Below are 56,590 nucleotides of genomic sequence, written 5' to 3' on the forward strand. Positions count from 1 at the left end.
GCAACCACCTACCTGACTTAACGTTGTCGTCGGCATAGGCCGCGGCTGAAGAAGCTAAGAATGCTTCGAACTCCTCGCCGCGCATTGGTACCAGTTCAGCCACAATATCCTCCAGGCAAGACATAGATGCGTTGACATGTATTGCCAAGACCAACAGCTCTGATACGCATAGTGCCGCCTAAAACGCTGCAATCACGCGCTCGTCGCGTGAATTGCTTGGTTAGCAATTTTCTTCACGCTAGCGCTTTCGTTATGAGTCTCCAATACAACCAACCCCTCAGACTCTTCATCTATCTGAGCAAGAAGCTCCCCTCGAGTGTTCCAGGCTGCCGACTGACCGACGCTAAGAAAGTCGTCGCTTGGCCCGACACAGTTAGACATAATTACAAACATATTGTGTCGTCGAGCAACAAGGGGATAGTGTTTCATTGCTTTGGCTAGCCCTCCAGCGGATTTTGCAACACTGGCTAGATAAATATCAGAAGATAACGCGGCTGCGTCATTGGCATGATCCATTTGAAGAGATTCATAGCAGATAGCAGGCGTTAATTTGGAGCCCTGCCTCTCAATCAGAAGCTGCTCACGACCAGGAACAAAGAAGGAGTACTCATCAGGGTGTAGTTGTTGTTTTGCGTACAGGCGTCGAACTTCACTAGGAGCGAACCAAATCATTCCTATATATACATTGGAACCAGCAACGATCGGCATGCCGACACCTATAGTCAAGTTGTGGTTATCGCTGCATGCTTGAAAAACATCAAGACGGTGGTTTTCTATTTCGATAGCAAGAGAGCCGGCAAGTATTGGTTCGAATCCTGTGAGCGAAAGTTCAGGGAAGAACAACACATCCGCTCCTTGGGTAACGGCCAAATCCACAAGCTCAAGATGCTTAGCAAGGTTAGCTTCGAAATCGCCTGCTATTGGTCGAAATTGAGCAGCACACACCTTCATGATTGGGCTCCAATTAGAATCTGGTTCTGCTTGAATGGATTGCTAATAGTAAAATATGGAGGCCGACGGGTAGAGATATTATTTAATATAGAGACCCATGAAAACAGGGATTAACCACCTAATTCTTCAGCACTTTATCATTCCTCTGTCTCTATATGCAGGTATGAAAACGGGGACACGATGCTGACGCCAATCAAGAGTAAGGTTAACGACCGGTTCCCGCTGCAATCCTGCCGTCCAACGGCTTGATATCGAAGGAGCATGAACGGTCGGATGTGGCCGGTTTCGGACCCTTTGCCCTACCAGATCGTATCTTGAGATACCGAGTTATCCCCCGAGGCGGCCGGTCAGTTTGTCCGAATGCCTATGGATACACCGGGCGTTCGATCATTCAGGCTTAAGCACCGGATTGCACCTTCCAGTCCAACTGCTGCCCCGCCATCAAGGGTACGAGGGTGCCGCCATCCGGCATTTCGATGCGCTCCGGAACCGACCAGGTTTCCTGCACCAGTTTCACGACTCCCTGATTCCTCGGCAAGCCGTAGAAATCTGCGCCGTAGTGGCTGGCGAACGCTTCCAGGCGATCCAGCGCGCCGAGTTCGTGAAACACCTGCGCGTAAAGCTCCAGGGCATACGGAGCGCTGTAGCAGCCCGCGCAGCCGCAGGCCGATTCCTTGGCCATCTTTTCGTGCGGCGCTGAATCGCTGCCCAGAAAGAACTTGCTCGAGCCGGAGATCGCGGCGGCCCGCAGGACTTCCTGGTGGCGCCTGCGCTTGAGTACCGGCAGGCAGTAGTAGTGGGGTTTGATGCCGCCGGACAGCATGTCGTTGCGATTGAGGAGCAGATGCTGAGGCGTGATGGTCGCGGCCACGTTCGGCCCGCTGCCGGAAACGAACTCGGCGGCCTCCGCAGTACTGATGTGCTCGAGCACGATTCTCAGATCGGGGAATTCCGCGGCGACGCGGCGCAAATGCCGCTCGATGAACTCATGCTCGCGATCGAAGATGTCCACCCCCGCATCAGTCACTTCGCCATGCACCAGCAGCATGGCGTCGTGCGCCTGAAGCGCCTCGAAAACGGGATACAGAGCGTCCAGATCGCCTACGCCGGCTTCGGAGTTGGTGGTTGCGCCTGCGGGGTAGAGCTTGACGGCCCGGAGGATGCCCGACGCCGCGGCCTGCCGAATCTGCTCGGGCGTGGTCGCATCCGTGAGATAGAGCGTCATCAACGGTTCGAACTCGCAGCCGCCGGGCAGTGCGTCGAGAATGCGGCGCTTGTAGGCCAGTGCCTCGTCCGTCGTCCTGACGGGCGGTGTCAGGTTCGGCATCGCGATGCCTCTTCGAAACACGCGGGCGGTTGCGCTGACCGTTTCGGCAAGCATCGCGTTGTCGCGAAAGTGGACGTGAAAGTCGTCTGGAGCACCGATGGTCAATGTCTGCATGAGTCAGTCCCGTGGAAACGGATTAAATGGCCATAATTTACACCACGGGCAGCGCTACGGGGCTTCGGGTGGGTTCGTCAGTCGGCCTCGGGTGCAAGAGACCGTGGGCTGAAATTCCACCGGTAAGGCTGGAGGTCGGACCGTTGTCCGTCAGGACATGCCGGATTGGGCGGCGGTGGCTTGCGGGGGAGAGAGTAGGCGGAGCAGATCCGTGCGCAGCGGGCCGTCCAGGTCCCAGGGGTGAATGGCGATGCGTAGCCGGATCGTGTCTCGCGCCAGGCGCCGGTTGACCGCATTGCTGAGCCGAAGGACGTGAGCGCGCCATGGCCGGTCGGCCTCGAAACCGGCCAGCGGCAGCCGCGTGAAGCGGGTATCCCCGGATGAGTAGATGCCGCCCAGCGTTTCGTAGTAGCGAAAGGGCAGCTGCTGCAGCCGCCTGGACGGAATGCGCCCCATGGCCCAGGCGGGCGGCACGTACAGCGAGGGTTCGGGCAGGCCGTTTTCGGCGAACCAGGCATGGCAGCGGCGGATGATTCGCTCGCGGCCGGCTGCGTCCTCCGCCAGGTGTTCGGCGACGCGGTTCGAGATCATCCAGCCGTGGATGCGGTGGGCGAGGCCGCCCCAGCGAGCGGTGTGGTGCGTCCAGCCGTGGCCTGCGAGGTCGTGGCCGCGGCCGTGCAGTGCGCGCAGGCGTGCCAGGCCGGTTTCGTCCCAGTCGGCGTCGGGAATGACCAGCAGCGTCGCGCGGCGGCCGAGGGTTTCGATGCGGCTTGCCAGCGCTTCGGTGCGCTCGAGCGTGGCGGGGCAGACATCGTGCAGCGATAGCCAGGGCCAGTCGCCCGGGCGGGGCAGCGGAAGGCTCATGGCATCGCGCGTTCGTGCGCCGGCGTCAGTTCCGCACAGCTGTCGTCCGCGCCCTGCATGTCATCCGCACCGCCGATGATGTTCACCCAGTCGCCCACGGCCACCTCGTTCATGGCCAACGCGGCGCGGCGGGCGGCCTGGGCCATGCGGCTGCGCATCCGCGGATCGAGCCGCGACAGGCGGGAAATGGCGTCGGCGAGGGATTCCTGCGGACGCATGATGGCGAGGTCCGCGGCCAGTGCGGGCCACTCGGCGATACCGCAATGTGGCGAAATCAACGTGGTCCGCGCACGTGCCATCGCTTCCAGGACGACGGTGCCGAACGATTCCACGTGAGACGGCAGCACCAGCAGGTCGCTGGCGTCCATATGCGTCAGCAGTTCGCTGCGGCTGCACCAGCCGTGGTAGTGCAGATTGGGCAGTTGCGCCGCCTGGCCCAGGATGAAGTCCCGTTGCGGGCCGTCGCCGACGATGTGGAACGCGACGCCGGGCAGTTCGCGAGCAGCCTGCACGACGGCTTCGAGATTCTTTTCCGCCGCCAGACGGCCTGCGAACAGGACGGAACGCAGCTGATCGCGGTTCGGCGTATGCGTGGCGAGGAATTCGGGGCCGAGCAGTGTGCCGAGACGGTGCACGTGCGGCGCACCCAGCGCCTGGGCTGCGGCGACCATCGGCCGGGAGGTCGTCACCACGCCGGCGGCCTGGCGGAAAACGCGCGTGTTGAACAGACGCCAGCCAAGGCGCACCGCGCGGTCCAGCGGAGCGCGGCAGTAGTGGCTCGCAAGCGCTTCGAAATGGGTGTGGAAGCCGACGATGATCCGTGCGCCAAGGCGTTTGGCGGCCCACAGGCCATAGAGGCCGAACGGGCCGGGAGTGGGCAGGACGATGACTTGCGGCTGCAGCCGTTCCAGTTTGGCGGTGAGCTCGCGCGCCGGCGGCAGCCATAGGCGCTGCGTGGGATCGCAGGGCATGGGCAGGGAGCGGCCGGTGTGGCCGTCGGGACAGAGGACTTCGGTCTGAAGGCCGCGGCCGCTCAGCTGCACGGCCAGATCCCGGTAATAGGAGCCGACGCCGTTGCGTTCGGCTAGTGCGTCGGAGATGACGGCCACGCGTTGGCCACGTATGCGGGCAAACGACGCGGGTTTGGGGTTCCTTGCAAGAGCGTCCTGCAATGCGGTTTCCTTGGCGCGGATGTCGGTTCGGCAGGCGGCTTCGCCAGAAGTGCCGATCGCCCGGCGTTTCAGACGTGATGTATAAACTGTGCGCGTATTGATTTAGTGTCTTCTGCTGCGTCGGCTGGCCGCACGACATGCTTCGCCATACATTAAACCGTGAATCCGCAAACGGATGCCGCAGTCTGCGGATTACGATTCAGTCATTATCACCATCCGAGTCATGATTGTTGCGTGTCGATGCCTGATTCAAGCCAGGCGAGGTATCCGGCTTCGTCCAGCGGCTTGCTGTAGCGATAGCCCTGATGGATGTGACAGTTCAGCGCGTTGAGTAGCTCCGCCTCTTCGGCCGTTTCCACGCCTTCCGCCACGACATTGAGGCGCAGATGTTCGGCCATCGAGACGATGCTGCGAATGATTGCCGCGTTGCCGCTTTCCGGTTCGAGACCATGCACGAAGGAGCGGTCGATCTTCAGTGTCGTGATCGGCAACTGCTGCAGGTAGCGCAGGGAGGAATAACCCGTGCCGAAGTCGTCCAGCGCGAAACGTACGCCGTGCGAGGTGAGCTGTTGCATCTTGCTGCATGCGTCGGCGAAGTCGTCGAGCAACACGCTTTCGGTCAACTCCAGTTCCAGGGCGTCTCCTTCGATGCCGCTGGCGCGTAGTTGACTGAGTACGCGTTCGACGAAATTGGCCTGAAAAAACTGTCGAGAACTGACGTTGACCGAGAGCGGGGGCAGGCGGTTTCCCGCAAAGATACGGCGCCAATGCGCAAGTTTGACGCAGGCGGTTTTGAGCACCCAATCGCCGATCGGCAGGATCAGTCCGCTTTCCTCGGCGACCGGGATGAACTGTTGCGGCGTGACGGTGCCTTGCCCGGGGCGATTCCAACGCAGCAGGGCCTCTGCGCCGACCATGCGGCCGTCGTCGATCTGCGGCTGGAAGACGAGCGCGAACTCGTCTTTCTCCAGCGCTTGACGCAGCTTGGTCTCGAGGTCGAGGCGGGCTCGGATGGCGTCGCGCATGTCGGGGCGATAGATCGCCTGGGTGCCGCGTTCCCGCTGTTTGACGTGGTAGAGCGCCACGTCGGCGCGGGTGATCATGGTTTCGGCGTCGGCCTGGTCGATGGGGTAGGGCGCGATGCCCACGCTGGCGGTCAGGTGCAGGTGATTGCCGTCGTGAACATAGGGTTCGGCGAGAGCCGAGCGCAGCTTGGCCGCGGCGCGCTCGGCCTGGGATGCGGCACGTGCCGGGTCGTCGTCGAGCCCGGTGAGCACGATGACGAATTCGTCGCTGCCGAAGCGGGCGGCGAGGTCTTCGCGCCGCGTGTTGTCGATCAGGCGTCGCGCGACCGACTTGAGCAGGCCGTCGCCCGCGCGGTATCCGAGCGCGTCGTTGATGCGTTTGAAGTGATCCAGGTCGATGAACAGCACCGCTCCATGGTGTCCGTGGCGACGGCAGCGGGAGATGTCCTGTTCTAGGAGGTCGCCCAGCAGCCAGCGGTTGGGCAGCTCCGTCAGCGCGTCGTAATAGGCCTGGAACTCGATGCGTTCCTGTGCGCGCTTGGCTTCGCTGACATCCTGAAAATGCGCCACGTAATGGCTGACGTCGCCATTGTCGTCGCGTACGGAGGTCACCGTCGCGCGCGCCGGGATGCCGATGCCCTCATGGGTGAGCAGGCGGCATTCGCCGGCCCAGAAACCGTTATCCCTCAAGGCGGCGCCCAAGGCGTCGTGGTGGAAGCTCGCATGCGAGCCTTCGGTTTCCAGCAATTGGCGCGCAGGCTGTCCCAGGAGTTCTTCCTGGGTGTGGCCGGTGATGCGCTTGGCGGCCTCGTTGAGGCGCAGGATCCGACCGTAGCGATCGGTGATCAGGATGCCCTCCTGACTGTGGAACGTGGTCGCGGCGAGGCGCAGGTCGGTATCGGATTGGGCCTGTATGTGGCGGGCCTGCGACAGTTCGATGATATTGTTGCGGCCGCGCAGGGCGGCGAGCGATACCATGACGAGGAACAGTGTGGCCATCAGCCCCATCGGCATGCTCACGGTGGTTTCGGTCATGAACAGCCGGACGATCAGCGGTAGCAGCGACGGGATGAGATACGCGAGCGCCGCGAGCCAGACGGCCGACAGCGTGGTGATCGCGCCCGCGCCCATGCCGGCCAGAATGAAGACCAGAAACATCTGGTGCAGTACGTCCTGCGCGGGATAGAGCAGGATGGCCGCACTACCCCACAGCATTCCGGAAAGCAGAACCTCTGCGATGAAGCGCCGTTTCCAGGCAGGCACCGCGGCCAGTGTCGGCGGGTGGCGCAAGAAGCGGACGTAGCCGACGATACGCAAAAGCGTCAGCAGCGCGACGGCGGCCGCCCAGCTCGCTACTACGGGGGCCGGAATGAGCGGGTATTGAATCAGCGCCAGGACCATCGCGTTGATGACCGAAGTCAGCAATGCGATGGGTAACGAGCGATACAGCATTTGAAGCCGGTCTGCTTCGATGCGCGTAGCAAAAGGCCCGCTCGGGCGTGCAATGTGGCTGCCAAGCGCCTGTGTGAGCAAAGGATTACCTTTGGGGCATGCTGGTTTTTACGAGTCGCGGCAGTATAACCGAAGGCGGTTGCCGTGGGGCCGGGGTTTAGCTGGGGATGCCTGGCGGCAGTGCCAGTCGCAAGGGTGCGGGCAGCGCATGTTCCTCGAGATTGTGTGCCGGATCGGCGCGCTCGACGACCAGGAAGTCCGAGTCGGCGAGCGACAGCAGAGGATGATGCCAGACACCCGGACCGAGGTTGATGCCCCGCCCCGCGCTGACCAGGAAGGCCCTGAGCGTGCCCGCATCGGGCACGGCGTCGCCGTCCGCGACCACAGCAATGAAGGCTTGCCCCTGTAGCGGCATGAACAGCTGGCTACCGTGGGGGTGACGCTCCAGTTGGCGCAATTCGACGGGCTCGTGCACGGCGGCGGCGCGGTAGATGTGCACGCTGGCCTGTGCGTTGTCGCCGCTCAGGCGGATGCGGGTCAGGTCGGTGAAACGTCTGGTGGTGCCGGCGTTGATCGTGTCGAACGCAGTCGCCTCGTCCGCCTCGATCAGGTCGCCGAAGGGCGCGAAGCTCGAGCGGCTGACCTGTTCGACGGGAAGTTCGGGTATTTCAGGCAGGGTGGCCATAGGCGCGCAGGCGGCTGACGCCGCCGTCGGGCAGGATGTTGAAGCGCAGGTGGGTGACTGGCCCGAATTCGACGACTTCGGCCGCGAAGGCGTGCACCGCGTTGGCCTGTAGCGGCTGTTCGGGAAGCAGGGTTTTCCAGAACATGCTCTGCGGCGTGACGATGCCGGCTTCGGGCGAGCCCTCGATGAGTGCGGCCTGGATCGAGCAGGCGGCCGGGAAGTTGCCCTTGAAGTGCGCGGTGTCGACTTCGATGCGCTCGATGATGCCGGCTTCGCCCAGGGCGAGGATGCACCAGTCGTGGCCGGGCTCCCGGCGGCGGCGGGTTTCCCAGCCGTCGCCCATGTTCACGCCGCGGCCGGGGCGCAGCAGGTTCTGCGGGTGGCCGTAGTGGGCGTCGCTGCAGGCCAGCGCGCGGCCGCCGTTGGTCAGGGCGATCAGGTCGCGTTCGGCGTCGGGCACGAGGCCTTCGGGGGGGCGTACGGTGCCGTACAGCCGCAGGCGGGCGACGCCGCCGTCGGGGTAGATGTGCAGGCGTACGTGCGAGCAGGGTTGTGATGCGTCGAGGGTGATGAAGCGGCGGTCGTCGCCCTGGATCGCAGTGAGGCCCAGCAGCGGGCGCCATTCGGTGTTGTCGTCGGGTTCGGCGCCTGGCGACAGCAGCGCGCATTCGAGCATGGCGCCGGTCGGGGCGTTGCCGGTAAAGAAGCGGGTGTCGATCTCGAGGCCGACGATATCGCCGGGCAGGGCCAGGCGCAGCACGCACCAGTCGTGGCCGCCGTCGCGGCGCCGGCGGGTTTCCCAGCCGTCCATCCACTTGCCGTGGTCGTCGTAGAGGCCGGGTTCGAAGCGCGGCGGCGCGGGGTCGAGCATGCGTTCGCAGGCGGCGAAGAATTCGTCGCTGACGGCGAGCACGGCCGCTCCCAGCGACGCATCGGCGAGGTTGGGGTGTTGTTCGGTGTAGGCGGGCGCGGATTCCGGGGTCATGCGACGTGTTCTTTCTTGAGCGGCGCGTCGGCCGTTTGGAAGGGGTGGTGCGCGCGCCAGTGGCGGGCGATGTCGATGCGGCGCGTGACCCATACGCGATCGTGACGTTCGATATGGTCGAGAAAGCGCTGCAGCGCGCGGAAGCGGCCGGGCTTGCCGGTCAGCCGGCAGTGCAGGCCGACGGACATCATGCGCGGGGTATCCTCGCTTTCGGCGTAGAGCGTGTCGAAGGTGTCGCGCAGGTAGGTGAAGAAGTGTTCGGCAGTGTTGAAGCCCTGCACGGTGGCGAAGCGCATGTCGTTGGCGTCGAGCGTATAGGGAACGATCAGCTGTGGGCGCAGTTCGCCGTCGCCGGTGGCCACTTCCATCCAGAACGGTAACTCGTCGCCGTAGTAGTCGGAGTCGTATTCGAAGCCGCCTTCCTCGGCTACCAGGCGGCGGGTGTTGGGGCTGTCGCGGCCGATGTACCAGCCCAGCGGCCGCTGGCCGGTCAGACGCTCGATGAGGTGCACGGCTTCGCGCAGGTGCGCGCGTTCGATGTCAATGCCGACGTTTTGGTAATCGAGCCAGCGCAGGCCGTGGCCGGCGATCTCGTGGCCTTGTTCGACGAAGGCGGCGGTGGCCTCGGGGTTGCGGGCCATGGCCGCGGCGACGCCGAAGATGGTCAGCGGCAGGTTGCGGCGCTCGAACTCGCGCAGTACGCGCCACACGCCGACTCGGGCGCCGTACTCGTACAGCGATTCCATGCTCATGTGTCGCGTGGGGTGCGGCGGTGCTTGGACGATCTCGGAGAGGAAGGTTTCGGCGTGCGCGTCGCCGTCGAGCACGCAGCGTTCGCCGCCTTCCTCGTAGTTGAGTACGAACTGCACGGCGATGCGCGCCTTGCCGGGCCAGTCGGCATGGGGCGGATGTGCTCCGTAACCGCGCAGATCGCGGGGATAGTCGTTCGGGTTCATGCCTCGCTCCAGTGGGCGTAGCGGCCGGTGAACCGCTTCGGAGGCGGTGCGGCGAGGTCGCCGTGCTTGCTGGTGAACAGGCCGGCGCCGACCAGCGCCTCGGCCATGTGCACCGCTACGCCTACGCCGTCGATGACCGGTAGGCCGAGTTCGGCAGACAGGGGCGCGGCCTGTGCGCCCATGCCGGCGCAGCCGAGCACGATAGCGCCGATGGCGTCCTCGTCGCGTGCGCGGCGGCATTCCTCGGCAATCTGCGCGGTGGCGGAGCAGCCTTCGTCGGCCAGATGCAGCACCGGCAGTTCGACCGCGCGAATGCGGCGGCAGTGGCGCTCGAAGCCGTAGCGCAGCAGCAGTTCCTCGGCCTGGATGGCGGTGCGTCCGAGGCTGGTGACGATGGAAAAGCGTGTGGCGACCAGCGTGGCGGCGTGCATGGCGGCCTCGGCGATGCCGATCACGGGGCCGCGCGCCAGTTCGCGGGCGGCGAGCAGCGCGGGATCGCCGAAGCAGGCGATGACGTGCGCGTCGAAGCCGGCCGCCACGCCGTCCGCGATGCGGTCCAGCACGGCGGCGCCGGCGAGTGTCTCGTCGACGTGCGACTCGATGGACTCGGGCCCGTGCGCCGGGCAGACGGTTTCGACTTGCGTGCCGGCGCTGGCGGCAGCGCCGGCAACTTCGCCGATCTGGCGCGTCATGTCGACGCTGGTATTGGGGTTGATGACCTGGATTCGCACGCGATCGCCTCTTCTTGATCAGTCGCCGAAGATCGCGGCGAAGTCCGGCGTGGCCTCTTCCGGCTGTTCGAAGTGCAGGCTGGCCTCTATGTGGAGCAAGTGCTGAACCACCCAGTCGGTTGCTTCCTGCTCGCGTCCCGCGTCGATCAGGTCCACCAGTTCGCCGTGTTCCCCGCAGTCGCATCCGACGCTGAGATGCGAGCCGTAGACGGCGATGATCAGTGAGCTGCGCGAGGCGAGCTGGGCGGCGAATTCGGTGATGACGGGATTGCCGGCGATGCCGACGAGTTCCACGTGGAAGGCGGCCGAGAGGCGGATTGCATCGCTGTGCCGATGCCGCTGCTGGGCCTGGCGTTCGTGGCGGGTGAGCTTGCGCAGCGCCTTGACCTGTTCCTTGCCGGCTCGGCGCATGACGTCGGGCATGCAGGCGGTTTCGATCATGCGCCGCGCGGCGAACACCTGTCGGGCCTCATCGACGCCCGGCCGGGCCACCTGGGCGCCACGATTGCGTTGCAGCACGACCATGCGTTCCAGCGAGAGGCGTTGCAGCACCGTGCGGATGATGGTGCGGCTGACGCCGAAGGTCGTGGCGAGCGTTTCTTCCGGCAGGCGTGCGCCCGGCGTCAGCTTGTGCGCGACGATGGCGTCGACGATGCGCGCGTATATCTGTGCGTCGCGGTCCGGCGATGAGGCGGCTTTGGGCCCGGGCGAGGGTTGTGCATATGAGGGATTCATGGCATTGAATTGTATGTAATCTATTTCCAAAAAGTATACATAGCTTGCGTGTCGCGCTAAAGAACTCGGCAGAAGTACGTTATTTAATGGTGGCCTGCAGCGAGGTCGGCGAAATGGGTGCGAACAACGCTGAGATACGCACCTGATGGGGGCGGGATGCACATCGTCGGTGCGTGTTTTCTTCCGGTTGCGGCAAGAGTGGGGATCTGCTTGTCTGGCGCGCGATTTTCTTAATGCACTGTTTTTTCAGTGTTTATTTTGGGTTTTTTTGTGTTTGTGACGATGGGTATTCTCTTTGGCCCGAAAATTGCGATTTATTGCATACAATCTTCTATGTGTAATGTGTGCGATAAGTCACTGGGAGTTACAGCATGTCGATCAAGTCAAGCGATAACGAATGTCCGCCGCAATACAGCGAGCGCCTGTGCAACCGCGATCTGGCGCCCTTGTTGAAGGAAGGCGCTGCGGCTGACAAGGACCGTACGCAACATTGGACCTGGTACAACATCTTCGCGTTCTGGATGGCCGACGTGCACAGCGTCGGCGGCTATGTGTTCGCCGCCAGCCTGTTCGCGCTCGGATTGACCGGCTGGCAGGTGTTGGTCAGCCTGCTGCTCGGGATTTTCATCGTGCAGTTGTTCGCCAATCTGCTCGGCAGGCCGGGGCAGCAGGTCGGCGTGCCGTACGCCGTGGTGGCGCGGCTGTCCTTCGGCGTGTTCGGGGCGAACGTGCCGGCGGTAATTCGCGGGTCGATCGCGCTGGTGTGGTACGGCATCCAGACCTATCTCGCGTCCGGCGCACTGAACATCGTGCTGCTCAAGCTCTTCCCGGGAATGCAGTCGCTGAACGATCCGCATTTCCTCGGGCTTTCCGCCCTGGGCTGGCTCAGCTTCATGATCATCTGGTTCCTGCAGGCGCTGGTGTTCTGGCGCGGCATGGAGGCGATCCGGCGCTTCATCGACTGGGCTGGTCCGGCGGTATATGTGGTGATGTTCCTGCTGGCGTTCTGGATCGTGAGCAAGGCGGGTATTCATAACATCAGCTTCTCGCTGGGCACCGAAAAGCTCAGCGGCTGGAGTGCGGTGTGGCAGATGATCATCGCCATCGCGCTGGTGGCGGGTTATTTCGCCGGCCCGACGCTGAACTTCAGCGACTTCTCGCGCTACTGCCGCGACTACGAGGCGGTCAAGCGCGGCAACTTCTGGGGCTTGCCGGTCAACTTCCTGATGTTCTCGATCGTGACCGTGGTCGTGGTGTCGGGCACCTTGCCGGTGTTCGGCAAGATGATCACCGATCCCGTGGCGACGGTCGGGCACATCGACAATATGGTCGCCGCTCTGCTTGGGGCGTTCACCTTCGTAACCGCCACCATCGGGATCAACATCGTCGCGAACTTCGTCTCCCCGGCATTCGATTTCTCGAACGTCGCGCCGAGCAAGATCAGCTGGCGCATGGGTGGCATGATCGCCGCGTTGGGTTCGGTGTTCCTGACGCCGTGGAACCTGTTCAACAATCCGGCCGCTATCCACTACACCGTGGATTTCCTCGCCGCGACGATCGGCCCGCTATACGGCATCATCCTCGCCGATTACTACCTGGTGAAGAAGCGCGAGATCAAGGTTGACGACTTGTTCAGCGACAAACCAGAAGGTGCGTACTGGTACACCAATGGTGTCAACTGGTTGGCCGTTTGGAGCGTGATTCCAGCGACCCTGCTGGCGATCGCGATCAGCTTCACGCCGGGCGATCTGAAGAACTTCTCGTTGTTCCTCGGCGGCATCCTGGGCGCGGTGATCTACGTCGGACTTATGCGCAAAGCCGGTGCGCCGAGTGGCGCGGCGGCGACCGCTACGTCCGGCGATTGATTTCCTCGGGTCAGTCAAGACTGGCAGTTTGATGTGACATGCCCGGAGCCATGCTCCGGGCTCTCTCTTTTCGTCCGGGTTCCCCGGTCGATACGCCTTCGAGAGCGCGCCCCGTTACCGCCCGCCGGTCAGCGCGATTCGCGCATTTTCCTGTGATATTCTGCCCCGAGTCCTGTCGCGCACGATCGATGGCGCCATCCGGGGAACGTCTGAATGTTCTGGTTGCTCAAGCTGCATGTTGCGAGTGCGCTGTTGTCGATAACCGGCTTTACGCTACGTGGTGTCTGGATGCTGCGTGGCTCCAGCTTGCTACAGGCGCGGGCGACCAAAATCCTGCCTCACGTCATCGATACGTTCCTGTTGGCGAGCGGCATCGGCCTGCTTTTCACGCCGCACCTGTTCGACACGCAGCAAGCTTGGCTGTTCGCCAAGGTCATCGCGCTGGGGCTCTACATCGGTCTTGGTATGGTCGCGCTAAAGCTTGGCCGTACACGCGGGGTGCGAATGAGTGCCTGGATCGCCGCCATCGCCGTTTTCTGTTACATCGTCGCCGTTGCGCTGACGAAACAGGTCATCCCCGTCGGTTGAATCCCGAAACCAGGAAAGAGATTATGTCCGAAACCCTCAATCTGGCCCGGCGCGGCGCCCTGACCGAGTACAGCTATGTGCTGTCGCAGGTGCGCGAGCTTCAACGCGGCGAGGAAGTGACGCTGCTGGCACAGGAGGATCCGCGCCTGCTCATGGACGCGGTGACCCTGGAGCTGCGCAATGCGATCTATTGGGACGTGGCGGAGTCCGGGCCGCCGCAATGGAGCGTGCGCATCCGCCGGCGCGAGGACGTCGAGGCCAGCGATCTGGTGGATCTGCTGACGCGGGACCACGAACGCATCGACCGGCTGTTCGCGACCGCGCTGCACCACACCAACGCCGGCGACATGGCCGCGGCGCTGCCGGTGTTCGCCGAATATGCCCAGCGCCTGCGCAACCACGTCGAGGCCGAGAACGAAATCGTGGTGCCGGTGATCGAGTTGCCGCGTTCGCCGCGCGGCGACGACCCGACCTCGATCATGCTGCGCGAACACGACGAGATCGTCGAACACACCGTGATGATCGAGGAGATGGTGACCGAGGGCATCGACGATGCCGGCATGCTCGCGCCGTTCTTCGCCATCATCTCGGGCCAGCTCGCCAAGCACGAGTGGCGCGAGGAGAACAATCTGTTCCCGCACTGGATGCGCATACTCCGGCACGACCCGACGATCGCAGCCGAGTTGTTTCCCAAGGTCAGGCGCTTGGTGACCTTCGGCGACACGCATCGCTGAAGCGGCCTGCGCGGCCGCTTCAGCGGGAAGGGAGCCCTATTCCGGCTGGTTGCGCATGTGGTCGGCCAGGCCATCGATGGCGGCGCGTAGCGGGGCGTCCAGTTCCGGGTCGATCTGCTGCTCGTCCAGCGCCATGTGCATGCACATCAGCCACTGATCGCGCTCGCGCGTGCCGATGGCGAACGGCAGGTGGCGGCGGCGTAGCATCGGATGACCGAATTCCTGCACGAACAGCTGTGGTCCGCCCAGCCAGCCGCTGAGGAACTTGAACAGCTTGTCTTCGGCCCCGCTCAGATCCTTGGGGTGGATCTTGCGCGTCTCCCAGACTTCGGGCAAATCGTCCATCAGTTCATAGAAGCGCTTGACCAGGCGGCGGATCGTTTCTTCGCCGCCGAGGCGATCGTAGGGAGTGGTTACCGGAAGGGTTTGGGATTGCATATCAAATTTCTCTAATGTACCTATAAGGCGAAACATGCGCGGGAAGCCGGCGCCTGTCAAGCCGAAACATGCGCCGAAGGGACATTCCGGATACAATCAGCCGCCGCTCGGGAAGCGCGGGCACGTCCGGGTGGATGGATCTTGGCGCTTCCCTCCAATACAGACTCTATGCGCATGACCACCACTACCCATATTCGCAACATCGCCATCATTGCCCACGTCGACCACGGTAAGACCACGCTGGTCGATAAACTTCTGCAGCAGTCCGGCACCTTCGACGCACGCGCCGAAGTGGTCGAGCGCGTCATGGATTCGAACGCGCTGGAGAAGGAGAGAGGCATTACCATTCTGGCCAAGAACACCGCCATTGAGTGGAATGGCTATCACATCAATATCGTGGACACCCCCGGACACGCCGACTTCGGTGGCGAGGTGGAGCGCGTGATGTCGATGGTGGACTCGGTGCTGCTGCTGGTCGATGCTGTCGACGGCCCGATGCCGCAGACACGCTTCGTGACCCAAAAGGCGCTGGAGCAGGGGCTGCGCCCGATCGTCGTGATCAACAAGATCGACCGTCCGGGTGCGCGTCCTGACTGGGTGGTGGATCAGACCTTCGATCTGTTCGACCGCTTGGGCGCGACCGACGAACAGCTCGACTTCCCGGTGCTCTATGCGTCGGCCCTGAACGGCTACGCAGGACGCGAGTCCGACGTGAGCGAAGGCGACATGACCCCGCTGTTCGAGGCGGTGGTCGAGCACGTCGCGCCGCCGGAGGTCGACCCCGAAGGACCGTTCCAGCTGCAGGTCAGCCTGCTGGACTACAACAGCTACGTGGGCGTTATCGGTATCGGCCGCGTGACCCGCGGCAAGATCGGTACTAATACCTCGGTAGTGGTCGTCGATCGCGACGGCAAGCGCCGTCAGGGCCGCGTGCTGCAGGTGCTCGGTTTCCATGGCCTGGAGCGCGTGGAAGTGCCCGAGGCTTCGGCGGGCGACATCATCGCGTTCACCGGCCTCGATCCGCTGAACATCTCCGACACGCTGTGCGATCCGTCGAACGTCGAGGCGCTGCCGGCGCTCACCGTGGACGAGCCTACGGTGAGCATGACCTTCCAGGTCAATACCTCGCCGCTGTCCGGGCGCGACGGCAAGTACGTCACCAGCCGCCAGATCCGCGAGCGCCTGGAGCGCGAGTTGGTGCACAACGTCGCTCTGCGTGTGGACGAGACCGACGATCCCGATCGGCTCAAGGTCTCGGGGCGCGGTGAACTGCACCTGTCCGTGCTGATCGAAAACATGCGCCGCGAGGGTTACGAACTGGGCGTGTCGCGTCCCGAGGTGATCATCCGCGAGATCGACGGCGAGAGACAGGAGCCCTACGAGCAGCTCACCGTCGATGTCGAGGAAGAACATCAGGGCGGCGTGATGCAGAAACTCGGCGAGCGCGGCGGCGATCTCAAGAATATGGTGCCCGACGGCAAGGGCCGGGTGCGTCTGGACTACATCATGCCGGCGCGGGGATTGATCGGTTTCCGTACCGAATTCCTCACGGCGACCCAGGGCACCGGTCTCATCTATAGCGTGTTCGACCATTATGGTCCGTTCAAGCGCGGAGAATTCGGCCAGCGCCAGAATGGCGTGCTGATCGCCAACGGCGCCGGCAAGGCGCTGGGCTACGCGCTGTTCAACCTGCAGGAGCGCGGGAAGCTGTTCATCGGCCATGGCGAGGAGGTCTACGAAGGGATGGTCATCGGCATCCATTCGCGCGACAACGATCTCGTGGTCAACCCGCTCAAGGCCAAGCAGCTGACGAACATCCGTGCTGCTGGAACGGATGAGAATATCGTGCTCACGCCGCCTATTCGGCTGACGCTTGAACAGGCGCTGGAGTTCATCGATGATGACGAATTGGTCGAAGTGACGCCACACCATATCCGCCTGCGCAAGAAGCTGCTGCTGGAGCACGAGCGCAAGCGGGCGAGTCGGGCCTCGGCGTAACCGTCGGTCGGCCCGACGCTGAACGGCCTGCCGCGTCAGAAATCTGGGATGCGGCAGCGGGGATGTCGGGCCTGGACCGGCGCGCAGCGCCTGGTCGCAGCCCTGGAGGGGTGACTGATGATGCAGGTGCAACCGGATACGCCGGAGGAATCCGAGGTCAGCGACTACGCGTTGGAAAAGCCGCGGCTGCTCATCGTCGACGATTCGCCGACGATGTGCCGGGCCATGAGTCGGTTGCTCGCCGACGATTTCCGCGTCGTCGAGGCCAACGATGGCGAGGCGGCCTGGGACATCATCAGTACCGACACCACCATCCAGGCCGTGTTCAGCGACCTGATGATGCCGGGCCTGAACGGCTTCCAGTTATTGCGATTGATCCGCGAATCAGTCCATCCGCGCATCAATCAACTGCCGGTGGTCATCGTCACCGGCCACGGTGACGATGAACGCATGCGCCGCCAGTCCATGCGCCTTGGCGCGACGGATTTCATCACCAAGCCGTTCGACTCGCTGCAACTACAGGCTCGCGCCCGTTCCGCCGCGCACCTTGACCAGACCAACCGCAAGCTGCAGCAGGCCACCAAGGCCCTGGAGCTGGAGTCGACCATCGATACGTTGACGGGGCTGGCCAATCGCCGCTACCTGATGAAGCATGGTCCAGAGCTGCTGTCCTATGCGATTCGCCACTCCACGCCCATTTCGCTGTTGCGTATCAGCGTGGACAAGTACGGCGTGCTGGAAAAGAAAAAGGGCGCGGCGCTGGCCGAGCGGGTGTTGATCAATGTCGCCCGCCTGATCTCCTCCAGCGTGCGGCCGGAGGATACTGCGGCGCGCATAGGTCGTGCCGAGTTCGCGGTGCTCATGCTGGGTACCTCGCATGCGGCAGCGTGCGAAACCGGCGAACGCATACACCAGTTGATGCGCAAGACGGGTTATCGCAGCGGTGATACCAAGTTCCGCATGACCGTTAGCGAAGGCCTCGTTACGCCCGCGCTGACCGCGGCGCTCAAGTTCGACGAGGTGCTCAAGATTGCCGAGACGCGCCTCGGCAAGGCCATGCGAGAGGGCGGTAACCAGATCGTGTTCGCCACATCCGAAGGCCGGCCCGGCAAGCCGGCCGCGCCGCCGGTCGAGCCGCTGACGCTGGAGGAGGCGATGGTGTTGCTGCGTGCCGGCCAGACCGACAAGCTGCGTCCACAGGCGCGCCGCCTGCTTGCGCGCACATTCCCCCTGCTGGTCTACGGCAACCGCGAGCTGGGGCTGGGCATGGACGCCTGTCTGCGTACCCTGCGCGACAGACTCAAGACCAAGGTGTAAGCCCCGGCCGCATCCCTCGCGGTCACGTACTTTCCCGGGTCTTCAGTTCGAAGCCCAGATCGCAATGCGGCTGGGCGGGTTGCTCGCCTGAGAGCAGACCGAGGAGCATCCGTGCGGCCTGCACGCCTATCTCATAGCGCGGAGTGGCGATCGTCGTCAGCGACGGTACGGTCCAGGCCGAGACGGGGAGGTCGTTGAAGCCGGCCAGCGCGAGATCCTGCGGTACCGAGATCCCCCGGCGTTGACAGTGGAACAGGGCGCCTTGGGCGAGATCGTCGTTGCAGAAGAAAAGAGCGTCGGTATCGGGGAATTCGTCCAGCATCCGGTCGAGTAGCTCGGCACCGAGGCTGATGGACGAACGGTCCGGGACGCGTAACTCGCGCCGCGGCTCGTAGAGACCTGCCTCCTGCAGTGCCTGTCGATAGCCTTCGCCGCGCGCGAGGGTTCGCGGATCGAGCTGCGCGGCGACGAAACCGATCCGCGTATAGCCCCGCGCCACGAGATGCCGGCCAATGGCGTAGCCGCCTTCCGTTTGGGAGAGCCCTACCGAGTAGCGGCTGCGGTCCGCATCGATCTCCATCAGATGGACGGTGGGAGCGGCGAGCTTCTCGATGATGCCGGAGGTCGATGGCAGATGATCGGCGCCGGCGATCAACAGGCCGTCCGGGCTGAACTCGAGAAACGTGCGCAGCAGCCGGAACTCCTCCTCCGGCGAATAGTCGGTGGTGCCGATGAGCATTTGATAGCCGCGGGGACCCAGCTCGGTATTGATGCCGGCGAGCGTATCGACGAACACCGTGTTGGTCATCGAGGGGATCAGCACCGCAATGTTCATGGAGCGGGCCGAGGCCAGCGCGCTGGCGGCGCGATTCGGCACGTAGCCGAGTTCCGTTGCGGCGCTGAAGATCCGTGTTTTCAGCGCTTCGGAGACGAGCGGAGAGTGACGGAACGCTCGGGATACGCTGATCATGCTGGTGCCGGCGTGGTGAGCGACGTCGGCCATCGTGATCCGCCCGGAGCTGGTCGATCTGGTTTTTCGCTGACTCATTCAATGAGTTTATTGCTTTCCAGGCCGGAAGGGTCAGCTTGATTTCGCTTTTGCGATACTCTATAGATTGAATTGTTAGCGCTACCATTCGGATCTTATCGTCTTAGAATCTCTTTCGGAGAACATCAGGCGATTTAGTTTCGATGGAAATGATAGCGCTATCATTGGGAGCTGCGAATGTGGCGTCTTAAAGAAAACAGACATATAAGTGGAGGAGAAAACATGGTCGACACAAATGCCGCCGCGCGAGTTCCGCGGCGCCGCTGGGGTATCGGTGTGCTGCTCGGTGCCGGGGTTTTGATCAACTACATCGATCGCATCAATCTTTCGGTCGCCGCACCGCAATTGCAGCATGAGTTCGGCTTGAACGCTGCGGAGATCGGCCTGCTCTTCAGCGCGTTCTTCTGGTCATATGCCTTGCTGCAGATACCGGCCGGAATGCTGCTGGATCGCTTCGGGGTGACGCGCGTCAACCGTTGGGGCACGTTCCTGTGGTCGATCGCATCCGGCGCGATAGCGCTGATGTCGGGGTATGGCGGGGTCATCGCCGCCCGCGTGCTGCTGGGCGCGGCCGAAGCCCCCGGTTTTCCCGCCAGCTCCAAGGCGACCGGATACTGGTTTCCCCGCCGCGAACGTTCGCTGGCCACGGCCTTGTTTGACGCGGCGGCCAAGTTCTCCAACGTGATCGGCGTTCCGTTGGTGGCCTTCGTCATTGTGCGTTTCGGCTGGCGCTGGGGATTCGGCGTCACTGCGTTGCTTAGTTTCGCCTACTTCATCGCCTTTTATCTGATCTATCGCGACCCCTCGGCCGATCCGAATCTGTCGCAAGCCGAGCGCAGCCATATCGAGCAGGGCGGCGCCACGCCGGAGGGCGTGGCGGCTAGCGGTTACGGCGCAATGCTCGGCTACCTGCTGAAGAACCGGAAGGTGTGGGGACTGAGCATCGGTTTTGCAGCCTATGGTTATTCGTTCTATCTGTTCCTGACCTGGTTGCCCGACTATTTGGTCGAAACGATGCACATGAGCATTCTGAAGTCGGCCGGCTACGCCGTCATTCCCTGGATTGCGGCGACCATCGCGGATCTCGTGGTCGGCGGCTGGCTGGTGGACTTTCTGATCGGTCGTGGCCATGACGAAACCCGCGTACGCAAGACCGTGCTGGTGACCGGCATGCTGTTCGGGCTGGCGGTGTTCGGGGCGACCATGACCACGAATCCGGTCTGGGCGATACTGTGGATCTCGATTGCACTGTCGGGACTGGCGGCATCCGCGCCGATCGGCTGGTCCATTCCGTCTCTGATCGCGCCGCAGGGAGGCACCGGCACGATCGGGGGCATCATGAATTTCGTCAACAACATGATGGGCGTCGTCGCACCGATCATCACAGGCATCCTGGTCGGCGCCACGCACTCCTTCGCCAACGCGTTCCTGGTGGCTGGGGCGGTGCTGGTGGTCGGCATTGCGTTCTACGTGTTCGTTCTCGGTCGTATCGAGCCTATCCCTGCCGAGGATGAGGCTACTGCGTCGTATGCGAACGTTTGAGGCATGATGCGGACACATTGTCATGGACTGGCATAGGTCGGACGAGCGAAGTATGCAAATACGCTACATCGTGGTTATGGGGGTGGCGGGTTGCGGTAAATCGACCGTCGCGGAACGCGTCGCGGAGCATCTTCGCTGGCCGTTCATCGAGGGCGATGCACTGCATCCCGCCGCCAATGTCGCCAAGATGCGCCAAGGTACTCCACTCGATGATGCGGATCGTCTGCCGTGGCTGGAGGCTATTGCGCAGGCCATCCGACAGTGGCGTTCCGAGGGGCGGCCGGGGGTGATCGCGTGTTCGGCCTTGCGTCACACCTACCGGGAGATCATTGCGGGCGGCTGCGACGACGTTTGCTTCGTGCATCTGCACGGCTCCCGCGATCTGATCGCGCGGCGGCTTGCGATGCGCCGTGGCCATTTCATGCCCGTCGGTCTTCTGGACAGTCAACTCGCGACGCTGGAGGAGCCGAAGGTGCCACCCGAACAGGCAATCCGTCTCGACATCGAAGTCCCACCCGAGCAACTAGCCCGTGAAGTGGTGAACGCCGTTTTGGGTTCCGCTACCACCTGCTGACGGTATCCCCACGCTTTCGGGCGTGGGGAGATCATGAAGAATCGTCGTTGATCTGCCTTGGTGGAAGCTTTGGAGCGTTATGACGGGCTCGCGGGACGACCCGGCGGTGTCTACTGATCGGCCGCACCGGGCTGGCTCTGCCGCGCGAACAGCGTCCGCGCTATCAGCAGCGCGGCGCCGAGGGTGATGGCCGAATCGGCGAGATTGAACGCCGGCCAGTGCCATTGGTGGTAATAGAGGTCGATGAAGTCGATGACGTGCCCGCGCAGCACGCGGTCCAGCGCGTTGCCCAGCGCGCCACCCAGGATCAGCGCGATGGCGGCGCCAGTCCAGCGTTCGTGTGCCTCGAGGCGCATGAGCCAGGCAACCAGCACGCCACTGACCACTACTGCCAAGCCTACGAACAACCAGCGCTGCCAGCCGTCGGCTTGGCTCAGGAAGCTGAAGGCCGCCCCGGTGTTGTAGACCAGGGTGAAATTCAGCCCCGGGAACAGCGGTTGCGGCACGGCATAGGGCAGGTAGGCCAGCGCGGCCCACTTGCTGAGCTGGTCCAGGCCGATGACGACGGCGGTGAGCCATAGCCAGCGCAGCATGCCAATGCTCTTCATGCAGGGTATCCGGCGATCATCGCTTACGCGAAACGCCGGGTTTCGCCGGCCCCTTCGACATTCTCCACACAACGTCCGCACAGTTCCGGATGTTCCGGGTGCTGGCCGACGTCGGCCCGATGGTGCCAGCAGCGGCTGCACTTGGCGTGCGGACTGCGGTGGGCTGCGACGCGCAGCGTCTCGCCGTTGGCCAACGCGTACTTGACGGCTTCTTCCGGGGCCGTGGCTTCCGGGCCATGTACCGTCGCCTCGGAGGTGATCAGCACGAAGCGCAGTTCATCCTCCAGGCTGCGCAGCGCCGCGGCGGTACGTTCGCCGCAGTAGAGTTCGACCACGGCGTCGAGGTTGGCGCCGATGACGCTGTCGCGGCGCAGGGCCTCGAGATCCTTGTTCACCGCCTGGCGTACGTCGATCACGGTCTCCCAGAAGGCGTCGTCCAGCCCTTCGGGCAGCACGCTGCCGTCGGCGACGCCGGCGGGGAAGGCGTACCACTCGGCCATCAGCACGGATTCCTCGCGTTCGCCGGGCAGGTGCTGCCAGATTTCCTCGGCGGTGAAGCTCAGGATCGGCGCCAGCCAGCGCGGCAGCGCCTCGGCCAGATGGTAGAGCGCGGTCTGCGCCGAGCGCCGCGCCAGGCTGTCGGCCTGGGTGGTGTACTGGCGGTCCTTGATGATGTCGAGGTAGAAGCCGCCCAGATCCACGGCGCAGAAGTTGTGTACCTTCTGGTAGATGACGTGGAAGTCGTAGCGCTGGTAGGCCCCGCGCAGCTCTTCCTGCAGGCGCGCGGCATGGTGCACGATCCAGGCGTCCAGCGGCAGTAGTTCGCCAGTCGGCACGAGGTTGGCGTCGGGGTCGAAGCCGGCCAGGTTGGCGAGCAGGAAGCGCGAGGTGTTGCGGATGCGCCGGTAGGCGTCGGCCATGCGCTTGAGGATCTCGTCGGAGACGGCCATCTCGCGGCGGTAGTCGCAGGAGGCGACCCACAGGCGCACGATGTCGGCGCCCAGCGTGTCGATGACCTTCTGGGGTGCGATGACGTTGCCCAGCGACTTGGACATCTTGCGGCCCTTCTCGTCCACGGTGAAGCCGTGGGTGAGCACGCCGCGGTAGGGCGCGACGCCGCGCATCGCCGTCGAGCTGAGCAGCGAGGACTGGAACCAGCCTCGGTGCTGGTCCGATCCTTCCAGGTACAGGTCGGCCGGGAAGCCCAGTTCGGGACGGCGGTCGAGCACGCTGAAGTGGGTGGTGCCGGAATCGAACCACACGTCGAGAATGTCGGTGACCTTCTCGTAGTCCGCCGCCTCGGCGCCCAGCACTTCGGACGGATCGAGATCGAACCAGGCGTCCACGCCACGCTGCTCGACGCGCTCGGCCACTGCCTCGACCAGGCGCGGGGTGTCGGGATGCAACTCGCCGGTCTCGCGGTGCACGAACAGCGCCAGCGGCACGCCCCAGTTGCGCTGGCGCGAGATGCACCAGTCGGGACGGTTGGCGACCATGCCGTGCAGGCGCTCGCGGCCCCAGTCCGGCGTGAACTGGATCGCACCGAGGGCGTCCAGCGCGGTGGCGCGCAGGCCCAGCTTGTCCATGCTGATGAACCACTGTGGCGTGGCGCGGAAGATGATGGGTGTCTTGTGGCGCCAGCAGTGGGGGTAGCTGTGGCGCAGCTTTTCGGCGTGCATCAGGGCGCCGTGTTCGCGCAGCACCTCGATGATGTGGTCGTTGACCTCGAACACGCTCTCGCCGGCGAAGAATTCGGTGCCGGCGCTGAAGCGCCCGTCGGGCCCGACCGGATGGTCCACGGTCAGGCCGTAGCGCTGGCCGACGATATAGTCGTCCTGGCCGTGGCCCGGAGCGGTGTGCACGGCACCGGTGCCGGCCTCGGCGGTGACGTGATCGCCCAGGATCAGCGGCACGTCGCGGTCGTGGAACGGGTGGCGCACGCGCAGGTTCTCCAGCGCCGCGCCCTTGCAGCGCGCGAGCACGCGGTGCTGCTCGATGCCCCAGCGCGCCAGTGCGGAGTCGAGCAGCTCGGCAGCCAGCAGCAGGCGTTCGTCGCCGGCCTGCACGACCACGTAGTCGAAATCGGGGTGCAGCGACACGGCCTCGTTGGCCGGCAGCGTCCACGGGGTGGTGGTCCAGATGACCACGGACAGAGGGCCGCTGCCCGTGTCTTCGACCTCGCAGTGCGAAAGCAGTACATCAGGGTCGACAGCGGTGAAGCGCACGTCGATGGCCGGCGAGGTCTTGTCCTCGTACTCCACCTCGGCTTCGGCCAGGGCCGAGCCGCAGTCCACGCACCAGTGTACCGGCTTGTAGCCTTTGACCACGTGGCCGCGTTCGACGATCCGCCCCAGCGCACGGATGATGTCGGCCTCGGTATGGAAGTTCATGGTCAGGTAGGGGTCGTCCCAGTCGCCGACGATGCCCAGACGCTTGAAGCCGCGGCGCTGGCCGTCGACCTGGCCGGCAGCGTATTCGCGGCAGGCCTTGCGGAAGGCGCCCGCTTCGATGGACTCGCCGACCTTGCCGACGGTCTGCTCGACCTTGTGTTCGATGGGCAGGCCGTGGCAGTCCCAGCCGGGCACGTAGGGCGCATCCAGGCCTTCCAGGCTGCGACTCTTGACGATGATGTCCTTGATGACCTTGTTGACCACGTGGCCTATGTGGATGTCGCCGTTGGCATAGGGTGGGCCGTCATGGAGGATGAACCGCTCGCGCCCGGCGCGCGTCTCGCGCAGACGGCCGTAGATGTCCATTGATGCCCAGCGCTCCAGCGTGTCGGGTTCGCGTTTGGCCAGGTTGCCGCGCATGGGAAAGTCGGTGTGCGGCAGGTTGAGCGTGTGCTTGTAGTCGGTCACGGATGCTTCCGGTGCTTCGGTTTGCGTGGATTGCGGATTAGTAAGCCTGACGGCTCAATATGGCTTCGGCGAGGTCGGCGTCGTGGCGAATCTGACGTTTGAGCTGATCCAGCGAGTCGAAACGGCGTTCATCGCGGATCTTGCGTTTCAGTTCGACGCACAGATGGTGGCCGTAGAGATCGCCGGAGAAATCGAACAGGTGAACCTCGAGCAGTGGAATTCGCCCGTCGACGGTGGGTCGGACGCCGACGTTGGCAACGCCGCGTGCGTTTGCGTCCTCGGCGGAACTCACCTCGATTGCAAATACGCCGCTGATCGCCGGCGTGCCCTTGGGCAGCGCCAGGTTCGCGGTGGGGAAGCCGATGGTTCGGCCGCGCTTGTCGCCGTGGCGCACGCGGCCGCTGATGGTGTAGGGCCGACCCAGCAGCTCCTGTACTTGGCCAAGGTCGCCCGCGGTCAGCGCCTTGCGGATGCGTGTGCTGCTGACGCGCTCGTCACCGAGGGCGAAGGTGTGCTGGCGCAACACATCGAAGCCGAGCCGTTCGCCGGCCTGAGCCAGCAAGCCGAAGTCGCCGGCGCGGTCCTTGCCGAAGCGGAAGTCGTCGCCGACGATGACCGCGTTCACGCCGAGCTTGTCGATCAGCAGGCGCTGCACGAACTGGTCGGCCTCGAGGGCGGACAGCTTCGCGTCGAAACGCAGGATCACCACCCGTTCGACGCCGAGCCGGGCGAACTGCTGCAGACGTTCACGCAGCGGGGTGAGCCGCGCAGGCGCTTTTACGCCCATGAAGAATTCATGCGGCAGCGGTTCGAAGGTGATCAGCGTGGACGGCAGCCCGCGCCTGCCGGCTTCGTCCAGAAGCTGGCCGATCACGGCCTGATGGCCGCGGTGCACGCCGTCGAAGTTGCCGATGGTCGCCACGCAGCCGTGATGGCGCGGGCGCAGATTGTGTTCGCCGCGGATCAGTTCCATGAGCGCCGGCTTGATTCCCGAAAAAGGCCTGAAGAGCCTGATTATACGCAGCTTTGGGCGTTTTTAGACATCCATGGCGCTGCTTGCGGGATCAACAGGTGGTGACGATGCGGTCGTAGGCGTCACCGGCGGCGATGGAGTGGGTCTGCTCGACGTTCCAATAGCCCTCAGGGTTGTTGAAGACGCTGAAGTAGAGGTCCTCGCCGAGCCCCGGGCGGTCGCGGATGTCGATCCTCCAGAACAGGTGAGCCAGGCCGCGTACCGCGCCCAGCGCCAGGAACGACAGCTGCTTCTCGTCGGCGGCGGGATAGAGGCGGCGGTAGCCCACGCCCTCGTAGGAGTTGTAGATGCGTACGATCAGTTCCTTGCCGGGAACCAGTCTTTCCACCCGCCAGGTGCCCCAGCCGAGCGCATTGATCACCGCGACCATACCGTGCACCCAGTCCTCGACCGAGTTGCACATGGGTTCGACCAGACCGTACCACTCGGGGCTTTCCATGATGCCGCCGAAGGTGTTGAACGCGCAGACGTGGCCGCACTGCACGAAGGCTTCGCGTGCCATGTCGGGCGGGACGCCGGCGTCGACCATGCGGCGGTAGGTCTCGTAGCTGACGCGGTTGTAGTAGTCGGCGTAGTGATTGGTGAGCACCACGCCGAAGGCCGGGATCAGGCCATCGCCGTGCTCCGCCGGCGTCCGTCCGTACAGCGGCAGGGTGGCGACGGTGGAGACGATCTTGTCCTCGTCGATCTGGCTGCCGTCGATTTCGCAGCCGTCGAAATCGAAGCGTGCGGGTGCTTCGGCGAGGTCTGCTTCCCCGAGGAAGGGATCGGCCGGCTCGGGCGTCGCGGCGCCGACTTCGAAGACGTCCATGTCGGCGCCTTCGTGGCGGCAGGACGTCTCGGCAACGCTGCGCCCGGCCAGACCCTGCAGAAAGCCGGCGTTGAAATAGCAGCCCTTCTCCGGCTTGCCGTGGGCATACGTGGACTGGCCGTAATGCGAAGTGGGGGCGGTGATGGTCTGCGGGCCGGTTTGCTTGAGAATACCGAAGCCGCAATGGGTGAACTCGGCCAGCAGCTCACGATTGCCGACACCGCTGCGGCGTAGCCAGGCGGTCAGGTCGGCCGCCGCCGTCTGCAGCAGCCGGCGCGGATCGAAGCCTTTTTCGACGCCTTCGCTCAGCAGCACGGACATCTGCAGGTGGGCGTTGTAGTGATTGCAGTGGTAGACGTGGCTGAGGCCGTTGATGAAGGCCAGACCGTTGCGGTATACGGGCGTGGAGGTCATGGATGGCTGCTCATTTGCGGGCTTCGTCGATGAAGTCCTCGAGGTTGTCGAAGATGACCTGGAACTCCTTGCGGATGATGTCGGCCAATGCGTCCAGTTGTTCCTGGTTGAGCGCGATTTCTTCGTCGTCGAGATTGCCCTTGAACTCGAGATCTAGAGAGATCCGATCCTGGCAGCGGCGCTTGATTTCGCTCGGGCTCAGCGGGCGGTGGCCCATGCGGGCGCGCTGCTGGCTGATGGCCATCATCAGGTTCAGCGGGTCGATGCTCACGCGTCTTCTGCCAAGCAGGCGCGAGAACCAGCCGAGGCGTCGCGGGCGCTGGGGTTCAGTGCTCGCCTGAGTCGCTTTCCGCGGTTTCTCGCAGAGTCCGGCGAGTCCGCCGTCAATGCGCACGTTGAATTGCTCGGCGAGAATCTGCTCAAGCGCGACGAGGTCGTCGGCGTCGAGCAACAGGTTCGTGCCGCCGAAGTTCAGGGCACGCCTGCGCAGAATGGTGAAGCGCAGACCTGTCCGAACGGCGATCACCGCCGGTTCGATCGGCGGCAGGCCGGCGGCGCGGCGCACACGGTTGATGTTTTCGTACAGCCGCACCAGCGGCAGGGCGAAGTGTTCATCGTCATTTTCCGTCTGATCGTCCGCGCTGGTTTCCTCTGCCGGCTGTTCGATGGCGAAGGGGGCCAGTTCCGGCGCGGTGCTGAACAGGTCGCGCATGGTCTGGCACAGTGCCTGAGCCTCGTCCTCGACGAGATCAGCGCTGCCTTTGCCGTGGTCGAGCGGTTTGTGTCGCTGGATGGCGAGCCGGATGTTGGCGCGCACCGCCATCACCGCAGGTTCGACCGGGGCGAGCCCTTCGGCTTGCCGTCGGCGGTTTACCTCGGCGAAGAAGTCCGCCAAGTCTATGTGATAGACGCGATCGTTATTCATCTAAGTTGCGTCCCAGCTGTGCCTGCCGCAGGCAGGCTGTTATGCCGGTCAGCAGATCTTTTTCCTGATTTGTACCAAGGATTTTATAGCAGTTCAGACGCAACTCTGGGAAGCCTCTTGGGGGAATGATCAGAAATCCCCAGGGCCCGCGCACCGTGGTGACGCCGGTTGCGTCGGATTCTGCGCGGCCGAGTGCGGAAAGCGCGGAAACCAGTGCCGGCCAGCGTTCTGCCGAGATGGCTGGCAGCGGCAGTAGCCAGGCGCGATAGTCGACGCAGGCGCGGTGACGCTGCCACTGCGCCGAGTCGTGAGAGCGGTGGCGAGGGGATTCGCGGTCCATGCCGACAGTATAAAAGACGGGCACGTCCCTGTGCCCGAGGTCTGCCGGAGAAGTGGCGTTCAGCGTTTGAGGTGAGTAGCCATGCTGACCATGAAGCGCATCGCGTCCTGGGTTTGTGGGTCTCGCGCGAGCTTGAGCATGGGGCCGAGTCCGCCGCTGGATGGTGTGGCGTTGACCGCTTCGTCGCGAGCGACGCATACCGCTTCCAGGAAGGCGGTGAACGACTCCTGTACTTCCGTGCGTTCAAGAATGCGTAGCATGCCGAGGAAGCCGTCCGAGCGGGTTAGGCGGTCGAGCAGGGAAAGTCCCTCGGTGGCTACGTAGGCCAGGCGTCCGATCATGTCGTCGGTCAACGCGTCCTCGGCCGAGCCGATTAGGCGGGCGAGATGGGCAATGCGTTCTAGGTCGCCGTTTTCGACCAGATGGGTGATGACCGGCAGGGCTTTGACGACGCCGCTGCGATTGACCTGATCGAGCATGTCGAGGCCGCCGCCGGCGATGCCGGCCAAGCGTCCGATCATGTCGTCGGTCAGCGCATCCTCGGCCGAGCCCATCAGTCTGGCAAGATGGGTCAGGCGTTCGAGGTCGCCGTTTTGGACCAACTGGGCGATGGCGGGCAGGGCCTTGACGACGCCGCTACGGTTGACCTGATCGAGCATGTCGAGGCCGCCGCCGGCGATGCCGGCGAGGCGCCCGATCATGTCGTCGGTCAGTGCGTCCTGGGCCGAGCCGATCAGTCGGGCGAGATGGACGAGGTTGTCCATGTCGCCGTTTTCGACCAATTCGCCGACCAGGGCCTCGACGCGTGCGCGCGTGGTGCTTTCGACGTTATCTGCAGTTTCTGTCATGGCGCGCCTCCTTAGAGCAGGCCGCGTGCGGACGCCCAGTAGAGCTGGTTGTAGGCCATCTTGAACCAGTGCACGGCCTTGTTCGGGGCCTTGGGCGCAGGCGGCTGGTTGTAGTTGAACATGGCGTAGGTGGCCCGGTCCTTGCCGGCCTCGATGAAGCAGAACACCTTGCCGTCATAGTCGCGCACCGGTTCGCCCAGCTTGATGATCGCGGCGAGGTTCTCGGCCAGCGCCTCGGCCTCGAAGTGTGCGGTGGAACCGGCCTTGGAAATCGGCAGGTTGGTGGTGTCGCCGAGCACGTAGACGTTGTCGTGTCCATCCATCTTGAGGCTGTGGCGGTCGGTGGGGATCCAGCCGTTCTGGCCGAGGCCGTTCTTTTCGATGACCTCCATGCCCTTGTGCGGGGGCACGGCGACGAGCAGGTCATAGGGTTGCTGGGTGCCTTCCTCGCTGTGGATGATGTGGTTGGCTCCGTCGACTTCCTTCATGTTGAACAGCGTTTCGCTCTGCACGCCCATGCGCTCGAACTCGCCTTTGGCCCATTCGCCGACAGGCGCCAGCGAGTGCAGGCGGCCGATGGGGTAGGTGTACTGGAACTTGACCTTGTCGAGGATGCCGCGTTCCTTGAAGTAGTCGTGCAGCACGAAGGTGACTTCCAGCGGAATCATCGGGCACTTGTGCGGTACGCCGACGGCGATGGTGACCGTGCCGCCTTGGAACGCCTTGAGCTGGCGCCACATTTCGATGGCGTTGGCTTCGGTGTAGCAGTTGACCGAGTTTTCGGCCAGGCCGGGAATGCTTTCCGGCAGTGACCGCGAACCGGTGGCGATGACGATCATGTCATAGTCGTAGACCTTGCCGCTCTTGGTCTTGACGTGGTTCTGCTCGAGATGGAATTCCTCGACCGGATCGACGTGGAATTCGATTTCCGGCTCCAGTAGCGAGGCTTGTTCGCGGTACAGTTCGTCAGGCGCCATGCGGCCGACGCAGACGTAGAGCAGGCCCGGCTGGTACATGTGCTGCTCGGATGCCGACAGCATGGTGATATGGGCCTTGCCCGTCTTGAGTTCCTTTTTGAGGCGGCGCGCCAGGTTGTTGCCCAGGATGGTGCCGCCCATGCCGCCACCGACGATCAGTATCTTCATGGTGTTTTCTCCTCGTTCTTGGTTTGGGTGGTGCTGCCGACCTGCTTGGGGCCGGCTTTGTCTATTTGAGTGCTCCGAAGCCTCTGCGTGCCGTCCGGCGCCGTGGTTTCAGAACTGGTGCCCTATTTCTTCTTGCGTACCACGACGTGCCACACGCCGTCGGCCTCGGAGGAGCTGATGACTTCGTGTCCGACCTTGTTGACCCACTCGGGGATGTCGTTGGCCGAACCTTCGTCGGTGGACAGCACTTCAAGCTCGTCGCCGACTTCCGCCTGTTTGATCCCGGCGATCAGTTCCATGAGGGGGCCCGGGCAGAACGTGCCGCGGGCGTCGATCGTGCGTTTTTCCGACATAGATGCACTCCCTTGATTATGGTTTCGTTGAGGAATCAAAAGGTCCAGGTCTGCGAGCCGGCGGCCTCGCTCAGGAATTTGGTCAGGCCGAGCGGCGCACCCATGAAGGGCATCAGGTCGTCCGTGCCAACTCCCATCACGTCCATGGCCATGGAGCAGGGGTGGACCTTGGCATCGCCGAGTTCGACCGCTTGCTCGAACAACTGCAGGAAGGGCGGCGCCTGTTTCTCGGCCATCAACCGCCCGAGTTCGCCTTCGTTCTCGACCGCGTTGCCGCGGCCCTGCACGAACGGCGGTAGTGCGTTCATAGAGAGAAAGACCAGCACCTCGGAGCCGCTGACGGCGCCGACCGAGGCCAGCATGGCGGCCATTTGCAGTTTCTCGCGTGTGCCGGATGTGACGATGACGCAGATTTTTTCGCTCATGGTAGTGCCGTCCTCCTGTTGATGCGGCAGTGCAAACGTTACTCATGAAGCGTGCCAGGCGCGTTGCGGTTGACTTGTCATGCGCTGCGGCGTTCCTGTATGGTCAATTTCTGACAGTATGGCAGGTAAATGGGACAATACGTCATGACAGAATGGGCGGATGATGTCGGAGTGGAAGTTCTCGAGGCTGAAGAGGCGAGCGTCGCGCCGCTGATGCAGTCGCTCATCGACGTTCACGATCATCCCTTCGTGCTCATTGACCGCAGCTACCGAGTGGTCGCCGCCAATCTGGCCTATCACCGGGCCTACGGCCTGGAGGAGTCCGAAGAGGTGGTGGGGCAGTATTGCTACAAGCTTTCCCATCATCTCGACAGTCCCTGCCATCTGCACGGCGAGGATTGCCCGCATCGTCAGGTGTTTGCCTCGGGCGAGATGCATGAGGTGTTGCATACGCATTACGACGCCTGCGGCGAGGCCGAACAGGTGCGCATCCGGGGACATGCGGTACGCGGCGAGTCGGGTGAGCTGCTGCTTGGCGAGGCGATCCAGCGCCTGGCCGGCTCCGAGAACAATCGCAGTCGCGACGACCGGCGCATGATCGGCTTCTCACCGGCCTATCTGCGCATGATCGATCAATTGGGCAAATCGGCCGCCAGCGAGGCCGGCGTGCTGCTACAGGGCGAGAGCGGCGTGGGCAAGGAGTTGGCCGCGCAGTTCTTGCACGAGCGTAGCCCGCGGGCGGTCGGCAGCTTCGTCACGGTCGACTGCACCACGCTCACCGAGACGCTGTTCGAGACCGAGCTGTTTGGCCATGAGCGTGGCGCGTTCACAGGCTGTGTGGGGCGGCGCATAGGGCTTTTCGAGACGGCCGATCAGGGCACGCTGTTCCTAGACGAGGTGGGCGAATTGCCGTTGTCCCTGCAGGCCAAGCTGTTGCGCGTGTTGGAAAGCGGCGAGTTCCGCCGGGTCGGGGGCCGTATGACGCTGCGTGCGGACGTACGCGTGGTGGCGGCGACCAATCGCAATCTGCGCCAGCTCGTCACGGCCGGTGAATTCCGCCAGGATCTGTATTACCGCCTAGCCTGCATCACGGTCGAGTTGCCCGCGCTGCGAGAACGCCGGGCCGATATTCCCGCGCTGGCCGACGCGCTGCTCAATCGCCTGTGTCGGGATGGCGGCCGGGCCTGCTACATGACGCGCGAGGCCGTCGATTGCCTGCTGCGCTACGATTTTCCGGGTAATATCCGCGAACTCAAGAACGTGCTGCAGCGAGCGGTGGCGTTGTCCTGTGACGGCGTGATCGGCATCAAGCAGTTGGGGCTGTGTCCAACTTCGCCCGGCCGTGGCTCGGCGTCGGAATCGCTGGATGAAGACCAGGCTCTGCCGATGCGCGAGGTCGAGGCCAACTATATCGCCGAATTGCTGGTGCGCCACGGCGGGCACCGCAGGCGGGTGGCGCAGGTGATGGGTATCAGCGAGCGTACGCTTTACCGCAAGCTCAAGCGCTACGGTCTGGGCTGAGCGCGGACGCGGTGCTCAGGCGTGGATGAAGGAGCGTGGGCGAACGCCCAGCGCGCCCAGCAGCAGTACGTATACGACGCTTCCCAGCGCTATCAGTTCGACCAGATGAAGCGCGCGCTCACGCGCCGCCCACGCACCCCAGTCCGCCAGCGGTGGTGACAGCCATAGCAGCGCTGCTGTCATGCCGGCGCCGGCCACAACGGCGCGCAGGAAAAGCCCGTGCCAGCGCGGATTCGGGTAGACGCCATCGCGGCGCAGCCGGCGGTAAAGCATGCCGGCGTTGAGATAGGCTGCCAGCGCTGTCGACAGCGCCAGCCCTGCATGCGGTCCCGGTAGCCGTGTTACGTACCATGGCGCGACGATGATGACGGTCAGCCCCATATTGACGAGCATGGCAATGATGCCGATATGCACCGGCGTGCGGGTGTCCTGGCGCGAGTAGAAACCCGGCGCCAGTACCTTGATGAGCATGAAGGCGGGCAAGCCGACCGCGAAGGCAGCCAGGCTCAGTGCCGACATGTGCGCATCGTAGGCATTGAAGGCGCGGTACTGGATCAGCGCAGTCAGGATCGGGCCGGCGAGCACGGCCAGGCCGAGCGCGGACGGCACCGCGATCACCACCGCGAGACGGACGGCCCAGTCCAGGGTCGCCTCGAAATCCCGTTCGGTGCCGCGTGCCCGGTGCTGCGACAGCTTGGGCAGAATCACCGTACCCAGCGCGATGCCGAACAGCGCCAGCGGCATTTCCACGAAGCGGTCCGAGTAGTACAGCCAGGAGATGCTGCCTGCGGCTAGGAACGACGCGACCAGCGTGTCGAACAGAAGGTTGATCTGGACCACGGAGGAACCGAACAGCGCGGGCAGCATGAGCCGCAGGATGCGGCGCACGCCGTCATGCGTGCGTCCCCAGTGGGGCAGCGGCAACAACCCTAGGCGGTGCAGGAAAGGCAGTTGGAAAGCGAGTTGCACGAAGCCGGCGATGAGTACGCCCACCGCCAGCGCCACTACCGGTTCGGCGAAATGCGGCGCGAGCCACAGGGTCACGCTGATCAGCGAGAGGTTCAGGAACACCGGCGTGAAGGCCGGAACGGCGAAGCGCCCGAAACTGTTGAGCACGCCGCCGGCCAGCGCCGTCAGCGAAATGAACAACAGATAGGGGAAGGTCAGGCGCAGCATCTCGGTGGCCAGCGCGTGGCGCTGTGGGTCTTCGACGAAGCCGGGTGCGAAGATCGAAATCAGCAACGGCGCGCCGATTACCCCCAGAGCCGTAACCACGAACAGAACGCCGAACAGTGTGCCGGCCGTACGGGCGAGCAGTTCCTTGAGGTGTTCGTGATCCTGCTGTTCCTTGTATTCGGTGAATACCGGCACGAAGGCCTGTGAAAAGGCACCCTCTGCGAACAAACGGCGCAGGAAGTTGGGGATGCGGAAGGCGACGAAAAAGGCGTCGGTCGAGCCGCTGGCGCCGAAGTGGATCGCGATGACGACGTCGCGCAGATAGCCGAAGATGCGCGAGACCAGGGTCATCGCGCTGACGACGGCGGTGGAGCGGAACAGTTTGCGGCTCAGGGGTGTTTCCTCGACGGTGTGCCCGGGGCATGCGCGGACGCAGTTGGGGATGGCCGGCATGCAGGGCGACACGATAGGCAGGAGGACGGTGGGGCGCAAGTGTCAGCTGAGGGAGGTTTGGTGTTTGTCTGGCGCGAGTTGGTGCATCGTCCGGTGTTGCTGTGGGGGCCATTCTTCAATGTGTGGAGTTCTTTTCCGGCGTGAAGCACTGTTTGTGGTTTTAGCCTTATGTGGTTGAAGGCGACGTACTGCTTGGCCTTGATAATCTGTTTCGGGCGCGATTTGAGGTGCGGGGATTTGCTCCGAATCGGCGATGCGCCCGAGCCGGTTTCTTTGCGCACTCCAGTAGTGTCCGGTTAATTAATCGAACAAATTCAGTTGGTTATCGTTTTGGCGGCTGGGTTCGCGGGATCCGGCTTGCGTAAGTATTTGTTCCAAGGGGATTTGTTCAAACAGTGTGACGCTCAGCACCTGTAGGATTTCGTAGAGGCTGGCCTCGGCGTTGAAGCGCTTGCGCACGATGACCACCAGTACGTAGACCGCCACGGCGATCCAGATCTGGGTCTGCACCGCATTGACCGAGGTCCCAAAGAAGGCCTTCAGACGCAGGTGCTGTTTGATCCATTTGAAGAAGATCTCGATCTGCCAACGATGGCGGTATAAGGCGCCGAGGGTCTCGGCGGACAAGGCGAAGTGGTTGGTCAACAGCACGATGGAGCCGCCGGCGTCGGTGTCGCGCACGCGCACCCTGCGTAGCGGGTGCGGGGTAGGCGCTGCAGGTGGCTTGGCGCGCCAACACGCCCGTCTGGTCACAGCCGATCAGGGTACGGTCCTCGACCGGGTGTGAGTAGCGGCGCTTGAAACGCAGGTTGTGCTTGGCCCGCATCAGGAAGAAGGCGCCCTCGCAGTGCAGTCGGTAGAGCCGTGCAAAGTCCAGATAGGCGCGGTCCATGAGGTAGATGGCACCGGCCTCCGGCAGGAGTTGATCGAGCGCCCATACGTCGTGCCGACGGGCTTCGGACAGGTGGATCATGCTCGGGATGGCCCCGCGCACGTCGAGCAGTGTATGCAGCTTGATCCCGCCGCAGCCGGCGTGCATGGCCCGCGCCCAGGGGAAGCTCGACAGGCACAGTTCGACGGTGCTCGAGTCGAGTGCGTAGGCGGTCTGCGCCAGATCCACGCCCAGGGGCTCGGTGGCATACAGGCGCCGGGCGGTGCCGATCAGGTGCTGAGCAAGCGCTGCGTAGATCCGCCAGTCGCGCCGCTCGTTCGCCTCGGCCAGCGTGCTGCGGGCCACGCCCGCCCGGATACCCAAGTGATAGAGCTTGGCCTGATGGACGCGCAGACAGACCTCGATATCGCGCAGGCTCTGGCGGGCGCTGAGCTGAGCGAAGGCCATACACAGGAACTGATCGTAGCAGGAGAAGCGCTTGACGTAGCGCTCGCCCTGGTAGCGGTGCACGGCCCGGCGCAATACCTGCCGCGGCAGGGACTCGAACAACTGGGTAAATACATAGCGCCCTTGATGCACGGTGGCGTCCTCCCGGTCACAGTTCCTCTCAAAGCATCGCTCACGAGAGGTTGAAATCGGTGACACCGGGAAAACAGCTAAAAAGTCATTTGATACAGACAGTTGTGGCGCCAGAACTGAACTTTCCCCGGACACTACTGGGGCATGTAAAGAAAGAGGCTCGGGCGCGTCACCGATTCAGATCAATATTACCTGCCGCTGATTCACTCCCGAAAAGAACTCCAGCGCTCGAAGAATCCGCCATCCCCGACCGCCGTCGATCAAAATCGCCAGCCCCAATCACGCCCGAAACCCATTCAGGACAGAGCGCATGAATCCGCCCACAATGAATGACAACGGATACCCCTACACGCCAAGATATCCACAACAGCACATAAACCGTTGACACGGCACTTACTTCCGCTCAAAATACGCGACCTTTCGCTTAATCAGAATTCTGTTAGGAGTCCTACCTTGGCCAATATCACCTCTGCCAAGAAACGCGCCCGCCAGGCCGTGGTGCGCCGCGAGCATAACGTGATGCTCACCTCGCGCATGCGCACTGCAGTGAAAAAAGTGCTCAAGGCCATTCAGTCCGGTGACAAGCCTGTGGCCGAGCAGGCGTACCGCGCTGCCGTGCCGGTGGTGGACAGCTCGGTCAACAAGGGCTTGATCCATCGCAACAAGGCCGCTCGCCACAAGAGCCGACTGAACGCGCGTATCCGCGCGATGCAGTAATCCGCTTTCCGCGGCAACGCCGCGGGATGCAGGAAAGCATACGACGAAGGGCCCGCACCGGAAGGTGCGGGCCCTTCGTCGTGCGCGTCTACCGTACGTCAGAGCAGCACGAGGTTGTCGCGATGAATCAGTTCGGGTTCGTCGACGTAGCCCAGTATGCTCTCGATCTCGTCGCTGGGCTTGCGCATGATGCGGCGGGTTTCGTCGGCGCTGTAGTTGATCAGGCCGCGGGCGATTTCGCGCCCCTGGGCATCGAGAACGGAAACCACCTCCCCGCGTGCGAAGTTCCCGTCGGTCTGCGTGACGCCGATGGGCAGCAGGCTGCGTCCGGCCTGCTGAAGCACGCGCGCCGCACCTTCGTCGACGACGAGATGGCCGTGCAGGCTTAGCTGGCTGGCGATCCACTGCTTGCGTGCCGCCAGAGGTTCCTTGTCGGGAAGCAACAGTGTACCGAGTTCGGCGCCTTCGGCCAGGCGCTCGAGCACGCGGGCCTCGCGTCCGCTGGCGATGACGGTTTCCGCGCCGGAGCGCGCTGCGCGTTTGGCGGCGGCGACCTTGGTGGCCATGCCGCCGCGGCCAAGCGTGCCCATGCCGGTGGCGGCAAAGCCTGACAGGCGGGCGTCGCTGGCCTTGGCGCGGGGGATCAGGCGCGCTTCGGGATTCTGGCGCGGGTCGCTGTCGAACAGGCCTTTCTGATCCGTGAGAATCACCAGGCGTTCGGCCTCGACGAGATTGGCGACCAGCGCGCCGAGGGTGTCGTTGTCGCCGAAACGGATCTCGTCGGCGGCGACCGTGTCGTTCTCGTTGACGATCGGGATCACGCCCAGCTTGAGCAGGGTGCGCAGCGTGCTGCGGGCGTTGAGATAGCGCCGGCGGTTGATCAGGTCGTCGTGGGTCAGCAGAACCTGCGCCGCGAGCAGGTCGTGGCGCGCGAACTGATCCTGATAGGCCCGCACGAGGTCCATCTGGCCGATGGCGGCGGCAGCCTGCAGCTGATGCAGTTCGCGCGGGCGCACATGCCAGCCGAGGCGGCTCATGCCTTCGGCGACCGCGCCCGAGGAAACCAGCAGAATTTCATGCCCGGCCGCGCGCAGGCGGGCTATCTGCGCCGCCCAGTCGGTCAGGGCGGCATGGTCGAGTCCGCGGCCGTCGTTGGTCAGCAGCGAACTGCCGATCTTTATCACCCAGCGACGCGTCGCGTTACTCATCGTCGTCATCGTCGCCGGCGGTCGTCTGCTCGAGGTGGGTCATGACCGCTCTCAGCAGCTCCTGGGTGCCTGCGCCGCTGACTGCGGAGATGCAGAAGCGCGGTCCGTCCCATCCCAGCGCCTGTTCCAGGGCCCGGCAGCGTGCCTCCGCTTCTTCCGGCGGTAGTAGATCGCTCTTGTTGCAGACCAGCCAGCGCGGCATGGCGGACAGTTCTGGGCTGAACTTCTCGAGTTCCTCCAGGACGGTCCGGGCGTCGTCGAGCGGTTCGTGTCCCTCGTCGAGCGGCGCGATATCGATGACATGCAGCAACAGCCGGGTGCGCTGCAGGTGCTTGAGGAAGCGCAGACCCAGTCCGGCCCCTTCCGCGGCCCCTTCGATGAGGCCGGGGATGTCGGCCATGACGAAGTTGTCCAGCGGTCCGACGCTGACTACGCCCAGGTTGGGGTGCAGGGTGGTGAAGGGGTAGTCGGCGATCTTCGGCCGCGCCTGTGACACGCGGCTGATCAGCGTCGACTTGCCGGCGTTGGGTAGTCCTAGCAGGCCGACGTCGGCCAGCAGCTTGAGTTCAAGCTCCAGCGTGCGCAGTTCGCCCGGGGTGCCGTGCGTGAACTGGCGCGGAGCGCGGTTGGTCGAACTCTTGAAGTGGGTGTTGCCGAGGCCGTGGCGGCCGCCCTGCGCGACCTTGAGGCGTTGATCGGGGCGCGTGAGGTCGCCGATGAGTTCGCCGGTATCGGCGTCTCGCACCACGGTGCCGACGGGCACTGGGATTTCCAGCTCCTGGCCCTTGCGCCCGGTCATGTCGCGGCCCATGCCGTTCTGACCGCGTTCGGCCTGGAAGCTGCGCTTGTAGCGGAAATCGCTGAGCGTGTTGAGCCCCGAGTCCGCGCGCAGGTAGACGCTGCCGCCGTCACCGCCGTCGCCGCCGTTGGGCCCACCGAAGGGAATGTACTTCTCGCGCCGAAAGGATGCGCAGCCGTTGCCGCCGTCCCCGGCCTGGACCTTGATACTTGCTTCGTCGACGAACTTCATGGGTGGAGGCTCCAGCGGCCCCGGCTGTGGAGTCGTACGCGTTTGCAGGGCGCCGGCGTACGTAGCGCGGCCGGACGGGGCTGGTCCGGCGGTCAATGCTTAGCTTCGATCGGTGTCCGGCGTCAAGTGCCCGGACACGCGAAGGCCCCGCCGGGTCAGGGCGGGGCCTTCGCGAAACGCGTCTGCCAGGGTTTAGGCCGGCAGGACGTTGACGTACTTGCGGTTGTTCGGGCCCTTGGTCACGAAGTTGACGGTGCCTTCGACCTTGGCGAACAGGGTGTGGTCGCGGCCCAGGCCGACGTTCAGGCCGGGGTGGAACTGGGTGCCGCGCTGACGCACCAGGATGCTGCCGGCGCTGACGGTCTGGCCGCCGAAGCGCTTGACGCCAAGGCGCTTGGATTCTGAATCGCGGCCGTTGCGGGTGCTGCCGCCTGCCTTTTTATGTGCCATTTCTGCCTACCTCTAAATCCTTGGCCCGCGATCGAGCGATCGCCGGGTCATACACTGAAGATGAGCTGCGCTCAGCCCTTGATGGCGCCGATCTGGACTTCGGTGTAGTCCTGGCGGTGGCCCATCTGCTTGCGATAGTGCTTGCGGCGGCGCATCTTGACGATCTCGACCTTCTCGCCGCGGCCGTGCGCACGCACCGTCGCGGTGACTTTGCCGCCGTCGACGTAAGGCGCGCCGACGGTCACGTCGGCGCCTGCGCCGACCATCAGCACCTTGTCGAATTCGACTTCGCTGCCGGCTTCAACGGGCAGGCGCTCGATCTTGAGGATGTCGCCTTCGGCGACCCGATATTGCTTGCCGCCAGTGGCGATGACCGCGTACATTCTGTCTTCTCCGGAACAACTGATGGGAAAAAGAGGCGGGATTCTAGCCCGCAAAGGGGGCAGGGTCAACGCCGAATAGCCAAGCGCTCGGCGAAAGCCGCGGCTTGACACCCTGCAGACGCCTCCCTAGCATGCCGGAACCGCGCCGTAGCGTCGGCGCACCCGCGCTTCGAAACTATACAGACTTCTCCCAACGCGAGCCGAAAATACTGATGGAGCTCAGTGCGATACGCTTGCTTGTCACCGACGACATGCAGGCCGTTAACGACCATATCCTCGCGCGCCTGCGTTCCGAGGTCGTGCTGATCAACCAGTTGGGTTCCTATATTGTCGGCGGCGGCGGCAAGCGCCTGCGGCCGCTGATGGCGCTGCTCAGCGCCAGGGCCTGCGGCTACGAGGGCGACAGGCACATCGGTCTGGCTTCGATCGTGGAGCTGATCCACACCGCCACGCTGCTGCACGACGACGTGGTCGACGATTCCAAGCTGCGGCGCAACCGCGAGACGGCCAACGCCATCTGGGGCAACGAGGCGGCGGTGCTGGTCGGCGACTTTTTGTACACCCGCGCCTTCGAGATGATGGTCGAACTGGGCAGCATGCATGTGATGGGCATTCTGGCGCAGGCGACCAATACCATCGCCGAGGGCGAGGTGCTGCAGTTGCTCAACTGCAACGACCCCGATACGACGGAAGAGCGGTATATGGATGTGATCCATTCCAAGACCGCCAAGCTGTTCGAGGCCGCAACGCGCATCGGAGCGGTGCTCGCGGGAATGTCGCAGGAGCATGAGCAGGCGCTGGCCGCCTACGGCAAGCATGCCGGTACGGCGTTTCAGTTGATCGACGACGTGCTCGATTACCGTGCGGAAGCCGAGGTGATGGGCAAGAACGTCGGCGACGATCTTGCCGAGGGCAAGCCGACGCTGCCTTTGATCTACGCGATGCGCGTCGGCAACGAGAGCGAGCGGCGAGTGATCCGCGAGGCGATCGAGCAGGGCGGCCTGGATCGTATCGATGCGGTGCTCTCAGCCATTGAATCGACCGACGCGCTTGCGTACACTGAATCGGTTGCCCGCGCCGAGGCCGAATTGGCGCGCAAACAACTTGCCGTTTTGCCCGAATCCCAGTATAAGGACGCCCTCGCTTCGTTGACCCGCGTGGCGGTTGAACGGGACGCCTAGCAAACGGCTGTTCAATTCGGAGTGTAGCTCAGCCTGGTAGAGCACTGCCTTCGGGAGGCAGGGGTCGAAGGTTCGAATCCTTTCACTCCGACCATATTCCCAGACCCGGCGCGAGGCGCCGGGTCCATCCCATGATCGCATCATGACCGCCCGGTTTGGCGCGATGCGCCCCTGACGACTTGATGCGGTTCGTACGTCGCCTGAGCCAAGGAGGCGCACTTGCCGACGCATGACTCTTCCGCAACCGATGATAGCTCCGCGCCGCGCAAACGGCGCCGCACCCGTGTGCTGCTGCTTGCGGTGCTGGTGTTCGCCGTCCTGGGCGGTGCCTGGTACGCCTACGATCTGCTGATCGGGCAGTACTACGTGGGCACCGATGATGCCTACGTCCATGGCGATCGCGTGCCGGTCTCGCCGCAGGTGTCGGGTACGGTCGTCGCGGTGCGTGCACACGATACCGATTACGTCCGCAAGGGCCAGATACTGGCCGAACTCGATCCGGCGGACGCGCGGCTGGTACTGGCCAAGGCCGAGTCGGCGCTTGCGCTGCAGGTGCGCGGAGTACGCCAAGACTACGCGCGCGTCGACGCGCTGGCCGCTACCGTGCAGATGGACCTCGCTCAGCTTGCCCAGGCGAAGGATGACCTGGCGCGTCAGCAACGCCTGCGCCAGCGGGGCATGAACTCGCAGGAGCAGTTCCAGCACGCACAGACCGCCGAGCAGGTCGCGCGCGCCAAGCTGGCTCTGGATCGGGCTCAGTTGGCCGGCGCCCGCGCCGCGGTCGGAGGCGCCAAGCTGGAGGACAATCCGGCGGTCCGGCAGGCAGCCGCGACCGTGCGCAGCGCCTATCTGGTGCTGCAGCGCACGCGTATTCTCGCACCGGTCAGTGGCTATGCCGCCAACCGCGGCGTGCAGCTTGGCCAGCAGGTTACGCCGGGCAGCGTGTTGATGGATGTGGTGCCGCTGGCGGACGTGTGGGTCAACGCGAATTTCAAGGAATCCCAGCTCAGCGATGTGCGAATCGGCCAGCCGGTGTCTCTGCAGGCTGATTTCTACGGCGATTCTGTGACCTATCACGGCAAGGTGCTGGGGCTGTCGCCTGGGACCGGCTCGGCCTTCGCGTTATTGCCGGCGCAGAACGCGACCGGGAACTGGATCAAGGTGGTGCAGCGCCTGCCGGTGCGAGTCGGCATACCGGCAAAGGAGCTGAAAAAGCATCCGTTGCGGTTGGGGCTGTCGATGAACGTGACCATCGATACGCACGATCGCAGCGGTGCGTCGCTCACCACGCAAAAGAACGCACCGAAACCTTCGACCGTCTCCAGCGTCTATGCCGGGCAGCTGATCGGCGCTCGGAAGCTGGTGCAGCACATCATCGCCGCCAATAGGGGCGAAGCGGTTTCCTCGCATGGCGGAAGCTGAGCCGCAGTCGTTTCATGGCACGGCACTGGTGGTGATCACCGTGTCGCTGGCGCTGGCGACCTTCATGAACGTGCTCGACACGACGATCACCAACGTCGCCGTGCCGACGATTGCCGGCGATCTGGCGGTCAGCCCCAATCAGGGTACCTGGGTGATCACGGCTTTCGTCGTGGCCACGGCCATCGCGGTGCCTTTGACCGGGTGGTTGGCGCAGCGTTTCGGCGAGGTGCGGCTGTTCGTCGCCTGCACCGCGCTGTTCACGCTGTTTTCCTGGCTGTGCGGCTTAGCTGACAGCTTCCCGATGCTGTTGTTCCTGCGTGTGCTGCAGGGTGCCGTGGCCGGGCCGATGATTCCGCTTTCGCAGAGCCTTCTGCTGAATAACTATCCTCCCGAAAAGCGTGGGCTGGCGTTGGCGATCTGGGGCATGACCACGGTGGTCGCACCGGTGCTGGGGCCGATCCTTGGCGGCTGGATTACCGACAACTACAGCTGGCCGTGGATCTTCTACATCAATATTCCCGTGGGTATCGCCTCGGTTGCGATCACCTGGGTGATGCTGCGCCATCGCGAGACGCCGCGTCGGCAGCGCCCGATCGACGTGGTGGGGCTGGTGCTGCTGATCGTGTGGGTCGCCGCGCTGCAGATCATGCTCGACAACGGCAACGACATGGGGTGGTTCGGTTCGAGCTATATCGTGGCCCTGGCGGTTGCGGCGACGATTGCCCTGGTGCTGTTTCTGATCTGGGAATGGTACGAAGAGCACCCGGTGATCGATCTAACCCTGTTCCGCAATCGCAATTTCAACGTCGCCGCGGTGGCGATTACGCTGGGCTTTGGCACGTATTTCGGCGGCATTGTGATCTTCCCCCTGTGGCTGCAGACGCAAATGGGTTACACCGCCACCTGGGCGGGCATTGCTGCGGCCCCGGTTGGTCTGCTGGCAATCGTGTTTTCGCCCATTGTCGGCCGCAGCCTGCATCGCGTTGATCTGCGCACTTTCGTCACGGTCGCGTTTCTGGTTTTCGCGGTTTGTTCGTTCTGGCTCGGCAGCTTCAATACCCAGGTGACGCTGGGCAATTTGATCGAGCCGCGGATCTGGCTGGGCATCGGCGTGGCGACGTTCTTCATCCCACTAACGGCGATGTCGTTGTCCGGTCTGACGCCCGATCGCATCGCCAGCGCTTCGGGGCTGGCCAACTTCCTGCGCACACTGGGGGCCAGTTTCGGCACCTCGTTGAGCGTCACGCTGTGGGATCGGCGCGCGACGCTGCATGATGCGCATCTGAACGATAATTTCACCTCCGCCAACCCCGCTGCCGAGCATGCCTTCGCGCAGCTGCAGGGAGTCGGTATGGCGCCGACGCAGGCTGCGGAATGGCTCTCGCATACGGTGTCGCGCCAGGCCTTCATGCTCGCCACGAATGATTTCTTCTGGCTCTCCGGCTGGATTTTCGTGGTTCTTCTGGGGTTGGTATGGTTCGCGCGTCCGCCGTTTACACCGAAGGGGCGCACGCCGGTCGCCGCGGCCGAATAGTTGGCTTCCGCCGCCTCGGTTCTGCGTGGCGCGGAGCTGCGTTCGTGTCGTCGTTTCGATCTGGATTTTCCATGTCGCTGAGAACTCTGCCGCCGACCGCGCGGCTTCTGATGGCCTCCAGATTGGCGCGAAGCGTCGGTCAGGGTGCGCTGGTGGTCGATTTCGCACTGTATCTGCACGCCCTGAGTTGGCCGGCGGTGGCCATCGGCGGTGTGTTCATGGGCGGCCTGGTGTTCAGTGCCGCGTTGACGCTGCTGCTGGGGCCGCTGTCGGACCGTCTCGGCAGGCGGCGTTTCCTGATCGCTTATGAATGCTCGCAACTGGTGGTGGCGTCGATCGCGCTGCTCACGGCGCAGCCCGCATGGCTGGCCGCGGCCGCGGTGGTCGGCGGCTTCGGACGCGGCGCGAACGGCAGTCCGGGGCCGTTCGCGCCGGTCGAGCAGTCATGGTTGATGCGCGGAATCGAACGTTGCCGTAGCGGCATGGTGTTCAGTCTCAATACGGCGATGGGTTTTTTCGGCATGTGCGCCGGTGCCTGGCTGGCAGCGCTGCCGAGCTGGCTGGGCGGGCCCTCGCCCGCGCCGCAGGATTTCCGGGTGTTGTTCGCGGTGGTGCTGGGGGGCTCGCTGATCTCGTTGCTGTTGCTGTGGTTCGCTCGGGATCTGCCCGAGACAGCCTCTGAACCGCAGCGTGCGGAGGATGAGGCCGAGGCGCGCACGCGGGAGAACGGGCTGCTGCGCCGCCTGGTCGCGGTGAACGTGCTCAACGGCCTCGGCGTCGGCTTGGTGGGGCCTCTGCTGGCCTACTGGTTCAAGCTGCGTTTCGGCGTCGGCCCTGCGGCGATTGCGCCGATGATGGCGTTGGCTTTCGCCGTCACCGGCGTCGCTTCGCTGGTTTCCGGACGTCTGACCAGCCGCTTCGGCGTGGTGGACGTGGTCGTCTGGCTGCGTCTGCTCGGCCTACTGCTGTTGCTGCCGATGGCGTTCGCACCCAGCTTCGCCTGGGCCGGCGCGTTCTACGTGCTGCGCTCGGCGCTGAGCCGCGGCACCATCGGGGCGCGCCAGGCGCTCGGCGTCAGCCTGGTCGGCGGCGGTCGCCGCGGCCTGGCGGCGAGCCTCAACAGCGTCTCGCAGATGATTCCCTTCGCGTTCGGTCCATTGCTCGCCGGCTTGTTCTTCCAGGCGGGGTGGCTGGTGGCGCCGTTCGTCATGGGGACGGTGCTGCAGGGCGGGTATCTGTATCTCTATCGTCGCTTCTTTCTCGCCCACGATCCGTCCCGTCGGGGCTGAGTATTCCGTCGCCGGCTATGTTGCTGGGGGCTTGTTGGTTATACTATGCGGCTTTGGTTGGGTCGTATTGCCTCGTGAGCTTGGGCACTCTCTACATTCTTTCCGCGCCGTCCGGGGCGGGCAAGACCAGTCTGGTGAAGGCGCTGGTCGAACGCCAGCGCTCGCTGACCGTGTCCGTGTCGCACACGACGCGCGCGCCGCGGCCGGGCGAAGAGGACGGCCGCGACTACCATTTCGTCAACGAGCGCGATTTTCTCGAACTGGTCGAGGCCGGCGGGTTTCTGGAACACGCCAAGGTTTTCGATCATTTCTACGGCACGGCTCGCGCCAGCGTGCAGGCCGATCTGCAGGCGGATCGCGACGTGTTGCTTGAAATCGACTGGCAGGGCGCGCAGCAGGTGCGCAGACAGATGCCCGGCTGTGAATCGATCTTCATCGTGCCACCCTCGCGCGAGGCGCTGGAAAAGCGCCTGCGTACGCGCGGCCAGGACAGCGAAAGCGTTATCGAGCGCCGCATGCGCGATGCGGTGCGCGAGATGTCGCATTACGCCGAGTACGACTATCTCGTGGTCAACGATGACTTCGGTCGCGCGCTGGCCGATCTGGAGTGCATCGTGACGGCCAACCGTCTACGGCTCGGCGGTCAGGCGCGCCGCCAGCAGGCCTTGATGCGCGAATTGTTGGCCTGAGCCGGCCAAGGTAGGTAATCTAGTTTGTCCCGAGTCGCGCATATTGGCCGCGGCCCGGTATTCATCGTCAGGAGATGGCAAGAGTATGGCCCGAATTACCGTAGAAGACTGCCTCGAGAAGGTGGACAACCGTTTTCAGTTGGTACTGATTTCGGCCAAGCGTGCACGGCAGATCGCCATGGGCGCGGAGCCCCGCGTGGCCCTGGAAAACGACAAGCCCACCGTGGTGGCCTTGCGCGAAGTGGCCGATGGCTTGGTCGGCAAGGAAGTGCTCGACGAGGTGGTGGCGCGTGAGCATGCCGCCGAGTCGCCGGTGAGCGACGTCGAAGTGCAGCGCGAAATCTGACTCAGGCAGCCTGCGCCTCGCTTGCGAAGCGCCTGAGAATCCTCGATGGCCGAGCCTGCCGCCTCTCCCGCATTGTCGCCGAACGCCGGTTCCCCGGGACCGGTGTCGGGGGGGCGTTTTCACGTCAGTGATCTGTGCGATCTGCTGGAAAGCTATCTGTCGCCCGAACAGATCCGCAGCGTCTATCAAGCCTATTTGTTCGCCGCCGAGGCGCACGAGGGCCAGCATCGCCAGTCCGGCGAAGCCTACATCTTCCATCCGCTCGCCGTGGCCCGTGTCATGGCCGGCATGCGCATGGATCACCACAGCATTATGGCGGCGATCCTGCATGACGTGATGGAGGACACTCCGGTCGGCAAGGAACAGCTGTCCGAGTTGTTCGGCGAGGAGGTTGCCGAGCTGGTCGATGGCGTCAGCAAGCTCACGCATCTGAAGTTCGAGTCGCGCGCCGAGGCGCAGGCCGAGAATATCCGCAAGATGATGATGGCCATGGTGCGCGATCTGCGCGTGATCATGGTCAAGTTGGCCGATCGCCTGCACAACATGCGCACGCTGTCCGCACTGCGTCCGGACAAGCGCCGGCGCATTGCCCGCGAGACGCTGGAAATCTACGCCCCGATTGCGCAGCGCCTGGGCATGAACGCGGTGCGTCGCGAACTCGAGCAGCTCGGCTTCGCTGCGCTCTATCCAGCGCGCTACCGCGTGCTGTCGACCTCGGTCGAACGTGCCCGTGGACGGCGCAAGGAGCTGATGCAGAACGTGGAGAACACCATCGTGCGCCGCCTCGAGGAGACGGGTATCGTGGCACGCGCGATGGGTCGCGAGAAGAACCTCTATTCGCTGTACCGCAAGATGCGCGACAAGCGCCTGTCGTTTGCCGAGGTGTACGACGTTTTCGCCATCCGCATCGTGGTGGCGGACATCGACACCTGCTATCGCACGCTCGGCGTGGTGCACAATCTCTACAAGCCGCTGGCCAACTATTTCAAGGACTACGTGGCGATCCCCAAGGCGAACGGCTACCAGTCCCTGCATACGGTATTGTTCGGCCCGCACGGAATCCCGATCGAGGTGCAGATCCGCTCCGAGGAGATGGACCGGGTGGCCGAAAGCGGCATCGCCGCGCACTGGCTGTACAAGGCCGGCGAGGGCGGTTCGGCCGGCGCCGGTGCGCAGGCGCGCGCGCGCGAATGGCTCAAGGGCATCCTCGAGATGCAGCAGCGCGCCGGCAGTTCGCTGGAATTCCTGGAGAATGTGAAGGTCGACCTGTTCCCGGACGAGGTCTACGTGTTCACGCCCAAGGGCCACATCATGGAGCTGCCGCGCGGCGCCACGCCGGTCGACTTCGCGTACGCCGTGCACTCGGACATAGGCAACACCTGCGTGGCGGCCAAGATCGACCGCCGCCTTGCACCTTTGTCGACGCAGCTCGAAAGCGGCCAGACGGTGGAAATCATTACCGCGCCGGGGGCCCGTCCGAATCCGGCCTGGCTGAGCTTCGTCGCCACCGCCAAGGCGCGTGCCGGGTTGCGCCACCGGCTCAAGAACCTGCAGGGCGACGAGGCGGTGCTGCTCGGGCGGCGCTTGCTCGACAAGGCATTGACCCCCTTCGGGCAGGATCTGGACGGCATTGAGCCGGAGCGCATCGATGCCCTGCTCGAAGCGCTGGAGATCGCCGATTTCAATACGCTGCTGACCGACATCGGTCTGGGCAACCGCTTGGCGCCGATCGTCGCCCGGCGCCTGCTGAGCGAGGGCGACGGGGCGAGCGAAGCCGAGCCCAAGCCCCAGAGCGGCGGCAAACCGATGGCCATACGCGGCAGCGAAGGTCTGGTGCTGACCTTCGCCAAGTGCTGCTATCCGATTCCGGGGGACCCGATCATCGGAATTCTCAGCGCCGGACGAGGCCTGGTGATCCATCGCGACAACTGCCGCAACGTGGCCGATTTGCGCGGCAAGCCGGATCGCTGGATGCCGCTGCAATGGGCCGAGGAGACCAGCGGCGAGTTCAGTGCCGCCGTGCGCGTGCAGGCGACCAATCAGCGCGGTCTGCTCGCGGCGGTCGCCACGCGAATCGCCGAGGCGGGATCGAACATCGATAACGTGTCCTTCGAGGAGCGCGACAGCGTGCTCACGACCTTGAGTTTCGTTATCAGCGTGCGCGACCGCGTGCATCTGGCGCGGGCCATGCGGCGCATCCGCGCCATACCGGCGGTGAACAAGATCAGCCGCGTACGTGGTTGATGACCGGTTTGGCGGTTCCCGCTATCCTCTGCAGTTTTTCGCCCACGTCTCATGGAGTAGACAATGCCTCGCGAAATCATTCACAGCGATGCCGCGCCCAAGGCCATCGGTACGTATTCCCAAGCGATCAAATGCGGTGACACCGTTTATGTTTCGGGACAGATCCCGCTCGATCCGGACACCATGGAAGTGGTTGGTGGCGACATCGAAGCACAGATCCGGCGAGTGTTCGACAACCTGGCAGCGGTGGCTGGTGCTGCCGGCGGCAACCTGGCCGATTTCGTCAAATTCAACATCTATCTGACCGACCTGACGCATTTCCCCGTGGTCAATCAGGTCATGGCCGAGTACCTCAGCGAACCCTATCCGGCACGTGCCGCGCTGGGCGTGGCCGCGCTGCCGCGCGACGTCGGCGTCGAGATCGAAGGTGTGATGGTGCTAGGCTGACAGCGTAGGCCGCGCTCTCGGGGCCGCGGCCGACATCGCTTGTGAGCGCGCTCAGTCTTCAATCTCCGGTGTCGTCGCTCAAGGGCGTCGGCAGCCGTGTCGCCGAACGTCTCGGGCGTCTCGGTCTGGAGCGGGTGGGGGACCTGTTCTTCCATCTGCCGCTGCGCTATCAGGATCGCACTCGCCTGGTGCGGCTTGGCGCGCTGCGTCCGCATCAGGAGGCGCTTGTTCAGGGCAGCATCGAGCATGCCGAGGTCGTGCAGCGGCGTCGGCGCACACTGCTGGTGCGCCTGTCCGACGGTACCGGTGCGATTACCCTGCGTTTCTTCCACTTCGGCAACACCCAGCGCAATCAGTTGGCGCGCGGCCAGTCTCTGCGCGTGTTCGGTGAAGCCCGCGCGGGGGTACACGGGCTGGAGATGGTGCATCCCGAGTATCAGCTCCTCGCCGGCGAACTCGCCGAGGAGGCGGCGCCCGAGCCCACGCTGACCCCGATCTACCCGACGACCGAAGGCCTGGGCCAAGCGGTGTTGCGGCGTCTCATCGGACAGGCCAGGGCCTACGGCGAACCTGTGGAGCTGATGCCCGTCGAGTTGCTGCCGGAGGACCTGCGCTACGAACTCGGTGCGGCATTGGCGCTGTTGCATGCGCCGCCGACCGACGCCGATCTCGGCGCTTTGGCGGCCGGCCGGCATCCGGCCCAGCGCCGTCTGGCGTTCGAAGAGTTGCTGGCGCACCAGCTGAGCTTGGCGCGGCTGCGTGCGCAAATGCGCGACACGCCGGCACCCGCACTGCCGCGCGACGGCCAGCTGCAGCAGCGTTTGTTTGCCGCATTGCCGTTCGAACTCACCGCGGCGCAGAAGCGCGTGCTTGGCGAGATCGCCGATGATCTGGCGCAGCCGCGGCCCATGCTGCGCCTGGTGCAGGGAGATGTCGGCTCGGGCAAGACCGTGGTGGCGCTGGCGGCCTGCCTGCAAGCCGTCGAGGCGGGTTATCAGGCCGCGCTGATGGCGCCCACCGAGCTGTTGGCCGAGCAGCATTTTCGCAACGCGGCCGGTTGGCTGGACGACCTGGGCATCAGGGTGGTGTGGCTGTCCGGCCGTCAGCGGCCCGCCGTACGCGAGCAATGTCTGGCGGAACTTGCCAGCGGCGAGGCGGCGGTGGCGGTCGGTACGCATGCGCTGTTCCAGGAGGCCGTCAGCTTCGCCCGTCTCGGCCTGGTGGTGATCGACGAGCAGCACCGTTTCGGCGTGCACCAGCGCCTGGCCTTGCGCGAGAAGGCGCAGGGCACCGGCCTGCACGCGCACCAGCTGGTCATGACCGCGACGCCGATTCCGCGCACGCTGGCGATGACCGCCTATGCCGATCTCGATTATTCGGTGATCGACGAGCTGCCGCCGGGGCGCACGCCGGTTACCACCGTCGCGATTCCCGATACGCGACGCCCCGACGTGGTCGAGCGCATTCGCGCGGCAGTCACGTCCGGGCGCCAGGCCTACTGGGTGTGCACGCTGATCGAGGAATCCGAAGCCTTGCAGTGCGAGGCGGCGGAAGACACCTATGCCCAGCTCGGCGAGGCGCTGCCGGAGGTCCGGGTGGGCTTGGTGCACGGACGCATGAAGGCGGCGGAGAAGGAAGCGGTGATGGGCGCGTTCAAGCGCGGCGAACTCGATCTGCTGGTGGCGACGACGGTGATCGAAGTGGGGGTGGACGTGCCGAACGCCTCGCTGATGATTATCGAGAACGCCGAGCGCCTGGGGCTGGCGCAGTTGCACCAGCTCAGGGGGCGGGTTGGCCGCGGCGCGACCGCTTCGAGCTGCGTCCTGCTCTATCACCCGCCGCTGGGCGAGACGGCCAAGCGGCGGTTGCAGGCCTTGCGCAAGACCAGCGATGGCTTCGAGATCGCGCGCCTGGATCTGGAGATACGCGGCCCGGGGGAGTTGCTGGGCACGCGTCAGACCGGCATGGCGCGGCTGCGCGTGGCCGATCTGGTGCGCGACGCCGACCTGCTGCCGGCGGTGCAGCTGCCCGCGAGAAAACTGTGGGCGGAGCGGCCGGAGGTGGCCGAAACTCTGATCCGTCGCTGGCTGGGAGGCGCGGAACGCTACGCTCAGGTATGACGGTGGGCGAAGGCGGATGCGAGCAAGGGAACGGAGTTGCCCCGGCATGTACGCCGTAACCGGAAACAGGTGCTAGGCTTATCCAGCGAGCCTGTACGGCTTGCCGCCACCGGGAGATGACCCCCTGACGGTTGTACAGGATTTCGAGCGGAACCGATGAGAATCGCGGACGATCTGTTTCATGGCTGGGATGTGTCGCCGGCCGAGGCGCGCCAGATACAGGAGCGCCTGCGCGGGCGCGTCGAGACGCAGGACCGGCTCGATCCGCCCGAGTACGTGGCGGGCGTCGATGTCGGTTTCGAAGACGATGGCAATCTGACCCGAGCGGCAGTGGTGACGCTTTCGCTGCCCGGTCTGGAAGTGGTGGAGCGAGTGCTGGCGCGCCGGCCGACGAGCTTTCCCTACGTGCCTGGCTTGCTGTCGTTTCGCGAGATACCGGCCGTTCTCGATGCCATGGAGCGATTGCACCGGCGGCCAGACGTGCTGTTGTGCGACGGTCAGGGCATCGCTCATCCGCGTCGTCTTGGCGTTGCCGCGCACCTGGGCGTGTTGCTCGACATGCCGAGTATCGGCGTGGCGAAGTCGCGGTTGATCGGAACCCACGGTCACGTGCCGAACCATCGCGGTGCGTGGGTACAGATGCACGACGGCGAGGAATGCGTCGGTGCGGTGCTGCGCACGCGGGTCGACGTCAAGCCGGTCTATGTGTCGGTAGGGCACCGGGTCTCGCTGCATACGGCAATCGACGTGGTGATGCGGGCGGTAACGCGATACCGCTTGCCGGAAACCACGCGGCAGGCGGATCGCCTTGCTTCTGCACCGGCGCACGCAAGGAACAGCGGGCGTTAAGACTGGAATATTTGGAATGCATGACAGGGATGTTGGAACGCCTACCGCGCTGTATGAGGACGGCGTGGCACAGCGGCGTTGGTTGGAAGACCCCGCGCAGCGGGCGGCGCTGCGGGAACTCGATCGGATTCATCTGGCTTTGTCACGGCCGCCTGCGCCGCGCGCCGGCCTGGGTCGGCGCATGCGCGCGTTTCTGCGTCCGCCGCTGCCCGTGCCGCCGCAGGGGCTTTATCTTTGGGGTGGGGTAGGGCGCGGCAAGACCTTGCTGCTCGACCTGTTCGTGGAAGCGCTGCCCGCGGATGTCGCGTTGCGCCTGCATTTCCACCATTTCATGCGCGAAGTGCATGCGTCGATGCGCGAGTTGGGTATTCGTGCCGATCCACTGCTACTGGTGGCAGACGGTATTGCCGCGCGGGCGCGGGTACTGTGTCTGGATGAGTTCCTGGTCAACGATATTGGCGATGCGATGATCCTGGCGGGCTTGCTCGATGCGCTGTTCGCGCGCGGAGTCGCTTTGGTGACGACCTCCAATACCGCGCCGCAGGACCTGTACCGGGATGGGCTGCAGCGTCCCCGTTTCCTGCCGGCAATCGCATTGCTGGAGCGCCACTGCTGCGTATGGGAGCTTGCCTCGGAGCACGACTGGCGCCTGCGCAGCCTGCGCCAACGGCCGGTCTATCAGACGCCGGCCGGACCGCAGGCGGACGCGGCGCTGGCCGGAATCTTCGAGGTAGAGGCGCGCGGCAAGGTGGTCGAGGGGGGAGTCCTGTCGCTCAACGGCCGCGAGGTGGAAGTCAGGCGGCGAGCCGACGGCATCATCTGGTTCGACTTCGCGCCGCTGTGCGTCGGGCCGCGGGCGGCTTCCGACTACATCGAGCTTGCCAACAGCTACCACACCGTACTGATTTCGGATGTGCCCAGGCTGGATGCTGCGCAGGATGCGCCGGCCAAGCGTTTCGTCCACCTGATCGATGAGTTCTACGACCGCAACGTCAAGTTGGCGCTCAGCGCCGAGGTGCCGCTGGACGGTCTGTACGCCGGGACCCGGCTGCACGGTGAGTTCGGCCGCACGGTATCGCGGCTGATGGAGATGCAGAGCGAAGAGTATCTGGCGCGCGAGCATCGTTTCTAGCCGTCTGGCGTACGCACTCGGCGATCGAGACGCAGCTTGGGGTCAGCGAAGCGCGCCGCAACGTGTTCGGCTGAATGCACTTCAGTCGGGGTGCCCCGCGATCGACAGCGCGCGCAGGCGCGGCGAGTTCTTCCACTGCCGCAGTTCGGTGCGCCGCAGTACTTCGTTCAGCGTGTGCAGCGCATCGATGACGTAGGGGCCTTTGTTGAGCATGATGCACTCGGCGCGCTGTCCGAGCACCGCATCGCTGAGTTCCGGGCGCGAGACCGCGCCCTGTTTGGCCAGGGATTCGAGCACCTGGGTGGCCCAGACCACCGGCGTGTGCGCCGCCTCGGCCAGCCACAGGATCTCTTCCTGAATTTCGGACAGACGTTCGCCGCCGAGTTCCACGGCGAGGTCGCCGCGCGCGATCATCAGGCCGAAGGGATGCCGGCCGAGTGCGGTGAGCAGCAACTCCGGCAGCTCCTGTACCCCGCGGGCGTTTTCGATCTTGGCGATAACGCACAGATGTTCGGCCTGGCGCGCGTGCAGTTTATCGAACAGCAGCTCCAGGTCCGCGGGCGTCTCGACGAACGACAGCCCGACCATGTCCGCATGCCGGACGATGAAATCCAGGTCGCTACGGTCCTTGTCGGTCAACGTCGGCAGGCCGAGCCGCGAGCGCGGGAAATTCAGGCCACGGTCGGCTTTGATCGTGACGCCGCCGGCGCGCGCATGCGTGACGCGCAGCAGCAGGCCCTCGTCTCGGCGCTCGACGACCTCGGTGCCGATATGGCCGTCGTCGATCCAGATCGGATCGCCGATACCGACTCCTTCCAGCGTGCCGCATTCGACACAGCCGATGCGCGCCGGGCGCAGGCAGCGGCCGTTGGCGTCGAAGCGCGCCGGCTCGCCGGGCGCGTCGTCGTAGCTCAGCAGCAGGGTGTCACCGGTGCGCACGCGGATGCGGAGTTCGCGCGGGACGAAATCGCCGAGGCGGAATTCGCCGGGTTGGGGGCGCAGCCCGCCCTTGTGCGTGCGCCGCAACAGACGTACGTCCGTGTCCGGCGTCAGCCAGGCGGTCTGGAAGGCATGGGCGAACCACACGCCGGTGTCCGGGTGATCGATGATCAACAGCTCGCGGCTCTTGCCGCGGGTGTCGTCGAAACCCAGGCGATCGCCGATCTGCAGTTCGGCGGCCAAGGCCTCCGGCAGTTCGAAGCGGTAGCGCGCGGTGCTGTCGGGGATGTTCGCATCGGGGCCGTGCAGCAGCACTTCGGCCGGGCCGACCGGGCGCCCGACCGCATCGCGCGGAGGTTTGATGTGCGCCACGCTGGGTGCTGCGCCGATGGGACCGGTGCGGGGCTTGCGGCCCGCGAGATCCATCAGTATCGAGCAGCGCTGACCCGCGGCGGCTGCAGCCTCGCGCACGTTGTCGATCATGCGGCGCCAGGTGTCGGCGTCGTCGTGGGCGCAGTTGATGCGGGCGCAGTCCATGCCCCCGGCGATCAGGTGGGCGCTGCATTGCGGATCCTCGGCCGCGGCCGTCGGCAGCGTGACCATGATGCGGGTGTGCCGCCGCCCGGGGTGTTCGCCGAACAGCTGCCGGGTGCGCGCTTCGAGCAGATTGCGCGCCTCGACAGGCGTTACGACAGGCGCATCGCTCTGTTCCGATGCGAGCGGTGTGCCGGCCATGCGGGCCAGGGCTTCACGCACGGCTTCGAGCGTGTGGAGTACGTGACCTTCGCAGCGTCCCAGGGTGGACAGGCCGTGCAGGGCGAGTTGATCCTGCAGGTCGCGCAGATCGTGCTGGCGTAGGGCGAGGTACTGCGCGAGGTTGGTGGCGCTGCGCCAGGCCTTGCCGTGAACGGTGTGGGGCTGTCCGTGCAGGCGTTGGGCGCTGTCGGACAGGATCTCGGCGTGCAGGCGCTGCAGCACGTCGAGAATGAGTTGCAGGGGCTGACGTTCGGTAGCTTCGGAGTTCATCATGGGACTAAAGCATGCATCGATGAAGATTGTGTGAAAGTCTTTTCCACCCAATTTCATGAAAGCCGGCAGTCCGTGTTGCTGCCGGAGGGGAGGAACAAATGCCGGGTCCAAATCTGGAACAGGCCTCTGGTGAGGTGGCGCGTAACTTGGTGATCGCCCAGGCTTGTGCCGCGCGTACGGCGTATGCAGCGCTGTGCAAGGGCGAGGACCCGGAGGCCTTGCACGATCTTCGGGTCGCCTTGCGCCGCATGCGGTCGCTGCTCAGGGCCTATCGTGCCGAACTGCGGCTGCGTAAACGCATTCGCCGGGAACTGAATGAACTCGCGGCGGCGACCAATCCGGCGCGTGATGCGGAGGTGTTGCTGGAACTGTATTCAGGCCTGCCGCTACCCGCCGCCAGGGATGCGAAGGCCGGTGTGGCGTGGGCCGGCATGCGTCTGCGCGACGAGATGGCGAGCGGGGCGCGGACCGCGCGGCTGGCGCTGGACGCGGACCTCGAACGCCTCTGCCGACATGTGGAGCGCGGATTGGAGTTCAGTGCGGACGGGCAGCAGACGACCTGGCGCACGGCGTTAAGCAATCGGTTGGAGATGGCGTGGGTGGAACTCGATGCTGAATTGCAGGCCCTGCGGGACGAGTTCAGTATGGCGCGGGCGCATCATGCACGTATCGAGGTCAAGCGTTTGCGTTATCTGCTTGAGCCGGTGCGTGCGGTGTTGGAACCGGCCAAGTCCCTGGTTCAGGAGTCCAAGCGGTTGCAGACCCTGCTGGGGGATCTGCACGATGCTCAGGTGTTCGCTGAATGGCTGATGGGGGCCGCCTCAGTGGCCGGGGCGCGCTGGGGGCGGGCCGAGCTTGTCCGGACTTTGGATGAGAACGTTGAAGAACCCGACGAAGCGGCAGATGCAATGCCGGGGTTGGTCTATCTGGGCGAGACGGTGTGCGAACGCGAGCGGGCCTTGGCCGATGAGGTGAAGGCATGGTTGGCCGGTGACGGGCTGCAGGGCTTGGGAGAGGCAATGCGTGTGGTGCGTGAGGCGCTTTGAGTGTTGCGCGTGATTTCATCGCCCTGACTACAGAAGCCCCTCCCGGGCAACCTTCGAGCCCGCCAGGCGGTTGGCATGCGCAAGCGCTTCCTCGAGCATGGCGCCACCACATAGCGCATCGATGATGCCGGCGTTGAAGGTATCGCCAGCACCCAGCGTGTCGACTATCGGCCCCGCTTTGTACGCAGGCGCATGCACGCAATCGAAGCGGCGCCGGTCGCCCGGAGCCAGAGCCCAGGCACCGTCTTCGCCCCAGGCGCAGACCAGAATCGCTTGCGGGATCTGCGGGCGCAGCGCGGTGAGCAGCGCGTCGGCGGCGCTGAAACCGCTGGCCAGCGCGTAACTGCGTGAGAACAGCAGCACGTCGGCATAGGCGAAAAGACGCTGGATACCGGGACGCGGCTTCTCGATCTCCACCGAAATCGGCTGGTCACGCAGGCGTCGGCGGGCCAGGCGGATCTGGTTTGCCGTGGCAAAGACGTTGCGGCCCTCGAAGTGCAGCCAGTCGTATTGTTCCAGCGGAATGCGGGAGACATCCTCGGTTTCCAGTTCGGGCAGATCGCGGTGATGGATGATCGTGCGGCTGCCGTTTGCGGCGCCGAGGGTGATGTAGGACGTTGGGGTGGCGCCGCTGCGCTGCGGACAGTAGCGCAGATCGACCTCGGCGTGTTGCAGGGTCGCGCGTATGTGCGCAGCGGAAGCGTCGTCGGCGAGTACGGCGCACAGGTGGGATTGATGGCCTAGCGAGGCGAGTACGGCTGCGGTGTTGGCGGCGTTGCCGCCGCTGGCTACGCGGCTGGCGCTGGCGCGGACCTCGTCATCCTCCTGAGGATAACGCTCGACGGTGTTGACGATGTCGAGAGTGGCGGTGCCGGTGAGCAGTATCTGGCTCATGTCGTGTGCCTGGGTTCCTTGGGGCTGTGTTCAGTGGCAGGCCGAACCGTGTGCCGTATCGCTGTCGAGTTCATCGTAGACGGCGTCGATGGCGCGAATCAATCGGGCAAGGGCGCGATAAGTTTCTGCGCTACCCTCCCCGCTCTGGTGGCGTAGACG

At 64.4% G+C, this 56,590-nt stretch carries 52 protein-coding genes, 1 tRNA gene and 1 pseudogene (1 of these 54 cut by a window edge); 22 read left to right on the forward strand and 32 right to left on the reverse strand.

What is annotated here, in order from left to right; translation table 11 throughout:
• Positions 1 to 192: 192 nt before the first annotated feature.
• The 10 genes from P8014_RS04220 to P8014_RS04265 form a co-directional block, all read right to left on the reverse strand.
• Positions 193 to 951 carry a carbon-nitrogen hydrolase family protein gene (locus P8014_RS04220; protein WP_337816057.1) on the reverse strand — a complete coding sequence of 253 codons (759 nt, stop codon included), beginning with the start codon at positions 949 to 951 and terminating at the stop codon, positions 193 to 195.
• Positions 952 to 1,348: 397 nt separating this feature from the next.
• A complete protein-coding gene (pyrC, locus tag P8014_RS04225) occupies positions 1,349 to 2,392 on the reverse strand; it encodes a dihydroorotase (RefSeq protein ID WP_337816058.1) in 1,044 nt (347 codons plus the stop codon).
• A gap of 150 nt (positions 2,393 to 2,542) precedes the next feature.
• Complete coding sequence (locus P8014_RS04230) at positions 2,543 to 3,256, reverse strand: DUF2334 domain-containing protein (RefSeq protein WP_337816059.1); 714 nt, start codon at positions 3,254 to 3,256, stop codon at positions 2,543 to 2,545.
• Positions 3,253 to 4,365, reverse strand: a complete 1,113-nt coding sequence (locus P8014_RS04235) for a glycosyltransferase (RefSeq protein ID WP_337816060.1) — start codon at positions 4,363 to 4,365, stop codon at positions 3,253 to 3,255. Before P8014_RS04235 ends, P8014_RS04230 begins: the two co-directional genes overlap by 4 nt.
• 284 nt (positions 4,366 to 4,649) lie before the next feature.
• Positions 4,650 to 6,905 carry an EAL domain-containing protein gene (locus tag P8014_RS04240; RefSeq protein ID WP_337816061.1) on the reverse strand — a complete coding sequence of 752 codons (2,256 nt, stop codon included), beginning with the start codon at positions 6,903 to 6,905 and terminating at the stop codon, positions 4,650 to 4,652.
• A gap of 157 nt (positions 6,906 to 7,062) precedes the next feature.
• On the reverse strand, positions 7,063 to 7,590 hold the full coding sequence (locus tag P8014_RS04245; protein ID WP_337816062.1) for an ureidoglycolate lyase: 528 nt from the start codon (positions 7,588 to 7,590) through the stop codon (positions 7,063 to 7,065).
• Positions 7,574 to 8,575 (reverse strand): allantoicase, encoded by a 1,002-nt coding sequence (gene alc / locus P8014_RS04250; RefSeq protein ID WP_337816063.1) that lies wholly within the window; start codon positions 8,573 to 8,575, stop codon positions 7,574 to 7,576. The genes P8014_RS04245 and alc overlap by 17 nt, the downstream gene beginning before the upstream one ends.
• Positions 8,572 to 9,531 (reverse strand): allantoinase PuuE, encoded by a 960-nt coding sequence (puuE, locus tag P8014_RS04255; protein WP_337816064.1) that lies wholly within the window; start codon positions 9,529 to 9,531, stop codon positions 8,572 to 8,574. The genes alc and puuE overlap by 4 nt, the downstream gene beginning before the upstream one ends.
• Positions 9,528 to 10,262, reverse strand: coding sequence for an aspartate/glutamate racemase family protein (locus P8014_RS04260; RefSeq protein WP_337816065.1), 735 nt, complete (start codon positions 10,260 to 10,262; stop codon positions 9,528 to 9,530). The genes puuE and P8014_RS04260 overlap by 4 nt, the downstream gene beginning before the upstream one ends.
• Before the next feature lie 18 nt (positions 10,263 to 10,280).
• On the reverse strand, positions 10,281 to 10,997 hold the full coding sequence (locus P8014_RS04265; protein ID WP_337816066.1) for a GntR family transcriptional regulator: 717 nt from the start codon (positions 10,995 to 10,997) through the stop codon (positions 10,281 to 10,283).
• Positions 10,998 to 11,368: 371 nt separating this feature from the next.
• Here P8014_RS04265 and P8014_RS04270 point away from each other — a divergent pair, with 371 nt between their 5' ends.
• The 3 genes from P8014_RS04270 (at position 11,369) to P8014_RS04280 (ending at position 14,184) form a co-directional block, all read left to right on the forward strand.
• Entirely contained in the window at positions 11,369 to 12,862 is a 1,494-nt protein-coding gene (locus P8014_RS04270) for an NCS1 family nucleobase:cation symporter-1 (protein WP_337816067.1), read from the forward strand.
• A 213-nt stretch (positions 12,863 to 13,075) separates the two neighbouring features.
• Positions 13,076 to 13,450 carry a SirB2 family protein gene (locus P8014_RS04275; protein WP_337816068.1) on the forward strand — a complete coding sequence of 125 codons (375 nt, stop codon included), beginning with the start codon at positions 13,076 to 13,078 and terminating at the stop codon, positions 13,448 to 13,450.
• 23 nt (positions 13,451 to 13,473) lie between these two features.
• Complete coding sequence (locus P8014_RS04280; RefSeq protein ID WP_337816069.1) at positions 13,474 to 14,184, forward strand: hemerythrin domain-containing protein; 711 nt, start codon at positions 13,474 to 13,476, stop codon at positions 14,182 to 14,184.
• Positions 14,185 to 14,220: 36 nt separating this feature from the next.
• Here the strand turns inward: P8014_RS04280 and P8014_RS04285 are convergent, their stop codons facing one another.
• Positions 14,221 to 14,622 (reverse strand): group II truncated hemoglobin, encoded by a 402-nt coding sequence (locus P8014_RS04285; RefSeq protein ID WP_337816070.1) that lies wholly within the window; start codon positions 14,620 to 14,622, stop codon positions 14,221 to 14,223.
• Between the two features lie 174 nt (positions 14,623 to 14,796).
• Here P8014_RS04285 and typA point away from each other — a divergent pair, with 174 nt between their 5' ends.
• Both typA and P8014_RS04295 read left to right on the forward strand, forming a co-directional pair.
• Positions 14,797 to 16,620 carry a translational GTPase TypA gene (typA, locus tag P8014_RS04290; RefSeq protein ID WP_337816071.1) on the forward strand — a complete coding sequence of 608 codons (1,824 nt, stop codon included), beginning with the start codon at positions 14,797 to 14,799 and terminating at the stop codon, positions 16,618 to 16,620.
• A gap of 117 nt (positions 16,621 to 16,737) precedes the next feature.
• Positions 16,738 to 17,937, forward strand: coding sequence for a diguanylate cyclase (locus tag P8014_RS04295; RefSeq protein ID WP_337816072.1), 1,200 nt, complete (start codon positions 16,738 to 16,740; stop codon positions 17,935 to 17,937).
• A 22-nt stretch (positions 17,938 to 17,959) separates the two neighbouring features.
• Here P8014_RS04295 and P8014_RS04300 read toward each other — a convergent pair whose 3' ends face one another.
• On the reverse strand, positions 17,960 to 18,940 hold the full coding sequence (locus P8014_RS04300; RefSeq protein ID WP_337816073.1) for a LacI family DNA-binding transcriptional regulator: 981 nt from the start codon (positions 18,938 to 18,940) through the stop codon (positions 17,960 to 17,962).
• A gap of 267 nt (positions 18,941 to 19,207) precedes the next feature.
• Here P8014_RS04300 and P8014_RS04305 point away from each other — a divergent pair, with 267 nt between their 5' ends.
• Together P8014_RS04305 and P8014_RS04310 are read left to right on the forward strand one after the other, a co-directional pair.
• The gene (locus tag P8014_RS04305; protein WP_337816074.1) at positions 19,208 to 20,527 is read left to right on the forward strand and encodes an MFS transporter; all 1,320 of its coding nucleotides are present in this window, start codon (positions 19,208 to 19,210) and stop codon (positions 20,525 to 20,527) included.
• Between the two features lie 52 nt (positions 20,528 to 20,579).
• On the forward strand, positions 20,580 to 21,101 hold the full coding sequence (locus tag P8014_RS04310) for a gluconokinase (protein WP_337816075.1): 522 nt from the start codon (positions 20,580 to 20,582) through the stop codon (positions 21,099 to 21,101).
• 110 nt (positions 21,102 to 21,211) lie between these two features.
• Here the strand turns inward: P8014_RS04310 and lspA are convergent, their stop codons facing one another.
• From lspA to P8014_RS04360, 10 genes are all read right to left on the reverse strand, one after another.
• Entirely contained in the window at positions 21,212 to 21,694 is a 483-nt protein-coding gene (lspA, locus tag P8014_RS04315) for a signal peptidase II (RefSeq protein ID WP_337816111.1), read from the reverse strand.
• 38 nt (positions 21,695 to 21,732) lie between these two features.
• Positions 21,733 to 24,567 carry an isoleucine--tRNA ligase gene (gene ileS, locus P8014_RS04320; RefSeq protein ID WP_337816076.1) on the reverse strand — a complete coding sequence of 945 codons (2,835 nt, stop codon included), beginning with the start codon at positions 24,565 to 24,567 and terminating at the stop codon, positions 21,733 to 21,735.
• A 37-nt stretch (positions 24,568 to 24,604) separates the two neighbouring features.
• A complete protein-coding gene (ribF, locus tag P8014_RS04325) occupies positions 24,605 to 25,540 on the reverse strand; it encodes a bifunctional riboflavin kinase/FAD synthetase (protein ID WP_337816077.1) in 936 nt (311 codons plus the stop codon).
• Positions 25,541 to 25,631: 91 nt separating this feature from the next.
• Entirely contained in the window at positions 25,632 to 26,825 is a 1,194-nt protein-coding gene (locus P8014_RS04330) for a hypothetical protein (RefSeq protein WP_337816078.1), read from the reverse strand.
• A gap of 10 nt (positions 26,826 to 26,835) precedes the next feature.
• On the reverse strand, positions 26,836 to 27,750 hold the full coding sequence (locus P8014_RS04335; protein WP_337816079.1) for a hypothetical protein: 915 nt from the start codon (positions 27,748 to 27,750) through the stop codon (positions 26,836 to 26,838).
• Positions 27,743 to 28,090 carry a hypothetical protein gene (locus tag P8014_RS04340; RefSeq protein WP_337816080.1) on the reverse strand — a complete coding sequence of 116 codons (348 nt, stop codon included), beginning with the start codon at positions 28,088 to 28,090 and terminating at the stop codon, positions 27,743 to 27,745. Before P8014_RS04340 ends, P8014_RS04335 begins: the two co-directional genes overlap by 8 nt.
• 59 nt (positions 28,091 to 28,149) lie before the next feature.
• On the reverse strand, positions 28,150 to 28,938 hold the full coding sequence (locus P8014_RS04345) for a hypothetical protein (RefSeq protein ID WP_337816081.1): 789 nt from the start codon (positions 28,936 to 28,938) through the stop codon (positions 28,150 to 28,152).
• An 11-nt stretch (positions 28,939 to 28,949) separates the two neighbouring features.
• Entirely contained in the window at positions 28,950 to 30,083 is a 1,134-nt protein-coding gene (locus tag P8014_RS04350; RefSeq protein WP_337816082.1) for an FAD/NAD(P)-binding oxidoreductase, read from the reverse strand.
• Between the two features lie 122 nt (positions 30,084 to 30,205).
• A complete protein-coding gene (locus tag P8014_RS04355) occupies positions 30,206 to 30,436 on the reverse strand; it encodes a sulfurtransferase TusA family protein (RefSeq protein WP_337816083.1) in 231 nt (76 codons plus the stop codon).
• A gap of 35 nt (positions 30,437 to 30,471) precedes the next feature.
• Entirely contained in the window at positions 30,472 to 30,861 is a 390-nt protein-coding gene (locus P8014_RS04360; RefSeq protein WP_337816084.1) for a DsrE/DsrF/DrsH-like family protein, read from the reverse strand.
• Positions 30,862 to 31,005: 144 nt separating this feature from the next.
• Between P8014_RS04360 and P8014_RS04365 the strand changes: the two genes are divergently transcribed.
• Complete coding sequence (locus tag P8014_RS04365) at positions 31,006 to 32,382, forward strand: sigma 54-interacting transcriptional regulator (protein WP_337816085.1); 1,377 nt, start codon at positions 31,006 to 31,008, stop codon at positions 32,380 to 32,382.
• Positions 32,383 to 32,397: 15 nt separating this feature from the next.
• Here the strand turns inward: P8014_RS04365 and murJ are convergent, their stop codons facing one another.
• From murJ to P8014_RS04380, 3 genes and pseudogenes are all read right to left on the reverse strand, one after another.
• Positions 32,398 to 34,011 (reverse strand): murein biosynthesis integral membrane protein MurJ, encoded by a 1,614-nt coding sequence (murJ, locus tag P8014_RS04370; protein WP_337816086.1) that lies wholly within the window; start codon positions 34,009 to 34,011, stop codon positions 32,398 to 32,400.
• 300 nt (positions 34,012 to 34,311) lie between these two features.
• Positions 34,312 to 34,764: a transposase gene (locus P8014_RS04375; protein WP_337816087.1), complete on the reverse strand. Its 453-nt coding sequence runs from the start codon at positions 34,762 to 34,764 to the stop codon at positions 34,312 to 34,314.
• Positions 34,688 to 35,617 (reverse strand): annotated as a pseudogene (locus tag P8014_RS04380) (IS4 family transposase); the annotation flags it as partial. The pseudogene P8014_RS04380 and the gene P8014_RS04375, both read right to left, overlap by 77 nt.
• 318 nt (positions 35,618 to 35,935) lie before the next feature.
• Here P8014_RS04380 and rpsT point away from each other — a divergent pair.
• Positions 35,936 to 36,199, forward strand: coding sequence for a 30S ribosomal protein S20 (rpsT, locus tag P8014_RS04385; protein WP_337816088.1), 264 nt, complete (start codon positions 35,936 to 35,938; stop codon positions 36,197 to 36,199).
• A gap of 98 nt (positions 36,200 to 36,297) precedes the next feature.
• Here the strand turns inward: rpsT and proB are convergent, their stop codons facing one another.
• From proB to rplU, 4 genes are all read right to left on the reverse strand, one after another.
• On the reverse strand, positions 36,298 to 37,407 hold the full coding sequence (gene proB, locus P8014_RS04390; RefSeq protein ID WP_337816089.1) for a glutamate 5-kinase: 1,110 nt from the start codon (positions 37,405 to 37,407) through the stop codon (positions 36,298 to 36,300).
• The gene (gene cgtA / locus P8014_RS04395; protein WP_337816090.1) at positions 37,400 to 38,437 is read right to left on the reverse strand and encodes an Obg family GTPase CgtA; all 1,038 of its coding nucleotides are present in this window, start codon (positions 38,435 to 38,437) and stop codon (positions 37,400 to 37,402) included. Before cgtA ends, proB begins: the two co-directional genes overlap by 8 nt.
• Before the next feature lie 192 nt (positions 38,438 to 38,629).
• A complete protein-coding gene (rpmA, locus tag P8014_RS04400; RefSeq protein ID WP_337816091.1) occupies positions 38,630 to 38,887 on the reverse strand; it encodes a 50S ribosomal protein L27 in 258 nt (85 codons plus the stop codon).
• A gap of 71 nt (positions 38,888 to 38,958) precedes the next feature.
• The gene (gene rplU, locus P8014_RS04405) at positions 38,959 to 39,270 is read right to left on the reverse strand and encodes a 50S ribosomal protein L21 (RefSeq protein WP_337816092.1); all 312 of its coding nucleotides are present in this window, start codon (positions 39,268 to 39,270) and stop codon (positions 38,959 to 38,961) included.
• Between the two features lie 212 nt (positions 39,271 to 39,482).
• On the opposite strand from rplU, the gene ispB reads away from it, so the two are divergent.
• From ispB to zapE, 12 genes are all read left to right on the forward strand, one after another.
• Positions 39,483 to 40,451, forward strand: coding sequence for an octaprenyl diphosphate synthase (gene ispB / locus P8014_RS04410; RefSeq protein WP_337816093.1), 969 nt, complete (start codon positions 39,483 to 39,485; stop codon positions 40,449 to 40,451).
• 17 nt (positions 40,452 to 40,468) lie between these two features.
• A tRNA-Pro gene (locus tag P8014_RS04415) sits at positions 40,469 to 40,545 on the forward strand.
• A gap of 125 nt (positions 40,546 to 40,670) precedes the next feature.
• Positions 40,671 to 41,873: an efflux RND transporter periplasmic adaptor subunit gene (locus tag P8014_RS04420; protein ID WP_337816094.1), complete on the forward strand. Its 1,203-nt coding sequence runs from the start codon at positions 40,671 to 40,673 to the stop codon at positions 41,871 to 41,873.
• Positions 41,860 to 43,407 (forward strand): DHA2 family efflux MFS transporter permease subunit, encoded by a 1,548-nt coding sequence (locus tag P8014_RS04425; protein WP_337816095.1) that lies wholly within the window; start codon positions 41,860 to 41,862, stop codon positions 43,405 to 43,407. Before P8014_RS04420 ends, P8014_RS04425 begins: the two co-directional genes overlap by 14 nt.
• 71 nt (positions 43,408 to 43,478) lie before the next feature.
• Positions 43,479 to 44,696 (forward strand): MFS transporter, encoded by a 1,218-nt coding sequence (locus P8014_RS04430; protein WP_337816096.1) that lies wholly within the window; start codon positions 43,479 to 43,481, stop codon positions 44,694 to 44,696.
• 74 nt (positions 44,697 to 44,770) lie between these two features.
• Positions 44,771 to 45,385 (forward strand): guanylate kinase, encoded by a 615-nt coding sequence (gene gmk / locus P8014_RS04435; RefSeq protein WP_337816097.1) that lies wholly within the window; start codon positions 44,771 to 44,773, stop codon positions 45,383 to 45,385.
• Positions 45,386 to 45,470: 85 nt separating this feature from the next.
• A complete protein-coding gene (rpoZ, locus tag P8014_RS04440; RefSeq protein WP_337816098.1) occupies positions 45,471 to 45,731 on the forward strand; it encodes a DNA-directed RNA polymerase subunit omega in 261 nt (86 codons plus the stop codon).
• Positions 45,732 to 45,776: 45 nt separating this feature from the next.
• Positions 45,777 to 47,975 carry a bifunctional GTP diphosphokinase/guanosine-3',5'-bis pyrophosphate 3'-pyrophosphohydrolase gene (gene spoT, locus P8014_RS04445; protein WP_337816099.1) on the forward strand — a complete coding sequence of 733 codons (2,199 nt, stop codon included), beginning with the start codon at positions 45,777 to 45,779 and terminating at the stop codon, positions 47,973 to 47,975.
• A 63-nt stretch (positions 47,976 to 48,038) separates the two neighbouring features.
• Complete coding sequence (locus P8014_RS04450) at positions 48,039 to 48,422, forward strand: Rid family detoxifying hydrolase (protein WP_337816100.1); 384 nt, start codon at positions 48,039 to 48,041, stop codon at positions 48,420 to 48,422.
• A 41-nt stretch (positions 48,423 to 48,463) separates the two neighbouring features.
• Entirely contained in the window at positions 48,464 to 50,542 is a 2,079-nt protein-coding gene (recG, locus tag P8014_RS04455; protein ID WP_337816101.1) for an ATP-dependent DNA helicase RecG, read from the forward strand.
• 156 nt (positions 50,543 to 50,698) lie between these two features.
• Positions 50,699 to 51,391, forward strand: coding sequence for a deoxyribonuclease V (gene nfi / locus P8014_RS04460; protein ID WP_337816102.1), 693 nt, complete (start codon positions 50,699 to 50,701; stop codon positions 51,389 to 51,391).
• 16 nt (positions 51,392 to 51,407) lie between these two features.
• Positions 51,408 to 52,523, forward strand: coding sequence for a cell division protein ZapE (gene zapE, locus P8014_RS04465; RefSeq protein WP_337816103.1), 1,116 nt, complete (start codon positions 51,408 to 51,410; stop codon positions 52,521 to 52,523).
• A gap of 81 nt (positions 52,524 to 52,604) precedes the next feature.
• Here the strand turns inward: zapE and P8014_RS04470 are convergent, their stop codons facing one another.
• Positions 52,605 to 54,491: a pyruvate kinase gene (locus P8014_RS04470; RefSeq protein WP_337816104.1), complete on the reverse strand. Its 1,887-nt coding sequence runs from the start codon at positions 54,489 to 54,491 to the stop codon at positions 52,605 to 52,607.
• A gap of 98 nt (positions 54,492 to 54,589) precedes the next feature.
• On the opposite strand from P8014_RS04470, the gene P8014_RS04475 reads away from it, so the two are divergent.
• Complete coding sequence (locus P8014_RS04475) at positions 54,590 to 55,537, forward strand: CHAD domain-containing protein (protein ID WP_337816105.1); 948 nt, start codon at positions 54,590 to 54,592, stop codon at positions 55,535 to 55,537.
• Positions 55,538 to 55,564: 27 nt separating this feature from the next.
• Here the strand turns inward: P8014_RS04475 and P8014_RS04480 are convergent, their stop codons facing one another.
• Together P8014_RS04480 and P8014_RS04485 are read right to left on the reverse strand one after the other, a co-directional pair.
• Entirely contained in the window at positions 55,565 to 56,431 is an 867-nt protein-coding gene (locus P8014_RS04480) for a PfkB family carbohydrate kinase (RefSeq protein ID WP_337816106.1), read from the reverse strand.
• Between the two features lie 30 nt (positions 56,432 to 56,461).
• Positions 56,462 to 56,590, reverse strand: the 3' end of a protein-coding gene (locus P8014_RS04485) for a hypothetical protein (protein WP_337816107.1). It continues 228 nt past the right edge of the window; 129 of the gene's 357 nt are visible here — the last part of the coding sequence; its start codon lies off the right edge, out of view — the gene reads right to left on this strand; its stop codon occupies positions 56,462 to 56,464.

It is taken from the genome of Acidihalobacter sp. (assembly GCF_037381185.1).
Classification (GTDB): domain Bacteria; phylum Pseudomonadota; class Gammaproteobacteria; order DSM-5130; family Acidihalobacteraceae; genus Acidihalobacter_A.

Excerpts from the sequence above, each read along its gene's own strand:
- P8014_RS04220 (WP_337816057.1), bottom strand. The coding sequence starts at position 951 with ATGAAGGTGTGTGCTGCTCAATTTCGACCAATAGCAGGCGATTTCGAA.
- pyrC (WP_337816058.1), bottom strand. The coding sequence starts at position 2,392 with ATGCAGACATTGACCATCGGTGCTCCAGACGACTTTCACGTCCACTTT.
- P8014_RS04230 (WP_337816059.1), bottom strand. The coding sequence starts at position 3,256 with ATGAGCCTTCCGCTGCCCCGCCCGGGCGACTGGCCCTGGCTATCGCTG.
- P8014_RS04240 (WP_337816061.1), bottom strand. The coding sequence starts at position 6,905 with ATGCTGTATCGCTCGTTACCCATCGCATTGCTGACTTCGGTCATCAAC.
- P8014_RS04245 (WP_337816062.1), bottom strand. The coding sequence starts at position 7,590 with ATGGCCACCCTGCCTGAAATACCCGAACTTCCCGTCGAACAGGTCAGC.
- alc (WP_337816063.1), bottom strand. The coding sequence starts at position 8,575 with ATGACCCCGGAATCCGCGCCCGCCTACACCGAACAACACCCCAACCTC.
- puuE (WP_337816064.1), bottom strand. The coding sequence starts at position 9,531 with ATGAACCCGAACGACTATCCCCGCGATCTGCGCGGTTACGGAGCACAT.
- P8014_RS04265 (WP_337816066.1), bottom strand. The coding sequence starts at position 10,997 with ATGAATCCCTCATATGCACAACCCTCGCCCGGGCCCAAAGCCGCCTCA.
- P8014_RS04270 (WP_337816067.1), top strand. The coding sequence starts at position 11,369 with ATGTCGATCAAGTCAAGCGATAACGAATGTCCGCCGCAATACAGCGAG.
- P8014_RS04275 (WP_337816068.1), top strand. The coding sequence starts at position 13,076 with ATGTTCTGGTTGCTCAAGCTGCATGTTGCGAGTGCGCTGTTGTCGATA.
- P8014_RS04280 (WP_337816069.1), top strand. The coding sequence starts at position 13,474 with ATGTCCGAAACCCTCAATCTGGCCCGGCGCGGCGCCCTGACCGAGTAC.
- P8014_RS04285 (WP_337816070.1), bottom strand. The coding sequence starts at position 14,622 with ATGCAATCCCAAACCCTTCCGGTAACCACTCCCTACGATCGCCTCGGC.
- typA (WP_337816071.1), top strand. The coding sequence starts at position 14,797 with ATGACCACCACTACCCATATTCGCAACATCGCCATCATTGCCCACGTC.
- P8014_RS04295 (WP_337816072.1), top strand. The coding sequence starts at position 16,738 with ATGATGCAGGTGCAACCGGATACGCCGGAGGAATCCGAGGTCAGCGAC.
- P8014_RS04300 (WP_337816073.1), bottom strand. The coding sequence starts at position 18,940 with ATGGCCGACGTCGCTCACCACGCCGGCACCAGCATGATCAGCGTATCC.
- P8014_RS04305 (WP_337816074.1), top strand. The coding sequence starts at position 19,208 with ATGGTCGACACAAATGCCGCCGCGCGAGTTCCGCGGCGCCGCTGGGGT.
- P8014_RS04310 (WP_337816075.1), top strand. The coding sequence starts at position 20,580 with ATGCAAATACGCTACATCGTGGTTATGGGGGTGGCGGGTTGCGGTAAA.
- lspA (WP_337816111.1), bottom strand. The coding sequence starts at position 21,694 with ATGCTGCGCTGGCTATGGCTCACCGCCGTCGTCATCGGCCTGGACCAG.
- ribF (WP_337816077.1), bottom strand. The coding sequence starts at position 25,540 with ATGGAACTGATCCGCGGCGAACACAATCTGCGCCCGCGCCATCACGGC.
- P8014_RS04330 (WP_337816078.1), bottom strand. The coding sequence starts at position 26,825 with ATGACCTCCACGCCCGTATACCGCAACGGTCTGGCCTTCATCAACGGC.
- P8014_RS04335 (WP_337816079.1), bottom strand. The coding sequence starts at position 27,750 with ATGAATAACGATCGCGTCTATCACATAGACTTGGCGGACTTCTTCGCC.
- P8014_RS04340 (WP_337816080.1), bottom strand. The coding sequence starts at position 28,090 with ATGGACCGCGAATCCCCTCGCCACCGCTCTCACGACTCGGCGCAGTGG.
- P8014_RS04345 (WP_337816081.1), bottom strand. The coding sequence starts at position 28,938 with ATGACAGAAACTGCAGATAACGTCGAAAGCACCACGCGCGCACGCGTC.
- P8014_RS04350 (WP_337816082.1), bottom strand. The coding sequence starts at position 30,083 with ATGAAGATACTGATCGTCGGTGGCGGCATGGGCGGCACCATCCTGGGC.
- P8014_RS04355 (WP_337816083.1), bottom strand. The coding sequence starts at position 30,436 with ATGTCGGAAAAACGCACGATCGACGCCCGCGGCACGTTCTGCCCGGGC.
- P8014_RS04360 (WP_337816084.1), bottom strand. The coding sequence starts at position 30,861 with ATGAGCGAAAAAATCTGCGTCATCGTCACATCCGGCACACGCGAGAAA.
- P8014_RS04365 (WP_337816085.1), top strand. The coding sequence starts at position 31,006 with ATGACAGAATGGGCGGATGATGTCGGAGTGGAAGTTCTCGAGGCTGAA.
- murJ (WP_337816086.1), bottom strand. The coding sequence starts at position 34,011 with ATGCCGGCCATCCCCAACTGCGTCCGCGCATGCCCCGGGCACACCGTC.
- proB (WP_337816089.1), bottom strand. The coding sequence starts at position 37,407 with ATGAGTAACGCGACGCGTCGCTGGGTGATAAAGATCGGCAGTTCGCTG.
- cgtA (WP_337816090.1), bottom strand. The coding sequence starts at position 38,437 with ATGAAGTTCGTCGACGAAGCAAGTATCAAGGTCCAGGCCGGGGACGGC.
- rpmA (WP_337816091.1), bottom strand. The coding sequence starts at position 38,887 with ATGGCACATAAAAAGGCAGGCGGCAGCACCCGCAACGGCCGCGATTCA.
- rplU (WP_337816092.1), bottom strand. The coding sequence starts at position 39,270 with ATGTACGCGGTCATCGCCACTGGCGGCAAGCAATATCGGGTCGCCGAA.
- ispB (WP_337816093.1), top strand. The coding sequence starts at position 39,483 with ATGGAGCTCAGTGCGATACGCTTGCTTGTCACCGACGACATGCAGGCC.
- P8014_RS04425 (WP_337816095.1), top strand. The coding sequence starts at position 41,860 with ATGGCGGAAGCTGAGCCGCAGTCGTTTCATGGCACGGCACTGGTGGTG.
- P8014_RS04430 (WP_337816096.1), top strand. The coding sequence starts at position 43,479 with ATGTCGCTGAGAACTCTGCCGCCGACCGCGCGGCTTCTGATGGCCTCC.
- rpoZ (WP_337816098.1), top strand. The coding sequence starts at position 45,471 with ATGGCCCGAATTACCGTAGAAGACTGCCTCGAGAAGGTGGACAACCGT.
- spoT (WP_337816099.1), top strand. The coding sequence starts at position 45,777 with ATGGCCGAGCCTGCCGCCTCTCCCGCATTGTCGCCGAACGCCGGTTCC.
- P8014_RS04450 (WP_337816100.1), top strand. The coding sequence starts at position 48,039 with ATGCCTCGCGAAATCATTCACAGCGATGCCGCGCCCAAGGCCATCGGT.
- nfi (WP_337816102.1), top strand. The coding sequence starts at position 50,699 with ATGAGAATCGCGGACGATCTGTTTCATGGCTGGGATGTGTCGCCGGCC.
- zapE (WP_337816103.1), top strand. The coding sequence starts at position 51,408 with ATGCATGACAGGGATGTTGGAACGCCTACCGCGCTGTATGAGGACGGC.
- P8014_RS04470 (WP_337816104.1), bottom strand. The coding sequence starts at position 54,491 with ATGATGAACTCCGAAGCTACCGAACGTCAGCCCCTGCAACTCATTCTC.
- P8014_RS04475 (WP_337816105.1), top strand. The coding sequence starts at position 54,590 with ATGCCGGGTCCAAATCTGGAACAGGCCTCTGGTGAGGTGGCGCGTAAC.
- P8014_RS04480 (WP_337816106.1), bottom strand. The coding sequence starts at position 56,431 with ATGAGCCAGATACTGCTCACCGGCACCGCCACTCTCGACATCGTCAAC.